Genomic DNA, 47778 nt, shown 5'->3' on the forward strand with positions numbered 1-47778 from the left:
CGCGGTCCACGGCGAGGTACACCCAGCCGAGGCCGCCGTGCGCGAGGCAGCCCACGACCTCGTACTGGCCGTGCACGATGTCGCCCGGGTTCAGCTTCGGCACGAAGGAGTAGGGGTGGCCGCACTTGGTGCAGAACCCCTCCGTGCGCCCGGGCCGGTCGCCGCGCGGCCGGCCCACCGGGGCGCCGCAGTCGGAGCGCGAGCAGAACCGCTTCCGCTCGGGCACCTCGGGGTTGTGCTGCACCGCGCCGCGCGGGTCCGGGCGCGGCACCCCCGGCACCGCGACCAGGCCCAGGCCGAGCCGGGAGCGGGCCGAGGCGCCGGTGGACGAGCCCGAGCTGCGCACCGACACCGACCGCGAGGAGGCCCGGCCCGACAGGGAGCGGGAGAGGCGGCCGGAGACCGAGCGGCGCGAGGACTGGGAGCGCGAGGAGCGCGCGCTGCCGCGCGTGGAGCGGGACGCGGCGGACGACCGGCTCGAACCGCCGGGAGCGCCCGCGCCCCCGTCGGCGTCCGCGTCCGCGCCGGGGAGCCCGGCGCCGGGCGGGACCGGCACGCCGTGCGGCGGCAGGACCGGGGCGAGGCCGCAGGTGTCGCAGTACAGCTCGCCGCCGCCCACGTCCTCGTACGCGCCCGCGCAGCCGGGCCGCTGGCAGGGCCGCCGGCCGCCGGCGGGGCCGCCGTTCCGCTCGCTCATGCGTCCTCCCTCCGGTCGACGGGCCCGCCCGGCCGCGGGATCCTCGGCGCCAGTGCCTCGGCCGCCGCCTGCTGGAAGCGGAGCACCGCCTGCTCGGCGACGCGCAGGTCGCAGGGCGCGCTCCACAGCATCCGGCGGGCGGCGTCGTACCGCTCGATGAGCAGCGGGTCCTCGGCGAGGCCGTGCCGGGCGACCTTCGCCTTGTACGCGTCCAGGCGCCCGCGCAGCTCCGCGCGGACCGCGAGCGGCGCGGTCACGGCCGTCAGCGACTCGCGGGCGCGCTCAAGTTCGTCCTCGGCCTTGCGCTCCAGGGACTCCAGGAGCGGCGACAGGCGGTGCCACTGGGCGTTGCGGCGGTACTCCGCGGCCAGGGCGAGCTGCTCCTGGAGGGCCGTCGGCGGCCCGGAGACCGCGGGCACCTCGGAGGCGGCGATCTTCGCGAGCACCTCGCCGCGCGCGGAGCGGGCCTCGGCGAGGGTGCGGTCCGCCCGCGAAAGCAGGTCGCGCAGCTTGCCGAGCCGGGCCTCGGCGTCCTGGCGGACGGTCAGGACGGCGTCGATCTCGCGGCGCACGTCCTCCAGGGCGCGGGCGGCGTGGTCGTAGCGGTCGGTGTGGGGGCGGCCGCCGCCGGGGGCCGAACTGCCCGGCGCGGGCTGCCAGAACGCCAGCGGGTCGGAGATGACCTGCTCGCGCAGCAGGGTCAGCTCCCCGGTGATGCGCTCCAGGTCGTCGCCGGAGGGGTGTTCGCCGGGGCGCACGCCCACGGAGTGCGCGAGCTGCCGGGTGCGCTGGAGCTCGGCGGCGAGCAGGTCGATGCGGGCGGGCAGTGCCGACCACACCGCGTCGGCGGCGACGACCGTGTCCAGGGAGCGCGCGTACAGGTCGTTCATGCGCGCGACCAGCTCTTCGAGGGTGAAGCGCTCGGTGAGCTTGGCGGGGCCCGTGGCCGACGGGTCGGCGCCGGACGTGGAGCTGCCCGCGACGGTGACGCTCTGCCCGCGCAGCAGCAGCGTCAGCTCCGCCAGGTCGTCGCGGTTGGGCCAGCGCCGGCGCTCGCGCACCTCGCGGGCGGCGCGCAGGGCGCCCGCGTACGCGTCGAAGTACGTCCACAGGAGCGTGATCCGGCGCTCGGTGGCCTGCCAGCGCTCCTGGGTGGTGCCGGTGAGCCGGGCGCCCTCCAGCAGGCGGCGTCCGGCGTGGTCCTGGAGGGCGAGGAGCGACGTCTCGATCGCCTCGTGTTCGGCGTCGAGGCGGGCAAGGGCACGGTCCACCTCGTCCCGGTCCAGCACAGGCCCGGGGGGTCCCGCGACGCTCATCGATCACCTCTCCGCTCTGCGCTGCCGCGCGTGCCGGGACCGGCGCGGGTGGGCGTCGGGCTCCGGCGGGTTCCGTAACTCTTCAGTCGTATCAGGTCGGTCACCGGCTGGGAGAGGACCCGTGGTGCTGCCCTCCTCCGCGGCGGCCGGCCGGGTCGGTCCGGTTCGTCAGTCCTTGTACTTCGGCTTCGGCGGGCGCGCGTCGCCGCCCAGGCCGGCGGCGAGCCACCGGTCGTAGGACTGCTTCCAGCCGTCCTCGCGGTAGTCCTCCAGGACGTCGTTCACGCGCCGCACGAGGTCGTCGGCGCCCTTCATCATCGCCACGCCGTAGTACTCCCTCGTGAACGGCTTGCCCTTCAGCTCGACCGTCGGGTCCTGTGCCGCCTGGCCCGCGGCGAGCGCGCCGTCGGTGAGCACCGCGTCCACCTCGCCGAGCTGGAGCCGGACCAGACAGTCGAGTTGGTTCGGCACCGTGGTCCTGATATCGGCACCGAAGTCCTCCTTCTCAAGGGCCTCCAGCGCGATCGAGCCCTCCGCCGAGCACACCCGCTTGCCGCGGAGGGACGTGTCGTAGCCGGTGATGTCCGAGGATCTGGGGGCGAGGATCTGCTGGCCGGTCTCGAAGTAGGCGGTGGAGAAGGCGACCTGGTCGACGCGCTCGCAGTTGATCGTCATCGTGCGGACGACCATGTCGACCTGGCCGTTCTGGATGGCCGAGATGCGCTGGCTGGTGGGGATCGCCCGGAACACCACGGCGTTCCGGTCGCCGAGCAGGCGTTCGGCGATCTCGCGCGCGAGGTCGATGTCGAAGCCTTCGAGCCGGCCGCGCTCCTTGTTGGGGTCGCGGTACCCCCAGCGGTAGCTGTTCTGGTCCACGCCGACGACGAGCTTTCTGACCTTCCGCTTCTTGATGGCTTCGAGGACGGGGCCGTCCTCGGGGGAGGGCCGCAGGCTCGCCTCGGGCGTCCTGCACTCCTTCTCGACGCGCGTGGGCGCGGCCTGCGCCATCCGCCGCACGTCCTGCGAGCCGCCCGCGGCCGCCGTGCCGCCGCCGTCGCTCAGCCGGGGCAGGACCAGCACGAGGGCGGTGGCGAGCAGACAGGCGAGCGCCATGGTGGCCACGCCTCCCCAGCCGCGCAGCCGCGCCACGCCCCCGCGCGGGGGCGCCCCGGCGCCGTCCTCCCGTGCCCGTGCCCGTGCCTCGCGTCGTGCACGCATCGTCCCCATGCCTCCCTTCACCGCGTCACCTGCGTCACCCGTGCCCTGCGCACCATGTGCGCCATGCGCGCCTTGCGCGACATGTACGTCATCCGAGCCGGCCGCGTCACCCGCGGCACCCGTACCACCTGCGACTTCCACGTCACCCATGTCGCCCGTATCACCCGCGACATCCGTGTCGCCCGCGTCACCCGTGTCACCCGCGCCCCGGTCACCGGTACTCCGAGAGCCTGCGGCCGATGCCGAGGACGGCGGCGACCGCGCCGAGCACCGCGAGGATCGCGGCGCCCACGGGCAGGCCCGCCATCGCGCCCTTGCCGTCCTCGGCGGCCCGCTGGAACTCCCGCTGCTCGTGCGCGAGCGCGGCGTCTAGGGCCGCGTCCACGGTGTCGAAGGACTCGCCGGTCGACGTGGTGTTCTTGGCCGTGGGGGAGCCGATGACCTTGTCGAGCGCGCCCTCGTAGTCCCCGGCGTCGTCGCTCGCCCGGGCCGACTTGTGCCGCGCCTTCCACTCGGTCACGCTGTCCGCCGCCGTCTGGACCGGGTCCCGGCCCTTGTCGTCGTCGGCGAGGCGCGAGGCCCGGGACAGCAGCCCGGAGTCCCCGGCCAGCTTCCGCATCTGGTCCTGGTAGGCCATGTCGAACTTGTCCCCGACCCCGCGGTCCGTGGTGACCGTCTCGGCGCCCCGGCTGACCAGGGTCAGGTTCTCGTTGCCCCGGGCCTTGAGGGAGTTGACGCGGGCGTCGTTGAGGACGTGCAGGGACCGTACGCCGTCGTCGTACGACTGGCCGAGCCCGGCGCGGGCGACGGTGTGGCCCACGAGCAGCCACAGCAGGGCGACGGCGGTGGCCGTGGTGGCGGCGACCAGGCCCGGGTTGAACACCCGGTTCGTACGGCGGTAGTTGCGCCGCTGGGCCCACGCCAGGGCGGCAAGGGCGAGCACGCCGAGGGCGATCGCGGCCCACGGGTAGGGTTCGGCGTCGTCGTAGTCGTCGTCCAGGCGCTCGTTCTCGGCCTGGTAGAGCTTCTCCGCGGCCGGGAGCATGCGGGTCTGCATGGTGTCGTTCGCGTACCGCAGGTAGGCGCCGCCGAGCGGCAGGCCCTGGCGGTTGTTGGCGCGGGCCCGCTCGATCAGGGACGTGTACTGGGGCAGCAGCTTGTTCAGCTCGCTGATCGCGGCGGCCGAGGAGCCGGTGCCGCCCGAGCCCGCGTTGGAGGCGGCCGTGGCCAGCTTCTCGCTGGCCCGCTCGATGTCGGCGCGGTAGCGCTCGCGGACCTTCGGGGGCTCCTGGCCGCCGCCCAGGAAGCCGGTGGACGCCGCGGTGTTGGCGTCCGCGAGCGAGCGGTAGATCGCGGCGGCGTCCGCGCTCAGGGGCTGGCTGCGGTGCAGGACGCGGTCCGCGGCGTCGGCGCGGGACGTCGTCTCCCAGGTGGTGACCGTGCCGAACGCGAGGACCAGGGCGGCCAGGACCGCGCCGATGACGCGGAGCCTGCCGGGCTCGGTGGTGGCCGCCCTGCGCAGCTGGTCGACGCCTTCGGACCAGGCGCTCTGCCGGGCGGGCGCCTTGGGCGGTGCCTCTGGTGCTGCGGGCGGGTGTGTCACCTCGGCCTCGACCTCCCCCTCGGTCAGCGGACGTGGCGCCGTCTCCCGGCCCTGGGCCCGGGGCGGGGAAGCGGTGCTCGGCCGCAAGTATCGCCGCCGGGGCGGGGTTCCGCACGGGGCTTGACCCGATCTTGCGCGGATGGTGGACGGGCCGGGCATAGGGGAACACGCGTCGGAACAGTGTTCGGTTCCCTGCGGGAGCCCCCATGCCCGCCCCTTTCCCGAAACCAGGGGGCTCCGCCCCCTGGACCCCCTTTTTCGGCGCTCCGCGCCTCGTCCTCAAACGCCGGACGGGCTGAATTTCCCCGGCCCTGCCCGCCGTGCCGGGGCATCAAGGACCGACAACGGCGGTGCAAGCCGCTAGGTCGGGGCCGGGTGGGCCGCTGGGGTTGTACGGGTGGGCGGGTGGGAGAGATTCGCCGCGGAGCGGCGGTGACGGTCAGACGACGGCGGTGGTGCAAGCCGCTAGGCCGGGGCCGGGGCGGGGCGCCGGGGCTGTACGGGTGGGTGGGTGGGAAGAGCCCCGGTGGGAGGGTCAGGCCGGGGTGTAGTGGGTGCGGAGCCGGGCGTGTACCTGGGGCGGGGCCCCGAGGTGGTCGAGGCCCAGGAGGGCCGCGCCCAGGACCGGCCGCTCGCTCACCACGCGGGGCACCGCCTTGGGCGCCCGCTCCGCGAGCCGTACGCGGACCCCCGTGTCGAGCCGGGGATGGCGCGCCGCAAGGACACCCCCGCCGAGCAGCACGGGCGCGGCCTCCTCCAGGAGGCCGAGGCGTCCCAGCGCCACCACGGCCATGGTGACGACCTCCTCCGCCATGCGGTCCACCAGCTCCCGGGCGATCGCGTCGCCCCCCGCCGCGGTGGCGAACAGCACCGGCGTCAGCTCGTGCTGGCGCGAGGCCGCGATGCGGCCCAGGTGCAGCGCCTCGATGAGCGCGTACATGGAGTCGAGCCCGAAGTGCGCGGGCAGCGTCCGCATCAGGGCGGTGGGCCCCCCGCGCCCGTCCTCGGCGCGGGCGGCGTGCCACAGCGCCTCCTGGGCGAGCCCGCCGCCCCCGCCCCAGTCCCCGGAGATCTTGCCGATGGCGGGGAAGCGCGCGGTGCGGCCGTCGGGCAGCATGCCCGCGCAGTTGACCCCGGCGCCGCACACCACGGCGACGCCGCGCGGCTCCGCGTCCTCCAGGAGGCCGGCCCGCAGCACGGCGAAGGTGTCGTTGCGCACGGCCACGCCCGCGCCCCACCCCCGGCGGCGCAGGGCGGCGGCCAACTGCTCCTCCTCGACGGGCAGGTCGGCGTTGGCCAGGCAGGCGGAGACGTGGTCGACGGACGGCGTCCCGGCCTCGGCCAGCGCCCGGTCGACCGCCTCGGCGAGGACGTCGACCGCCGGCTCCACGCCCACCCGCGGCGGCTGGAACCCGCCGCCGCGGGCCGCGCCGACGACCGTGCCGTCGGCCGCGACCACCGCGACGTCGGTCTTGCTGTTGCCCGCGTCGATGGCGAGCACGGTGCCCCGTGCGGTCCTCAGGCCCACGCGAGGTGCTCCCGGTTGTGGGCGAGCAGCTTGTCCGTGAGCTGGTCGGCGTAGGCGTACTGGCCGATCAGCGGGTGCGCGAGCAGGGCCCGGAAGACGCGCTCGCGCCCCCCGTGCAGCGCGGCGGCCAGCGCCAGGTCCTCGTACGCCGTGACGCTCGCGATCAGCCCGGCGAAGAGCGGGTCGAGGGCGGGCACGGCCAGCGGGGCGGCGCCGTCCCGGCCCACCGCCGCCTGCACCTCGATCACCGCGTCGTCGGGGAGGAAGGGCAGCGTGCCGTTGTTGTACGTGTTGACCACCTGGTACGGGCTGCCGCCACCGCCGAGCAGCGACGCGGCGAGGTCCACGGCGGCCTCGCTGTAGAAGGCCCCGCCCCGCTTGGCCAGCAGCTCCGGCTTCTCGTCCAGGGACGGGTCGCCGTACATCTCGAGCAGCCGTTTCTCCATGGCGGCGACCTCGGCGGCGCGGGACGGCTTCGTGGCGAGCTCCCGGACGACCTCGTCGTGCTGGTAGTAGTAGCGCAGGTAGTAGGAGGGGACGACGCCGAGGCGGTCCACGAGGGAGCGCGGCATGCGCAGGTCGTCCGCGACGGCGTCGCCGTGGTCGGCGAGCAGCTTCGGCAGGACGTTCTCGCCGTCGGGCCCGCCGAGGCGCACGCCCAGCTCCCAGGTGAGGTGGTTGAGGCCCACGTGGTCCAGGTGCACCTGGGCCGGGTCGGCGTCCAGGTGGGCGGCGAACTTCCGCTGGAAGCCGATGGCGACGTTGCACAGGCCGACGGCCTTGTGCCCGGCGTGGAGCAGGGCGCGGGTGACGATGCCGACGGGGTTGGTGAAGTCGATGATCCAGGCGTCCGGGTTGGCGCGGCGGACGCGTTCGGCGATGTCCAGGACGACCGGGACCGTGCGCAGCGCCTTCGCCAGGCCGCCCGCCCCCGTCGTCTCCTGGCCGACGCAGCCGCACTCCAGCGGCCACGTCTCGTCCTGCTGCCGGGCCGCCTGCCCGCCGACGCGGAGCTGGAGCAGCACCGCGTCGGCGCCGGCGACGCCCGCGTCCACGTCACCGGTGGTGACGATCCGGCCGGGGTGGCCCTGCTTGGCGAAGATGCGGCGGGCGAGGCCGCCGACCAGCTCCAGGCGGTCGGCCGCCGGGTCGACGAGGACCAGCTCCTCGATGGGCAGCGTGTCCCTCAACCGGGCGAAACCGTCGATGAGTTCGGGTGTGTAGGTCGAGCCTCCGCCGACCACTGCGAGCTTCACTGCTGAATCAGCCCTTTACTCCGGTGAGGGTGACGCCTTCGACGAAGGCCTTCTGTGCGAAGAAGAAGATGACGATGACCGGAGCCATGACCAGCAGCGTCGCCGCCATGGTCACGTTCCAGTTCACCATGTGGGCGCTCTTGAAGGACTCCAGGCCGTAGGAGAGGGTCCAGGAGCCCGGGTCCTGCGCCGCGTAGATCTGCGGTCCGAAGTAGTCGTTCCAGCAGTAGAAGAACTGGAACAGCGCGATCGCCGCGATGCCGGGCTTGGCCATCGGTACGACGATCTTCAGCAGGGTCCGCAGCTCGCCGCAGCCGTCGACGCGCGCCGACTCCAGGTACTCCTGGGGGATGGTGAGGAGGAACTGCCGCAGCAGGAAGATCGAGTACGCGTCGCCGAACGCCATCGGGATGATCAGCGGCCACAGGGTGCCCGACAGGTGGAACTGCTGCGCCCACACCAGGTACATCGGGATCACGATGACCTGCGGCGGCAGCATCATCGTGGAGATGACGAGGAGCATCGCGGTGCGCCGGCCGCGGAAGCGGAACTTGGCGAGCGCGTACGCGACGGGGATCGCCGAGCACACGGTGAACAGCGTGCCGAGCCCCGCGTACAGCAGCGAGTTGCGCCACCAGGTGAGGAACCCGTCGGTCTCGAAGACGGTCCTGTAGTTCTCCCAGTGCCAGGAGCTGGGCCACAGGTCGCCGCTCATGGCCTGCGCGTCGCTCATCACGGACGTCAGGAAGACGAACACGAACGGCAGGACGAACAGCAGGGCCACGGCGATCGCGACGCTGTGCACCGCGATCCAGTGCAGGACGCGCTTGCGGCGGGCGCGGGCGGCGGCGGGACCGCGCTCCTTGACGGGGGCGGCGGCCGGCGTGGACGCGGGCGCGCCGAGGGTCGTGGATGTCATCGTCGATCAGTCCTCCGCCGCGAGCAGGCCCGAGCGCTTGCGCATGAGCAGCAGGGTCGCGGCCATGGCGATGGCGAAGAGCACGAGCGAGAGCACGCACGCCGCACCGGTGTTGAAGTTCTGGAAGCCCATCGAGTAGACGAGCTGGGGGACCGTGAGGGTCGAGTGGTCGGGGTAGCCGGGCTGGATCACCGAGCCGGGCCCGATGGAGACCCCGGAGGCGACCTTTCCGGCGACCAGCGCCTGCGTGTAGTACTGCATGGTCTGGACGACGCCGGTGACCACGGCGAACATCACGATCGGCGTGATCGACGGCCAGGTGACGTAGCGGAACTTCGCCCAGGCGCCCGCGCCGTCCAGGTCGGCGGCCTCGTACTGCTCCTTGGGGACGTCGAGCAGCGCCGCCATGAAGATCACCATCAGGTCGCCGATGCCCCACAGGGCGAGCATCACGAGCGACGGCTTGGCCCAGTCGGGGTCGTTGAACCAGGCGGGCGCGTCGATGCCGACCCTGCCGAGGATCTCGTTGACGGGTCCGGTGCCCGGGTTGAGCAGGAACACGAAGGCGACCGTGGCCGCCACCGGCGGGGCGAGGTAGGGGAGGTAGAAGGCGGTGCGGAACAACCCGACGCCGCTCTTGAGCTTCGTCACGAGCAGCCCGAGCGAGAGCCCGAAGACCACGCGCACCGCCACCATCACGACGACCAGCCACAGGGTGTTCCACAGGGCCGGGCCGAACAGCGGCATCTGCTCGAACACGTACCGCCAGTTCTTGAGCCCGACGAAGGTGGGCTCCTTGATCTGGTTGTAGTGCATGAACGAGAAGTAGACGGTGGCGATCAGCGGGTACGCGAAGAAGACGCTGAAGCCGATCAGCCAGGGGGAGAGGAAGCCCAGCACGCGCAGTCTGCGGCGCGCGGGCCTGGAGAGGGTCAGGGCCATGGCGGGGCGCTCCTCAGTTCTCGGCCTGGAGGTTGTCGGCGTCGATCTGTTCGTCGAGCTCGCGCAGGCCCTTGCGCAGGTCCTTCTCGTGCCCGGCCTCGACGGAGTAGGAGAAGTCCTGGAGCGAGACGATGTACGCGCCGCCGTTGGTGGAGGGCGGCATCGCCCGGCTGTGCTTGTTCTCCAGGATGCGGAAGAACGTGCGGAAGCGCGGGTCGGCGTCCAGGCGGGGCGACTTGAGGGCCGCGTAGGTGGACGGGACGTTGTGGATGGCGTTGGCGAAGGCGACGACCTGGTCGGTGTCGGCGGTCAGGAACCGGACCAGCTCCCAGGCCGCGTTCTGGTGCCTGCTGCTGTGCGCGATGCCCGCGACCGTGCCGGTGACGAAGCCCCGGCCGTAGGTGTCCGCCTGGTCGTCCGGCACCGGCAGCGGCGCCACGCCCCAGTCGAACCTCGCCTTGGCGTCCTTCAGCATCAGGCCGCGCCACTCGCCGTCCAGGTGCATGGCGAGCTTCCCGGTGAGGAAGGCGTTCTGGCTGGACATCTCGTCGCCGAAGGTGGCGCGGAACTTCTCCAGGTCCGCGTAGCCGCCCTGGGCGTCGATCAGCTCGTTGGTGGTCCTGAAGTAGTCGTACGTCTTGGGGTCGTCGGCGAGCCGCGACTTGCCGTCGGCGTCGAAGTAGCGGGGGCCCCACTGCGCGAACAGCCGGTCCGGACTGTTCTGGTACAGGCGGAAGTTGGGCATGAAGCCGACCCGCTTGTACGAGTCCTTGCCGCTGCGCACGGTGAGCTTCGCGGCGGCCTTCCTGAACTCCGACATGGTGCGCGGCGGGCGCGCGATGCCCGCCTCGTCGAAGGCGTCCTTGTTGTAGTACATGCCGAACGCGTCCGCGAGGAGCGGGAGCGCGCACTGGGTGCCTTCGTAACTCGTGTAGTCGAGCAGGGTCTTGGGGAACGTCTTCTTCTTGTCGAGCCCGGTCTTCCGCATGAACGGATCGAGGTCGACCCACATGCCGGAGTCGCAGTACTGGCCGACGTTGTTGGTGGTGAAGGAGATCACGACGTCGGGGCTCTCGCCGCCGCCGGCCCTGAGGGCCTGGTTGATGGTGGCGTCGGTGACGTTCTCGGTGGCCTGCACCGTGATGTTGGGGTGCAGCTTCTCGAACCGGTCGATGCTCTCATTGATCGCCTCGACCTCGCCGGGCGCGGACCAGCCGTGCCAGAACTTCAGCGTCACGGGCTTGGTCGGGTCGTCGTCGGCGCTGCCGGTGCTCGGGTTGGCGCAGCCGGACAGGAGCAGCCCGGCGGCGGCGAGCGCGACCGGCACGCGTGCGCGTATGCGCCATCGCGGCATGGCGGACTTCCTTTGCGGGAGGGGGCGGGGAGGGGGAGGGGGCGGAGGGGAGGAAGTGCGGAGGTGCGGCCCCCGTTGGTGCGGGGGGTGCGGAGGCGCAGGGATGCGGGGATGCGCAGGGGCGGGGGTGCGGGGTTTCGGCGGGGCTCAGGCCGTGTCGAAGACGGTGTCCCGGGCCTGGGTGAGGGCCGTGCGCAGGGCGCCGGTGAGGATGGGGTCGCCGTCCAGTTCGCTGATGCGCAGCAGCGGGCACGGCAGGGCCAGGCCGGTCAGCTCCCGCGTCACGCGCAGGCGCAGTTCCTCGCCGCCCGCCTGGGCCACCTGGCCGGACAGGACGACGAGCTCGGGGTCGACGACCGCCACGACCGCGGCGAGGGCGGTGGCGATGTGCTGGGCCAGCTCGTCGCGCACGGCGGCGTCGGCGAGGGCGTCGGGCAGCTCCTTGCCGCCCGCGCGCTCGCGGACCACCGAGCCGGAGACGAGGCTCTCGAACCCGCCCCGATACGAGCCGGGCGTGCCCTCGGGGCCGCGCAGCAGCGGGGCGCCCGGCACCGGCATGTAGCCGATCTCGCCCGCGCCGCCGGTCGCGCCGCGCAGCAGGGTGCCGCCGAGCACGATGGCGGCGCCCACGCCCTCGTCGAGCCAGGCGAGCACGAAGTCGTCGTGGTCCTGGGCGGCGCCCTCGTACTGCTCGGCGATGGCGGCGAGGTTGACGTCGTTCTCGATGGTGACCGGGGTGCCGAGGACCTCGGCCAGCTCGGCGCGCAGGGTGCGCGAGTGCCAGCCGGGCAGGTGCGGGGCGTAGCGCAGGCGCCCGTCGTGCGGGTCGATGGCGCCGGGGGTGCCGATGACGGTGGCGCGCAGGTCCTCGTGGCCGAGCCCGGCCTGCGCGAGGGCGCCGTCCACGGCCTCGACGACGAGCTGGGCGGTGCGGTGGCGCACGTCCTCGGCGACGGCGTCGGCCTCCACCCGGAAGCGGCCCACCTCGCGCCCGGTGATGTCGGCGACCAGGGCGGTGAGGCCGTTCGGGTCGGCGGAGAGCGCGGCGACGCTCCCGACGGCGGGGTCGATCTCGTACAGGACGGCGTTCGGGCCGGGGCGTCCGCTCTGGCGGCCGGTGGTGCGGACCAGGCCCGCGCTCTCCAGGCGGCTGAGCAGCTGCGAGGTGGTGGGCTTGGACAGGCCGGTGAGCTCGCCGATGCGGGTGCGGGTGAGCGGCCCGTGGGCGGCGAGCAGGTCGAGCGCGGCGCGGTCGTTCATGGCGCGGAGCACGCGAGGCGTGCCCGGCACGCCGGGCGACCCCGTGGAGGGGGTGGTTCCAGCCATCGCTGACGACACCTGCCTTTCGGCGGCCCGCCTCCCGCACGTCACTGTTAGGAAGGCTTCCTATTGGTTGCGAGGAACGTAAGCCGCCGTGAAGGAACCGTCAAGAGTGGGCGGCGCGGGGGCAACCAAGTCGTTATCTGCGGTGAGGCGCGCGGTGGTGCGCACAGGCGAAGGGGGCGCCCGGCAGATGCCGGGCGCCCCCTTGGGGCGTGCGTGGAGGGTGTCCGAAAACGCTCCTACTTCGACAGGTTCGGCGGCGGCGGGGGTATCGGGGACGCCGTCAGCGACTGCGGGGACGTCGCCGAGGCGAACGCGGAGGGTGCCGCCATGCCCGCCGTCGGGTCCGGGGCGGCCGCGTCCTCCTGCTGCGGCAGCGGGACGCCGCCCACGATGCGGATGCCCTCCGCGTCGAAGGCCCGCTTGATCCGCCAGCGCAGCTCCCGCTCCACGCCGAGCGACTTGCCCGGCATCGTCTTCGCCGCGACCCGCACCACCATCTGGTCGAGCAGCACGCTGTCCAGGCCGAGCACCTCGAGCGGGCCCCAGAGCTGCTCGTTCCAGGGCTCCTCCTTGGCGATGCGCTCGCCGACCTCGCCGAGCACCCGCTTGACCTTGTCCAGGTCCTCGTCCGAGCGCACCGTCACGTCGACCCCTGCCGTGGACCAGCCCTGGGAGAGGTTGCCGATGCGCTTGACCTCGCCGTTGCGCACGTACCAGATCTCGCCGTCGTCGCCGCGCAGCTTGGTGACGCGCAGGCCGACCTCGATGACCTCGCCGGAGGCCACGCCCGCGTCGATGGAGTCACCGACGCCGTACTGGTCCTCCAGGATCATGAACACGCCGGACAGGAAGTCGGTGACCAGGTTGCGCGCGCCGAAGCCGATCGCGACGCCGGCCACACCGGCGGAGGCGAGCAGCGGCGCAAGGTTGATCTCGAAGGCGCTCAGCACCATCAGCGCGGCCGTCCCCAGGATCAGGAACGACGCCACCGAGCGCAGCACCGACCCGATGGCCTGCGAGCGCTGCCTGCGCCGCTCCACGTTGACCAGGAGCCCGCCGAGCGGCGTGCCGTCCACGGCCTGCGCCGTGCGGTTCATCCGGTCGATGAACTTGGTGATGGTGCGCCGTACGACCGCTCTGAGCACCATCGCGATCACGACGATCAGCAGGATGCGCAGCCCGATGGCGAGCCACGTCGACCAGTTCTCCTCCACCCAGCTCGCGGCGTTCTCAGCGCTCTGGTGGGCGTCGTCGAGGGTGACGGGTTTCGGTGTCCTCGTCGGGTCCGGGTCCGTCCCGGCGGCCGAGAGCACGGACAGGAACACGGCGGATACCTCCAGGCATAGCGGTCTGCGCCGAAGACGCTCGGGCAGACCCACCACACTAACGGGGCATTGTGTGGGGATCGTTGTCATGTTCGAAGAGGGCCGGACGATCAACCGGTGACCAGCGGCTGCTCCCCCCTGGGGAGAGGTGCCACCCCTGGGGTGTGGTCGAAAACACGTCAAGGCCGTTACGGGGACATGGTGGCGCTTCGACCAGGCATGAGGGGAAACTGGACCGCAGATCGTCCCGGCGCGAGCCACGCGCCGCCGGCGTACAAGGAGGCATCCGTGCCGCATGTCCTGGTCCTCAACGCGTCGTACGAGCCCCTCGGCGTCGTACCGCTCCGCCGCGCGCTCGTCCTCGTCCTGGAGAACAAGGCACTCTGCCTCGAGGAGTCCGGCGCCTTCCTGCACAGCGCGACCCGCACCGTCCCCGCTCCCAGCGTGGTCCGGCTCAAGCGGTTCGTGAGGGTTCCCTACCGGGGGCCCGTTCCACTGACCCGCCGTGCGCTGTTCGCCCGTGACGGCGGCCGGTGCATGTACTGCGGTGGCGTCGCAACCAGCGTCGACCACGTCATTCCCCGCAGCCGCGGGGGCCGGCACGCCTGGGACAACGTGGTGGCGTCCTGCCGCCGCTGCAACCACGTGAAGGCCGACCGGCACCTGATGGAGCTCGGCTGGCGCCTGCGCCACAAGCCCGCCCCGCCCACCGGGCTCGCCTGGCGCATCATCGGCACCGGGCACCGGGATCCGCGCTGGCTGCCGTACCTGCAGCCGTTCGGCGCGGACGACGCGATGGCCCGGATCGACGGCATCTCCGCCTAGGGGGCCGGTCCGGGCCTTTGTCGTACGGCGTGCCGTCCCGCGGCGCGCCGTACCGCCGGGCCGGTGCGGCGGCCCCGCTCCGCCGTCCCTCCTCTCCTCCCGTCCGGGCCCCGGCCGCCCGTCAGCCCGCCGTCCCCTGGCCGGCCACCACGGCGTAGGCCTCCACGGACCACAGCGAGTAGCCGAACCGGGTCGCCCGCCGGTCGCCCTGGACCCGGACGAAGCGGGTGCCCGGGGCGTCCATGCGCACCGACTCGCGCCCGCCGCGCCCGTGGCGGACGGTGGCGGCCGTGCGCCAGGTCCGGCCGTCGGCCGAGGTCTGGATCCGGTAGGCGGCGGCGTACGCCTCCTGCCAGCGCAGCACCACCTGCCCCAGGCGCACCGGCTCGGCCAGGTCGAGCTGCCACCAGGCGCCGTCCCGCGCGGGTGAGGACCAGCGGGTCGCCGCGTCGCCGTCGACGGCGGCCGACGCGGGGAAGTCCTCGGTCTCGTCGCCCGACGAGGACGCCACCCTGCCGCGCGCCAGGTCCGGGCCGCCCGTGCGCGGCCAGGCCCGCACCGTCACCGTCCGCTCCTCGCCCGCCAAGGACACCGGGACCTCGTACGTGCCCGCGCGCGTGCCCTCCGGGACGGTGAGGTCGAGCGGCACCGTCACCTCCGTGCCGCGCGGCAGCACCGCCACCTCCGGGACCCGCGCCTCGACGCCCCGGGGCGGCCGCGCGCCGAGCCCGCCGCGCACGTCGCCGGGGCGCCGGGAGAGCAGCTTCGCCGTCACCCGCTGCGGGCCGCCGCCGATCTCCGCGTCCACCTCGGCCCGGGCCAGGGCGAGCCGTGCGGCGGGCGCGTCGGCGAACCAGGGCGCGAGGTGCCGGACCGTTCCACCGGACGCGCCGACCCGCAGCGCGTCGACGCGGGGGGCGCCCCGCGGGCCGGGCCGTGCCTCCGTGAAGCCCGACGGGGACAGCGCGGCCAGGCGGCGCCAGCCCTCACCGGGCACGTGCGCCTCCACCGCGCCGCGCGTGCCCGGGTCGGTGAGGACCGTCACGGCGGCCAGCGGCCGGGCCCGCCCCCAGCGGGTGTCCGCGCCCTCGGCGGCGTGCTCGCCGTCCAGGCCCGCCCACGTCCCGTACGCCCGCTCGGCGCGCGCGAGGAAGGGGTCGAGCACGCCCTGGCCGACCGTCACGCCGCCCCCGCGCAGCGCGGCGCGGACGGCGCGCAGCGACCGTGCCGCGCGCCACGCGGCGGCGCCGTCGCCGCGGGCCGCCGCGCCCAGCATGTCGACGGCCGCCTCGCCCGCCTCGCCGTGGCGCGCCAACTGGGCGATCCAGGGGGCGAGTTCGCGCGCGACGTCCGTCCCCGCGAGGTGCGCGGGCGCCGTACGCAGCACGCCGAACGCCGAGCGCAGCTCCCGCGCCGCGGCCTCGGCCCGGGCGGGGTCGCCCGCCGCCCGGGCCGCCCAGAAGGCCCTCAGCAGGGGCCGCAGGTACGCCGACTCCTGTGCGCCGAGCACGGACGAGGCGCTGTTCCCGGCGAGCGCCCGCAGCGCGCGGCGGGCCCGCGCGTCGCCGCCCGCCAGGTCGTCGATCGCCGCGGACCAGGACTCCTGCGGGCGGTAGCCCCGGGGGTTCCAGGCGTAGTCGGCGGCCGTGAACAGCGCGACGCGGGACGCGGCCGGCTGCTCCATCGCGGTACCGAGCAGCGCCGCCGAGCCCTGCGCGACAGCGGGCTCGCGGCCGGTGTAAGGGCCGAGGAAGACGCGGTCCCGCGCGAAGTCGTTCACCGGGTAGTTGTCCATCGTGACGAGCGGATGCGCGCCGAACGCCTCGCGCGCGCCCGCCAGTTCGCGCCCGGTGATGGTGCGCGGCACCACGCCGACGCCCGTCCACGCCACTTGCACCCCGGGATCGAGGCGGCGGGCCAGCGCCGCGCGGTACGCGGTCGCGCCGTCCTGGAAGTACTCCGTCGGCATCAGGGACAGCGGCGGCGCCCCGGGGTGCCGGTCGGCCAGGTGCCGGGACACGGCGTTCGCGACCCGGGCCTGCGCCCGCGCCGCCGCGCCGGGGCCCGAGCCGAAGGTGTCCGCGTCCGCGCCGCAGTGCCACTCGCTGTAGCTCACGTCCTGGAACTGGAGCTGGAACGCCCGGAAGCCCAGCGCCCACATGGCCTCGACCTTGCGGACGAGGTCCCGCACGTCCCGCTCGGAGGACAGGCACATGCCCTGGCCGGGGGCCACCGCCCAGGCGAGCGTCACGTGGTTGCGCGCGGCGCGCTCGGCGAGCGCCCGGAACTCCGCGCGCTGCGCCGCCGGGTACGGCTCGCGCCACCGGGCCTGGCGGTACAGGTCGTCCCCGGGGGCGTACAGGTAGCGGTTCTGCTTGGTGCGGCCCAGGAAGTCGAGCTGGGCCAGGCGCTCCTCGCGGGTCCACGGGGTGCCGTAGAAGCCCTCCGTCAGGCCGCGCACCGGGGCCGCGGGCCAGTCCCGGACGCGGACGCCGGGGATCAGCCGGGTCGCGGGGTCGGCCAGTTGCCGCAGCGTCTGCGCCGCGTGGAAGAGGCCGTCGGGCCCGACGCCGTCCAGGGCCACCGTGTCGCGGCCCGCGGCCTTGCCCACCGCCAGGCGGTAGCCGCCCGACGGCAGATCGGCGCGCGGTGGCGCGCCGAGCGCGCGGAGGGCGTCGTCCGCGCCGGGGCCCCCGGCGCGGACGAGCAGGTGCGCGCCGGGGGGCGGGGGCGCGTGCGGGCGGACCTCGGTGATCCGCCGCGCTCCCGCCCGGCGCAGCAGCTCCCGCAGCGCCTCGACGGTGTGCGGGTCGGCGCCGTCCGCCTCCAGCACCACCGCGTCGCCCACGGTGACCGGGCCCGCGGCGGAGCGCTCCAGGCTGTGCGGGCGCGGCCACACCTGGGGCGTCGCGGCGCCGCTGCGCTGGTCGTCCGGGGTGCCGGCCAGGGGGCCGTCCGGGGTGGGTGGGGTGGCGTGGGCGGGTTCCGTGGCGCCCGGGGTGAGGGTGCCCGCGAGGAGGGCCGCCGCGAGGGCGGCCGCGCTCCTTCCCCGGCGCAGAGGCATGGCGCCCCCTTCGTTACTGTCGTCGCACGCGCGGTTACGTAGCGCTCCGAGCCCACCATTGGGGCGGGGGAGGTGTCAACGCCACGGGGCGGGCCCTGCCGGGGGCTCCCCAGTCCCGCCCCTTCCCGTAACCAGGGGGCTCCGCCCCCTGGACCCCCGAAATCGCGCTGCGCGCTCGTCCTCAAACGCCGGACGGGCTGAAAGATCTCAAGCGCGGCCACGGCGGAGACGTTCAGCGCGGCCACGGCTGAAGATCTCAGCCGCGCTCGGCGGAAAGTTCCAGCCCGTCCGGCGTTTGAGGACGAGGCCGAAGGCCGATCAAGCGGGGTGCCAGGGGCGGCAGCCCATGGTTTCGGGAAAGGGGCGGGACTGGGGCGCCCCCCGCGAGGCCCCCGGGCTGTGACCAGCGCCACGTTCGCCTACCGTTTACGGGTGCGGCCCCGCGCAGTGGGTATGCCCCCGGGAACCGGAAACCGCGAAATCCCACGCCCAACCGCGCCCACCCGCGAAACAAGGAGCGTTCCGTGCCCCCTTCGGCGAATCTTCTCCCGCCCGGCTTCCCCCGCGACGTCTCGCACCCCGACTCCGGCCTCGACGGCTCCTGCTCCTGCGGCTGCCTGGAGCCGCCGCTCACCAGCGAGCCCCCGCTGCCGGACGCCGCACCGCTCACCAGTGAGCCGCCGCTGACCGACGCCGCGCCGCTGACCAGCGAGCCGACCTCCACGGGCGCGGCCGCGGGCCTGGACCCGGCCGTCGTCTAGGGGGCCGCGTGACCCTGGCCCGCCTCGCCGACCTGTACGGCGTGGCCACGTCCTACTCGCCGTCGCCGGGCCGCACGGTCCCGGCCTCCGACGACGCGGTCGTCGCAGCCCTGGCCGCGCTCGACGTCGACGCGAGCACCCCCGACGCGGTCCGCGACGCGCTGGCCGCCCGCGAACGCGCCCTGGCCGAGCGGCTGTTGCCGCCGACGGTGGTCCTCTGGCAGGGCGACGGGGCCGAGGGCGCGGCCGCAGCCGAGGAGCGCCGGGGCCCCTTCGCGGACCTACCGCCCCGCACCCGGATCGACCTGCGCACCGAGCGGCGCGAGACCCTCACCTGGCACGCCCCTGAGCCGCCCCCGCCCCTGCCCCTGGGCGCGCACCGGCTGCGCGCCACCACCCCGGAGGGCGCCACCGCCGAGGCGCACCTGGTGGTCGCCCCGCGCCGCGCGCCGGGGCCGCGGGGCCGGTCGTACGGGTTCCTGGTGCAGCTCTACTCCCTCCTCAGCGGCCGCTCCTGGGGGATGGGCGACCTCGGCGACCTGGCGGAGCTGGCGACCTGGGCGGGGCGCGCGGTGGGGGCCGGGTTCATCCAGGTCAACCCGTTGCACGCGGCGGTGCCCGCGCCCCCGGGCGGCAGCAGCGACCCGTCCCCGTACCGGCCGTCGTCGCGGCGCTTCCCCGACCCCGTGCACCTCCGCGTGGAGGCCGTACCGGAGTCCGCGTACCTGCGGGGCGCCGACCGGGAGCGGGCGGGCGAGATCGCCGGGCGGGCCGACGCGCTGCGCCGCTCCGTCCTGGCGGAGGACGCGCTGATCGACCGGGACGCCGTGTGGGAGCTGAAGGCGGCGGCCCTGGAAGCGGTCGCCCGGCTGCCGCTCGGGCCCGGCCGCCGCGCCGCGTACAGCGCCTTCCTCGCCGAGCACGGCGAGGCCCTGGAGGCGCACGCCACCTGGTACGCCCTCGCCGAGCGGCACGGACCGGACTGGCGCGCCTGGCCCGCGCCCCTGCGCGACCCGGCGAGCCGCGAGACGGCCCGCGCCCGCACCGAGCTGATGGACCGCGTCGACCTGTACGAGCGCCTCGCCTGGTACGTGGACGAGCAGCTGGCCACCGCCCAGCGGGCCGCGCGGGACGCCGGCATGGACATCGGCCTGGTGCACGACCTGGCCGTCGGCGTGCACCCGCACGGCGCCGACTCCTGGGCGCAGCAGCGGTACTTCGCGGCGCGCATGTCGGCGGGCGCGCCCCCGGACGCGTTCAACGCGCACGGCCAGGACTGGGGCCTGCCCCCGTGGCGGCCCGACCGGCTCGCCGCGTCCGGGTACGCGCCCTTCCGCGACCTGCTGCGCGCCACGCTGCGGCACGCGGGCGCCGTGCGCATCGACCACGTGATGGGCCTGTTCCGGCTGTGGTGGGTGCCGGAGGGCCGCCGCCCCACCGAAGGGACGTACGTCCGGTACGACGCCGAGGCGATGCTCGCCGTCCTCGTCCTGGAGGCCCACCGCGCCGGGGCCCTCGTGATCGGCGAGGACCTCGGCACGGTCGAGCCGGGCGTACGGGAGGCGCTGCGCGAGCGCGGGATCCTCGGCACGTCCGTGCTGTGGTTCGAACGCGACTGGCACGGGGCGGCTTCCGGGCCGGGCGCGGAGGCGGAGGGCGGCGCGGAGGCGCAGGAGGGCGCCGAGGGGGAAGAGGGAGAAGAGGGAGAAGAGGAAGAAGAGGGAGCAGCGGGCACCGGGGCGCGGGACGGGGGGCCGTTGCCGCCCGAGGCGTGGCGGGCGGACTGCCTGGCCACCGCCACCACCCACGACCTGCCGTCCACGGCGGCGCGCGTCACCGGCGAGCACGTCCGGCTCCGCCACGAGCTCGGCCTGCTGACCCGCCCCCTGGCCGCCGAGCGCGCCGAGGCCGACGCCGACGTCCGCGAGTGGCTGGCGCTGATCTCCCGGCTCGGGCTGCTCCCGGGCGGCGCGGGCAGGGAGGAGGACGAGGTCCGCGCGGTGCACCGGTTCCTGCTCGCGACCCCGGCCCGGCTGGTCGGCATCTGGCTGCCGGACACGGTCGGCGACCGCCGCCCGCAGAACGTGCCGGGCACCTGGGACCAGTACCCCAACTGGCGGCTGCCCGTCGCCGACGCGAAGGGCCGCCCGGTGTCCCTGGAGGAACTCACGGCGTCGCCGCGGCTGCACGCGCTGCTCGATGTCTTCCGGTCCTGCCGGGCCGGGCGCACCACCGATCGGGGCGGTGCCGCCGCCCCCTGATGGCACCCCGGGCGCGCGGCCCGGGGAGCCGTTCGCTACGTTGGCATCGTGGACAAGAAGAATGCCCTGCGCGCCGGAGCCCTCGCCTCCGGAACGACGCTGATGATGCTGCTCATGTCGTCCCCCGCGTTCGCGCTCACCCGGGACGACGGCGACGACCCGGCGCCCAAGCTGAGCGTGGCGGAGACCCTCGGTCTGTACGTCGCGGCGCCGATCGTCCTCTTCCTGGTGATCGCGGGCCTGGTCATGGTGGGTGACAAGTCCCGCAAGCAGCAGAAGCAGGGCTGAACCGCCCGCTGCTGACAACACCGAGGGCGCCCCTCGGCGACGTACACGGTGAGACCTCGTCAGACGTCTCCCGGTGTGTACGCCGCCGAGGGGCGCCCTCGCGTGCGTGTGCGCCCGTAGAACGTTCAGTTCAGCTTCAAGGAACGCTCGAAAAGATTCGATGGACCTGAGCGGTGGGCCGGTGCGACGGTGGTCCGGCGAACGGCGCACCCACCGCCCGTCGGCGGGCAGAGAGGCAGGGGACACCCGTGGCGACCGCCCTGGACCGGACCACCGAGACGACCACCGGAGGCCCGGACCGCGCCCGGGGCGGCCCCGCCCGGCGCGGACGCGGCCCCGGAACCGGTAGCGGAATCGCCCCCAGGACCGGCACCGGAATCGCCTCCAGGGCCGGCACCGGGACCGGCACCGGCACCGGAATCGGCAGCGGTCCCGCGGCCGGTCTCGGCGCCGGGCTCGGGCTCGCGCTGCTCGCGACCGTCGTCTGGTCGGGCAGCTTCGTCACGTCCCGGGCCCTCGCCGACAGCGTGCCGCCCGTGCAGCACGCGTTCTGGCGCTGGATCATCGCCATCGCGGCGGTCGCGCCCTTCGCGGCGCGCGAGACCTGGCGCCGGCGGGCGCTGCTGCGCCGCCACCTGCCCTACCTCCTGGGCGCCTCCCTGCTCGGCGTCACCGTCTACAACACCCTCGTGAACCAGGCGGGCGTGACCACCACCGCGGGCAACATGGGCATGATCATGGCCGCGTCACCGGTGCTGATGGCGGTGTACGAACGCCTCGGCGGGACCCGGCTCGGCGCGCGCCGCGCCACGGGCATGGCGGTCGCCGTTGCCGGGGTGCTGCTCCTGGTCGGCGAGGGCTCGTTCGCGCTCGACTTCGCGGCGGGCGACCTGTGGATCATCGGCGGTGCGGTCGCCTTCGGCTCGTACAGCGCGCTGCTGCGGCGCAGGCCCCCGGAGATCGGCGGCCTGCCCTTCCTCTTCGCGACGTTCGTGCTCGGCGCGCTGATGCTGCTGCCCGCGTACGCCGCCAGCCTCGCGCTCCAGGGCGGGTTCAGCCCCACGCCCGGCACGGTGGCGCCGCTCCTCTACGTGGGGGTGGTCTCCTCGGCGGTGGCCTTCTTCGCCTGGAACAAGGCGATCGCCCTGATCGGCGCGGCCCGCGCCGGAGCCGTCTACCACCTCCAGCCGGTGTGCGTGGCCCTGCTGTCCTTCGCCCTGCTCGGTGAGGGAATGGGGTGGCTCCAGGCGGCCTGCATGGGCCTCATCCTCGGGGGTGTGGTCCTCGGCTCGGCGGCCGGACGGCGGTAGGCGCCCGCGCCGCCAGGGGTGGGGCGGGCCCCCGGGTACGTTGGCGCCATGAGCGAGTGGGACATCAAGAAGCTGCGGATCCTGCGGGCGTTGCGGGACCTCGGCACGGTGACCGCGGCGGCGGGATCGCTGAACATGACGCCGTCGGCGGTGTCCCAGCAGCTGTCCAACCTCGCCCGGCAGCTCGGCGTGGAACTGCTCGAGGCGCACGGGCGGCGGGTGCGGCTGACCGGCGCGGCGCACCTCGTGCTGCGGCACGCGGAGGCGGTGTTCGCGCAACTGGAGCGCGCCGACGCGGAGTTGGCGGCGTACGCGCAGGGGGAGGCGGGGGAGGTGCGGGTCGGGGCCTTCTCCACGGCGGTGCCCGCGCTCGTGGTGCCCGCGGTGCGGGCCCTGCGGGAGACGCACCCGGGGGTGTTCGTGCGGGTGCGGGAGGCGGAGGCCGCGCAGGCGTACGAGCTGCTGGCCGCGGGCGAGGTGGACCTGGCGCTGTCGCTGGCGGCGCGGGCCCCGGCCGGGGGCGACCCTCGTTTCACCCGGGTCACGCTGCTCGCGGACCCGCTGGACGTCGCCCTGCCCCAGGGGCATCCGCTGGCCCGGGAGCGGGGGCTGCGCCTGGCCGACCTCGCCGACGAGCCGTGGATCTTCGGGGGGTCGGGGCCCTGGTCGGACATCACGCTGGCCGCGTGCGAGGCGGCGGGGTTCGTGCCCGAGCGGGCGCACAGTGCCGCCGGGTGGACGGCGATCCTGGCGATGGTGGAGGCGGGGATGGGGGTGGCGCTGGTGCCGCGGATGGCCTCCGGCGGGGGGCGGGGCGGGGTGGTGACGCGCGGCCTGGACGCGGACCGCCCCCACCGCCACGTGGTCGCCGCGACCCGCCGCGGCACGGGCCCCGCGGTGACCCACGTCCTCACGGCCCTGCGCGGCGCGGCGACGCCCCACCCGTGACGGCAGAAGGCCGGGCCGGCAAAGCCGGGTGGTCATGGGCGGGGTTTCCCACCCACCCGCGGGCCCGGACAGCGGACAGCGGACGGGCCGGGCGGGTGAAGCTGGCTGGTCATGGGCGGGGTTTCCCACCCACCCGCGGGCCCGGACAGCGGACAGCGGACGGGCCGGGCGGGCGAAGCTGGCTGGTCATGGGCGGGGTTTCCCACCCACCCGCGGGCCCGGACAGCGGACAGCGGACGGGCCGGGCGGGTGAAGCTGGCTGGTCATGGGCGGGGTTTCCCACCCACCCGCGGGCCCGGACAGCGGACAGCGGACGGGCCGGGCGGGCGAAGCTGGCTGGTCATGGGCGGGGTTTCCCACCCACCCGCAGGCCCGGACAGCGGACAGCGGCCAGCGAAAAGGTCAGGCTGGCGAAGCCGGCTGGTCATGGGCGGGTGGGTGGGAAACCCCGCCGCGGCAGCGGCGGAACGGCCCACCCACCCGCAGGGTGGCGACGAGACGGTCAGCCCCGGTCGGCCGCCTGCGCCCGCAGGGCGCGTTCGACCCCGGCACGGGCCTCGGTGATCAGCCGCCGAAGAGCCGGCGTCGGCGCAGCCGACGCGAGCCACGCGTCGGTGGCCTCCAGCGTCTCCGCGGACACCTGCACCGCCGGGTACAGCCCCACCGCCACCTGCTGCGCCATCTCGTGCGACCGCGACTCCCACACGTCCTTCACCGCGGCGAAGTACTTCTCGGTGTAGGGCGCGAGCAGCTCCCGCTGCTCGGTCTGGACGAAGCCCGAGATGACCGCCTCCTGCACGGCGTTGGGCAGCTTGTCGGACTCCACGACCGACGCCCACGCCTCGGCCTTGGCCTCGGGGGTCGGCCGCGCGGCCCGCGCGGCGGCCGCGTGCCGCTCGCCCGCCGCCGTCCGGTCGCGCTCGTACTCGGCGGCGATCTCCGCCTCGTCGTAGCGGCCGACCGCCGCGAGGCGCCCGACGAGCGCCCAGCGCAGCTCCGTGTCGACGGCCAGGCCCTCGATGGTCCGGGTGCCCTCCAGCAGGGCCTCCAGGAGGTCGAGCTGCTCCGGCGTGCGGGCCGCCGCCGCGAACGCCCGCGCCCAGGCGAGCTGGTGGTCGCTGCCCGGCTCGGCCGTGCGCAGGTGGGCCAGCGTGGCCTCGGACCACTGCGCCAGGAGCGCGTCCCGGCGGGCCGGGTCGGCGTACAGGTCGAGGGCGAGCTTCACCTGGCGGTGCAGGGACTGCACGACGCCGATGTCGGACTCCTTGGCGATGCCGGACAGCACGAGCGACAGGTACTCCCGCGTCGGCAGCTCCGCGTCGCGGGTCATGTCCCACGCCGACGCCCAGCACAGCGCCCGCGGCAGCGACGCCTCGAAGTCGCCCAGGTGCGCGGTGACGAAGGCCAGGGACTCGGCGTCCAGGCGGACCTTCGCGTACGACAGGTCGTCGTCGTTGAGCAGGATCACCGCGGGCCGGGCCCGGCCCACCAGCGCCTCGACGGCCGTGAGTTCGCCGTCGACGTCCAGCTCGACCCGGTCGGTGCGCACCAGCCTGCCGGTGGCGGCGTCGAGGTCGTACAGGCCGATCGCGATGCGGTGCGGCCGCAGCGTCGGCTCACCCGTGGCGCCGGCGGGCAGCGCGGGGGCCTCCTGCTTCACGGCGAAGGACGTGATGACGCCGGCCGCGTCGACGTCCACCACCGGGCGCAGCACGTTGATGCCCGCGGTCCGCAGCCACTTCTCCGCCCAGGTGCCCAGGTCGCGGCCGCTGGTCTCCTCCAGCGCGCCGAGCAGGTCGCTCAGGCGCGTGTTGCCGAAGGCGTGCCGCTTGAAGTAGGCCTGCACCCCGCTGAAGAAGGCGTCCATGCCGACGTACGCCACGAGCTGCTTGAGCACGCTCGCGCCCTTGGCGTAGGTGATGCCGTCGAAGTTGACGAGCACGTCGTCCAGGTCGCGGATGTCCGCCATGATCGGGTGCGTGGACGGGAGCTGGTCCTGCCGGTACGCCCAGGTCTTCATGGAGTTGGCGAACGTCGTCCAGGAGTGCGGCCAGCGCGAGCCGGGCGCGTACGCCTGGCAGGCGATGGAGGTGTAGGTGGCGAACGACTCGTTCAGCCACAGGTCGTTCCACCACTCCATCGTCACCAGGTCGCCGAACCACATGTGGGCCAGCTCGTGCAGGATGGTCTCGGCGCGCATCTCGTACGCCGCGTCCGTCACCTTCGACCGGAAGACGTACTGGTCGCGGATGGTCACCGCGCCCGCGTTCTCCATCGCGCCCGCGTTGAACTCCGGCACGAAGAGCTGGTCGTACTTCTCGAAGGGGTACGCGTAGTCGAACTTCTCCTGGAACCAGTCGAAGCCCTGCCGCGTCACCTCGAAGATCGCGTCGGCGTCCAGGTACTCGGCGAGCGAGGGACGGCAGTAGATGCCGAGCGGCACGCTCTGCCCGTCCTTCTCGTACGAGGAGTGCACCGCGTGGTACGGGCCGACGATCAGGGCGGTGACGTACGTGGAGATCCGGGGCGTCGGCGCGAAGACCCAGGTGTCGTCGGTGGGCTCCGGCGTGGGCGAGTTGGAGATCACCGTCCAGCCGCTCGGCGCCTTCACGGTGAACTGGAACGTCGCCTTCAGGTCCGGCTGCTCGAACGAGGCGAAGACGCGGCGCGCGTCCGGCACCTCGAACTGCGTGTACAGGTACGCCTGCTGGTCCACCGGGTCGACGAAGCGGTGCAGGCCCTCGCCGCTGTTGGTGTACTCGCAGTCGGCGACGACCCGCAGCTCGTTGCGCCCCTCGCGCAGGTGCCGCAGGGCGATGCGCGAGTCGCGGAAGACGGCGGCGACCTCCAGCGCGTGGCCGTTGAGGACCACCTCGTGGACGGCGGGGGCGACCAGGTCGACGAACGTCTCGGCGTTCGCCTCGGCGCTGTCGAAGCGCACGGTGGTCACCGACCGGAACGTGCCGCCCTCCTGCGCTCCGGAGAGGTCGAGATCGATCTCGTACGAGTCAACGGTGAGCAGCTTCGCCCGCTGCTGTGCCTCTTCGCGGGTCAGGTTGGTGCCGGGCACGCGTCATCTCCTCGGTGCGACTTGCGACGTTTCCGTGATGTGTCCCGCCATCCTTCCATGCGGGGCCACGGCGTGCCCGGGGCCCATTGTCCCCGGCCCGCCCTGCGGCTAGCATCCGCGCGTCGGCTCAGGTCCGGGGCGCCGTACGGGCGGCCCGGGCGGTGGCGGGGACGGGCGGGAGCGGGTGTATATGGCACGGGGAGCACGGGGCCGGTTACGGGGGTCGCCCCCGCGGACGGTGCTGCCCGTCCTGGCCCTGCTGGCCGCCACCACGACCGGCTGCGGCGGCTCCGGCGACGGCGCCGGCGGCGGCGCGGACGGCCGGGGCCCGGAGAAGACGCGGATCACCGTCGGCACCATGCCCGTCGCCGACACCGCGCCGCTCCAGCTCGCGATGAGCAAGGGCTTCTTCAGGGCCGAGGGGCTCACGGTCCGCACGACCACGCTCAGCGGCGGCGCCGAGTCGGTGAACCGGCTGCGCGCGGGCGCCCTCGACATCTCCTTCGGCAACTACGTCTCCTACTTCCTCGCGCACGCCAACAAGGCGGTGGACGTGCGGTTCGTCTCCGACGCCTTCGCCTCCGCGCCCCGCACCCACGCGGTCCTCGTCCCCAAGGACTCACCGGCGCGGACGCTGAAGGACCTGGACGGCAAGAAGATCGGCGTCAACACGAAGCGGAACATCAGCGCCCTGCTCGTGCAGAAGGCGGGCAAGGCCGAGGGCGTCACGTTCGACGACGACGACTTCGCCGAGATCGACATGCCGGCCATGGCGACCGCCCTGACGTCGGGCGGCGTCGACGCCGTGCAGGCCGTCGAGCCGTTCGTCAGCGCGATCGAGGAGTCCGGCGCCGGCCGCGTCGTCGCCGACCTCGGCAGGCCGCCGACCGCGGGCTTCCCGATCGCCGGGTACGCGACCACCGCGTCGTTCGCGAAGGAGCACCCGCGGACCGTGGCGGCCTTCCAGCGGGCCATGGCCCGCGCCCAGAAGCAGGCCGCCCGCCGCGCGACGGTCGTCGACACCCTCCCCGACTACACCCGCATCACCCCCGAGCAGGCGGACCGGCTCAGCCTCGGCGGCTACCCGGTCGCCCTGGACCCGGCCCGGCTGCGCCGCGTGGTGCAGCTCATGCGGGAGTTCGGCTACCTGCAACGGAACGTCGACGTGGAGCCGCTCCTTGTGCGGACGGGCCGGTGAGCGTGGGGGTGTGTGGGCGGTGCGGTGACGGGGCCGGCGCGCGCCGGGGCGGGCCCGGGGCCGGAGCCCCGGGCACCCGCGCGCGCCCCCCTGCGCCCCGGCGCGCTGGTCTCCCGCCGCTGGGGGCGCGCCCTGCTCGGTGCGCTCGGCGCGGGCGGGGCGGTGCTCGTCCTCGAACTCCTCGCCCGCGGCGGAGCCGTCGACGACGACGCCCTGCCGCCCGCCACCTCCGTGCTGGCCCGCGCCGCCGGGATGGCCGCCGACGACGGCTTCCTCGGCCATCTCGGCACCACCGTCTCCGCCTGGCTCGGCGGGCTCGCGCTCGCCGTCGCCCTCGCCGTGCCGGCCGGGCTGCTGCTCGGCTCGCTGCCGTGGCTGGACCGGGCGGCCCTCGCCGTCGTCGAACTGGCCCGGCCCGTGCCGTCCGTGGCGCTGATCCCGCTGGCGATCCTCGTGTTCGCCGAACCGGTCCGTGTCGAGCGGTCCCTGGTCTGCTACGCCGCGCTGTGGCCCATCCTCCTCAACACGCTGTACGGGCTGCGCGACGTCGACCCCGTCGCCAAGGAGACCCTGCGCGCCTTCGGCTTCGGGCCGCTGGCCGTGCTCGGCCGGGTGTCGCTGCCGAGCGCGGGTCCCTTCGTGCTCACCGGGGTGCGGATCGCCGCGTCCGTGGGGCTGATCGTGGCCGTCAGCGCGGAGCTGCGGGCCGGGGGCGACTCCGGGCTCGGCGTGTACCTGCTCCAGACGCAGTCCGGGGGCGGCCGGCCGGACCTGATGGTGGCGGGCGCGGTCTGGGCCGGGGCCCTGGGCATGGCGGCGAACGCGGTGCTCGTGGGGGCCGGGCGCCTCGCCTTCCCGCACAGCGCCCGCGCGGCCGCGGGACGGGCCGGGTGATGGCCGCCCGCGCCCTGCGGTTCCTGCTGCAGCGGGGCTGGCTGCTCGCCGTGCTCGTCGCCGCGTGGGAGGTGGCCGCGCGGCGGGCCGGGGACCTCTACTTCCCGCCGCCCAGCCGCGTCGCCCGCGCCCTGGCCGACGACCCCGCGCTCGACGCCCTCGCGCCCAGCCTCGGCCACGTGTTCCTCGGTTGGGCCCTCGCGGGCGCCGTGGGCATCGCCGCCGGCGTGGGGATCGGCCTGTCGCGGGTGGCGTACCACGTCCTCGACCCGGTGCTCCAGTTCGGGCGCGCGGTGCCGCCGCCCACGCTGATCCCGCTGTTCATGGTCGTCTTCGGGCTCGGCACGTCGATGCAGCTGGCGACCATCGTCTTCGGCGTCGTCTGGCCCGTGCTGCTCAACACCGCCGACGGCGTCCGGTCCGTGGAGCCGGTGCAGCTCGACACGGCCCGCGTCTTCGGCATCGGCGGGGCGGCCCGGCTGCGGTACGTCGTGCTGCCCGCCGCAGCGCCGAAGATCTTCGCGGGGCTGCGCGTGGCGCTCGGCTTCGCGCTGATCCTCATGGTCATCGCCGAGCTGATGGGGTCGGGCGACGGCATCGGCGCCCGGCTCAACGCGGCCGAGCGCGAGTTCCGCCCCGACCGGCTGTGGGCGGGCATCCTGCTGCTCGGCGCCGTCGGCTGCGTACTCAACGGACTCTTCCTGCTCGTGGAGCGGACGGTACTCGCCTGGCACCGGGGCGCCCGGCGCACACGGACCTAGGGCGCGGGGGCGCCCGCCGTTCCCCCGCACCACCGGTTCACCCGGGGCGGCGGGAACGCCTGGAGCACGGGAGCACTCAAAGCACAAAGACCACGCGGTAGTTGGTACCGGCGGGCCGCCGGTGCCGAGGGCACAGGGGGACACAGGGCATGTTGCACATCACGGGGCTCAGTCACCGCTACGACGACGGACACCAGGCCGTCGACGACATCGAACTCAGTGCCACGCACGGCGAGTTGGTCAGCATCGTCGGCCCGTCCGGCTGCGGCAAGTCCACGCTGCTGCGGTGCGTGGCGGGCCTGCAGCGGCCCAGCGCGGGCCGGATCACGGTCGACGGCCGGGCCGTGGAGGGAGCGGTGCCCGACGGCCTGGCCGTCGTCTTCCAGGACTACACCCGCTCGCTCTTCCCCTGGCTGACCGTCCGCGACAACGTCGCGCTGCCGCTGCGCCGCCACGGCCTCGGCCGCGCCGAGCGGCGCGCCCGCGCGGCCGAGGCCCTCGCACAGGTCGGCCTCGACGGCCAGGCAGGCCGCTACCCGTGGCAGCTCTCCGGCGGCATGCAGCAGCGGGTCGCCCTGGCCCGCGCGCTGGCGTACCGGCCCGCGCTGCTGCTGATGGACGAGCCGTTCGGGTCGGTGGACGCGCAGACCCGGGAGGACCTGGAGGACCTGCTCCTGGCCGTGCGGGGCGGCCCGGCGGGGGCGGACGGGAGCGCGAAACGGCCCCCCGGGGGCATGACCATCCTCCTCGTCACCCACGACATCGACGAGAGCGTGTACGTCGGGGACCGCGTCGTCGTCCTCACCGGCGCCCCCGGCCGCGTCCACAGCGACCTGCGGGTGGACCTGCCCGCGCCGCGCGACCGGGTCGCCACCCGGGGGCTGCCGGAGTTCGTACGGCTGCGGGCCGAGGTCGGGCGGGCGGTGCGGCGGCCATGACCGTGGACGTACTGGTCGCGGGCGCGGGCATCGGCGGCCTCACCGCCGCGCTGAGCCTGCACGCGGCGGGCATCGGGGTCCGCGTCGTCGACTCCGCCGACGCGCTGCGGCCCGTCGGCGTCGGCATCAACCTATTGCCGCACGCCGTGCGGGAGCTGACCGAGCTGGGCCTCGGCGACGCGCTCGCCGCGACCGGCGTACAGACCGCTGAGATGGTCCACTACGACCGGCACGGCAACCGCATCTGGGGCGAGCCGCGCGGCCGCGCGCTCGGCTACCACTGGCCGCAGTACTCCCTCCACCGGGGCGAGCTGCAGGTGCTGCTGCTCGACGCGGTGCGGCGGCGGCTCGGGGAGCGGGCCGTGGTCACCGGCACGGCGTTCGTCCGCTTCCTGGAGGACGGCAAGGCACTGCGGGTGGTGCTGCGGGACATGGCGCGGGGCCGCGAGCACGCCGTGCGGGTGCGGGCGCTCGTCGGCGCGGACGGCCTCTACTCGAGCGTCCGCGCCCGCCTCCACCCCGGCGAGGGGCCGCCGCTGTGGAACGGCATCCGCATGTGGCGCGGGGTGACGGAGTGGCACCCGGTCCTCGGTGGCCGCACGGTCGCCGTGGCGGGCAGCAACGCGCAGGCCAAGCTCGTCGTCTACCCGATCTCCCGGGAGGCCGAGCTGCGGGGGCGCGCCCTGCTCAACTGGGTGGCCGAGGTGCGGTTCCCGCCGGAGCCCGGCAGCGGCCCCGGCTCCGCCGACTGGAACCGGAGCGGGCGCCTCTCCGACGTCCTGCCCCACTACGCGGGCTGGCGCATCGGCGACCTGGACGTGCCCGCGCTCTTCGCGGCGACCCGCCGCATCCTGGAGTACCCCATGGTCGACCGCGAGCCGCTGCCGTGGTGGGGTAAGGGCCCGGTCACCCTCCTCGGGGACGCCGCGCACCCCATGTACCCCGTGGGGTCCAACGGCGCCTCCCAGGCGATCCTGGACGCCCGCGTCCTGGCCCGCTGCCTGGCCCTGACCGACCCCGACCGGGTCGCGGGCCTGCGCGCCTACGAGGAGGCCCGCCGCGAGGCCACCACGGCCCTGGTCCTGGCCAACCGGCGCATGCCCGCCGACCGCTACCTGGCCGCCGTCGCCGAGCGGGCGCCGGACGGGTTCGCGCGGGTGGAGGACGTGCTGACGGCGGAGGAGCTGGGGGAGTTGCGGAACGCGTACCGGTGGACCACCGGCACGGACGTCACCGAGCTCAACACCAGACCCACCTGGAGCGTCCCCTGACCCCCGCCCCTTCCCCACCCACCCCACCTCCGGCACGGCACCCCACGCGCCCCTGCCCCCGACCCTGGCCACCCCGCGGGCCTGCCCTCGACCCCGGCCACCCCGCGGCCCTGCCTTCGACCCCATCCACCCTGCGGGCCTGCTCCCACCCACCCGCCCCCACTCCAGGGCGGGACGCCACCCCCGGGCCCGCCCCCGCCCGCCCGCTACGGCGCGCGGCGCACCCCGCAGCCCCACTCCCACCCACCCGCCCCCGACTGCTGCGCTCCGGCCTGACGCGGCGGTCGCCGTCCCCGCCCCGCTCATGTCCGTCGAGCCACCGGCGAGGCATACGCCCGACCCGCCCATCACCAGAAGGGCGCCAAGCCCCGACGAGCAGGCGCGGCTCCCATCTCGTGACTCCGAGGGCGCGGCGTGCATGATGGGCGCGATGACAACGAATCCATCGAACATGGACAGGGTCGAAGAGGGCTGGCGGGTGGTTCGCGCTGACGGGCGCCTACGACCGGAGCTGCTGGACCTCGCCTACGCCGAGCCGAGACTGCGGCAGCTGTTCCCCTGGACAGGCATGGGCGAGTTGCACTTCAGCCGGTGTACGGAACAACGGTGGACGTGGGACATTCCCTATGTCCAGCCTGTGGCCGACGGTGGTTACTGGGTCTCGGGACCTCTGCGTTCGCAGACCGTGGGGCCCGCGGCGACGGCTGCGGAAGCCGTCGCCATGGTGGTGGAGCGCCTGCCGAGCGGGTGCGGGCCCGCCTTCGTCGGCACACCGGATGAACTCGCTGCCCACGAGGAAGCAGCCCACGGCCGTCTCAACGGTTGGACGACAAGCTGAGAACGTGCACATCTGCCAGGGGAGAGCGGCCGCGCGAACGCCGCAGCGGTTCGGCGGGCGCCGCGGTGGGCGCCGCGGTGGGCGCCGTGGTGGAGGTGCCGTCGTCCGACGGCAGTTCCGGCGCGATTTGTGCCTTCGCCTCTGTCGGTCAGGACCCCAACCCCCAACCCTGTTGGAATTTGGTCGAGTTGAGTGAACGGCTGTAGACGGCAGCCAACCTCACCCCCTCTCCGGGCGCGAGCCCTGGGAGGGGAGGGGGAGTGTGGCGCCAGGCGTCCGCGTGATCCTTGGGGTGCGCGGCCTCGGCCGGTGGGAGGTGGCGTGTCGGATCGGTGCCCCGGGGCCCGGGGCGCCGATCCGGCCCCGCCCGTGTCCCTGCCGCGCCCGGCCCCCTCGGCCCGGAGGGCGGCCGGGGCGCGTCGTGGGGTGTGGGGGCGACGCCACCTAGCGGGTGGGTCGGGCCGTCGCGACCACCGTCAGGGCCAGTGCGGCGAGGCCCCCGCCCAGCCAGAGGGCGTACGTGGTGCCGTAGGTGTCGGCGACGCGGCCGCCGGCCAGGGCGCCGAGGGCGATCGCCAGGTTGAAGATCCCGGCGAAGAGCGCGGACGCGGCCTCGCGGGCCTCGGGCGCGGCGGCCATCACCCAGTTCTGGGAGGAGACGGAGACGCCGCCGTACGCGAGACCCCAGGCCACGAGCAGGGCCACCGAGACCGGGAGCGAGGCGCCCGCGGGGACCAGGAGCAGGACGACGGCGGCCAGGGCCGCGGAGATGAGCAGCAGCGCGCGGCGCGGGTCGCGGGCGGCGGCGGTGCCGCTCAGGAAGTTGCCCGCGACGCCCGCCACGCCGTAGCACAGCAGGAGGGTGCTGATCAGGCCCGCGCCGACGTCCGGCACCCGCTCCAGGACCGGGCGGACGTAGGTGTAGGCGGCGAAGTGGCCGACGACGAGCAGGGCCACGGCGATCAGGCCGGTACGCAGCCGGGGCAGCCGGAGGAGACCGGGGAAGGTCCCGAGGCGCACCGGCTCGCTCGGCGGCAGTGCCGGCAGCACGGCGGCGAGCAGCCCGGCGACGGCGAGGCCGAGCGCGGCCACCGCGCCGAACGCCCACCGCCAGCCCGCGAGTTCGCCGAGGAACGTGCCCGCGGGCACGCCGAGCACGGACGCCACGGCTATGCCGCTGAAGACCACGGCGGTGGCCCGGCCGACGGCCTCGGCCCGCACCAGGCGCACCGCCAGCGAGGCCGCCACGGCCCAGACGCCGCCGATGCACAGGCCGACGACGAGCCGCGCGGCCAGCAGCACCGTGAAGGACGGCGCGAGCGCGGAGAGCAGGTTCGCGGCGCCGAGCAGCAGCATCAGCCCGCACAGGACGGTCCGGCGGTCCGCCCCGCGCACTGCCACGGGCAGCAGCAGCGCGGCGAGCGCCGCGACCACGCCCGGCAGGGTGACGGTGAGCCCCGCGGTCCCGGCGGAGACGCCGAGCCCCGAGGCGAGCGAGGTGAGCAGGCCGACGGGCAGCATCTCCGTGGTGACGACGGAGAAGGTGGCGGCGGCAAGGGCGACGACGGACAGTGGCAACGACCGCTGCCGCACGTCCGGGTGGGGAGGGGACAGGGTTTCCATGGGCGTTTCCATGGCACAAGCGAACGCCCGCTCCCCGGCCGGGAACAACGCCGAAGATCTCATCCTTGAATGAGCGGGGCTCATCGATCCGGGGCGGAGAGCCCCGCGGCGTGGACAGTCGAGGGCGGGAGCGGCGGGAACATGGGCGGGGTGGAGATACGGGAGCTGGAGTGCTTTCTCGCGCTGGCCGAGGAGCTGCACTTCGGGCGGGCCGGCGAGCGGCTGTACGTCTCCCAGAGCCGGGTGAGCCAGCTGCTCGCCGCGCTGGAACAGCGGATCGGCGCTCGGCTCGTGGAGCGTACTAGCCGCCGGGTCCGGCTGACCCCCCTCGGGGAGCGTTTCCGTGCCGAACTACGTCCGGCGTACGAGGAGCTGGCCGCCGTCGTGGACCGCGCGAAGGGCGCGGCGCGCGGGGTGGAGGGGCGGCTGCGCATCGGGTTCCAGGGGACGGCGGACGCGCGGCTCATGGAGGCCATCACGACGTTCCAGAAGCGGCACCCGGCGTGCGTCACGGAGATCGCGGAGGTGCCCTTCGCCGACCCCTTCGGGGCGGTGCGCGCGGGCGACGTGGACGCGGCGATCGTGCTGCTCCCGGTGGCCGAGCCGGACCTCGTCCTCGGCCCGCTGTTCTCCCGGGAGCCGCAGACGGTCGCCGTGTCGGTACGCCATCCCTTCGCTGCGCGCGCGGCGGTCGGCGCGGCCGAGCTGCGGGAGGTGCCGCTGGTCACGGCGGCGGCGCCCGCCCCCGCCTACTGGCGCGAGGCGCACGCCCCCTCGCCCGTGCCCGCCCCGGCCGTGCGCACCCTCCAGGAGGGCCTCACGCTGGTGGCCGCCGACCGGGGCGCGATGCTGCTGTGCCGGCCGACGGCCTCGTACCACGGCCGCGAGGACGTCGTCTTCGTACCGGTGCACGGCCTGCCGGACTCGGTCCTCGGGGTGGTCTGGCACCGGGACGGGGAGACGGAGCGGGTACGGGCCTTCGCGCGGGCGGTGGCGGACGCCACCTCCGTGGCGGACGCGGCGGCCTGACGGCCCGCCCCCGCCCCCGTTCCCGTCCCCGTCCCCCGTCCTCGCCGTCGTCCCCGTCCTCGCCGTCGTCCTCCCCCCGGCCCCGTCCCCCGTCCCCGCCATCGTCCCCCGTCCGTCACGCGCCCTCGGGGCGGTACACCACGAAGTGGAAGCAGCCGTACTCCACGGCGCGGACGTGCACCTGGCCGACCTCGGGGTCGGCGAACGCCTCCGCGAGGGCCGCGTCGAAGCCCGCCGTGGTGTCCTCGGCAAGCTCAAGGAGCCGGCCGCCGACGATGCGGCCCCGGGCGTCGTAGCGGCGCAGGGTGCGCAGGGCCCCAGGGCGGGCGAAGGGGTACGTGTCGCCGGCCGCCTCGGCGGGGCCGTCGCACGGGTCCGCGTGGATGAAGACCGGGCCCTGCTCGTCGTACGCGCCCGGGCGCGCCCCGGTCGCGGCCGCCCAGCGGCGCAGGGGCGCGTACGAGACCAGGGCGACGCGTTCGCCCGGGCGGACCGGGCGGAGGCAGCAGCGGAGCGGGTCGCCGCCCTCCTCGTCCACGAAGGGCTCGCAGGCGCGGCCCGCGTCGTCCGTGTCGCGGAGTTCCTTGAGGGCGGTGGGGTGGATGGGCCGGGGGTGGTAGGTGGTGGTGGTCATGTCTCCACCTTCGTGACCGACTCACCCCGGGGCTGGCGGTTTCCCGACGTCGAACTCACCTCGCCCCGGCCCCCCGTTGCCACGGGCCTATCGAATAACGATATGCTTCCCGCACTCCATGCATATCGAAAATCGATAGGACGTAGACGATGAACACGCGACTCACGAGGGCCCTGGCCTCGGTGACCCTGATGCTGGCGGTGCTTCTCGGGCTGGCCTTCGTCGGCACGGGGATCACGCACATGGCCGACGACGGCGCCGTCTGCGTGGAGACCGGCTTCTGGGCCAACGCCGCGCTGGAGGGCGGCCTGCCGGTCGGGAAGGGCGTCGAGGCGGCCAGCAGCGCCGCGCGCCTCTGCCAGGACAGCCCCTCGGTGGGTCAGCGCGCCGCCGACCTCGGGGGCGAACTGCCGTGGCTGCTGTTCGGCTCCCTGGCCCTGCTGCTCTTCTCCCGGCTGCTGGAGGCGGTGGTGCGGCGGGGGCCGTTCACCGAAGCCGTGGCGCGGCGGCTGACCGTCCTCGGCTGGTTCGTCGCGGCGGGCACGGTCCTCACCGGCCTCGTCGCCGGGTGGTCGCACTCCTGGCTCGTCGGGAGCATGGCGCCGATCGTGGGCTCCGGGCCGACGGTCGACGGGTCGATGATGCCCGTCATCGCCGGCCTCGCCGCGGTGGTGATGGGGAAGATCATGCGTGAGGGCGTGCGCATGCGGGAGGACCTCGAAGGGACCATCTGATGCCCGAAGAGGAAGTCCACGGGATCCGTGTCCACCTCGACCGGCTCCTCGCCGAGCGCGGCATGACGCTGACCGAACTGTCCGCCCAGGTGGGCATCACCGTCGTCAACCTGTCCATCCTCAAGAACGGCCGCGCCAAGGCCATCCGCTTCTCGACCCTGTCCCGCATCTGCGAGGTCCTGCGCTGCCAGCCGGGCGACCTGATCACCCACGACCCCGCCGCCCCGGACCGCGACTGACACGGCGACGGGGCGGGCAGGCGGGCGGGGGCCGAGCCCCCGCCCGGGAAGGGCGCGCGGGACCGGCCGAGGCCTAGGCCCGGGCGACGAGCTCGGCGATCTGCACCGCGTTCAGCGCGGCGCCCTTGCGCAGGTTGTCCCCCGAGACGAAGAGGGAGAGCCCGTTCTCGACGGTCTCGTCGCGGCGGACGCGCCCGACGAAGGACTCGTCGCGCCCGGCGGCCACCAGCGGCGTCGGCACGTCCGTGACGACGACGCCCGGCGCGGCGGAGAGGAGCTCCAGGGCTCGCTCCGGGCTGATCGGCCGCTCGAAGCGGGCGTTGATCTGGAGGGAGTGCCCGGTGAAGACGGGCACGCGCACACAGGTGCCGGCGACCTTCAGGCCGGGGATCTCCAGGATCTTGCGGGACTCGTGCCGGAGCTTCTGCTCCTCGTCGGTCTCGTTGAGGCCGTCGTCGACGACGGACCCCGCCATCGGCAGCACGTTGTACGCGATGGGCGCGACGTACTTGTCCGGCGCGGGGAACTCCACGGCCGAGCCGTCGTGGGTCAGCTTCGGGGCGTCCGCGCCGACCTTCTCGATCTGCCCGAACAGCTCCTCGACCCCGGCGAGACCCGAACCGGACACCGCCTGGTACGTGGCGACGACCAGGGAGGTCAGCCCGGCCTCGGCGTGCAGCGGCTTCAGGACGGGCATCGCGGCCATGGTCGTGCAGTTCGGGTTGGCGATGATGCCCTTGGGGCGGTCGGCCACCGCGTGCGGGTTCACCTCGGAGACGACGAGCGGCACCTCGGGGTGGCGGCGCCAGGCCGAGGAGTTGTCGATCACCACGGCGCCCTGGGAGGCGACCTTCTCGGCCAGGGCCTTGGAGGTGGAGCCGCCCGCCGAGAACAGCACGATGTCCAGGCCCGTGTAGTCGGCCGCCGAGGCGTCCTCGACGGTCACGCCGTCGATCACCGTCCCGGCCGAGCGGGCCGAGGCGAACAGGCGCAGCTCGTCGACCGGGAAGTCCCGCTCGACCAGGATCCTGCGCATGACCGTGCCGACCTGACCGGTGGCTCCGACGATTCCGACCTTCACGGCGACTCCCTGTGTCCGTCCACGGCTGGCTTTCAGCCTCCCCATGATGCGTGGGACCCGGGGGCGCCTGTCCAATTCGTTACGCGCCCGACCAGGCCCGGAGAACGCCCGTGACCAGCAGATGAGACGCCGGGCGCGGCCCCGGACGGGCCTTCTTCCCGAATCTCCCCGGCCTACGGCGGATTTCGGCCGTCCGCGCGGCCACGGCGCGTGAGCATCGTCTCGGTTTCGGCACCGGTGTGACGTACGCCTCTTCTTCACGGAATCGGGTCCGGGCCCGCCCCGGCGAACGTTTCGGCCCGCGCCCGCGTCGTAGGGGAAACGCAGGCAGGACAGGAGGGGAGGGGCCTTGCTGCGCAGAAGACCGCGCTCGGGGGCGCGCGACGCGGCCGACCCGCTGGACCCGGCCCAGGAGGACCGGGTGCGGGCTGTCCTGTCGCTCGGCGGCGTACCGTACGGCGACCTCCAGGACGGCGTCCAGCAGGTCAGGCTGCGGCTTCTGGAGCGCGCGGCGAAGGGGGAGGGGGCGCCGCGCGACGTGGCGGCCTGGGCGGCGGTCGTCGCCTCGAACTGGGCCATGGACTGGCACCGGGCCCGCCGCCGCCAGGAGCGCCTCGGCGAGCGGCTCGCCGCGCTGCGCCCCGAGCGGCCGGAGGAGGACGGCGCCGAGTCCCGCGTCCTGTCGCTGGCCGTGGCGCAGGGCCTGGACGAACTGCCGGACAGCCAGCGGCAGGTCGTGGTCCTGCGCTTCTACGCCGACCTGCCGGTACGGGACATCGCCGCCGAACTCGGCATCCCGGAAGGCACGGTCAAGAGCCGACTCCACACGGCCGTACGGATGCTGCGCACGCGGCTGCACGAGGGAGAGGTGGTGTGACCGTGGCGCACGACGACCGGCACGACCCGCATGACCCGCACGACCGGCACGGCCCCCACGACCGGCCCGGCCCCCACGGCCCCCACGACCGGCCCGGCGCACCCGGCGCACCGGGCGCATCCGGCGTACCCAGTGACCCAGGTGGCCCCGGCGTACCCCATGACCCCGGCGGCCCCGGCCACCCCGCCGACCGGCACGGCGCCGACGGCGACGGCGACGCCGCCGACGACGCGCTGATGCTGGCGCTCACCGGCGCCCCCGTGCCCCCCTCCGCGCGCGGCGACGAGCGGTTCCTGGCCGAGCACGCGGCGGCCGTCGCCGACGTGGCGGCGCTGCGGGACCACCTGCGCACCGTGGGCGAGGCGCTGGCGCGCGGCCCCGGCGACGCCGCCCCGCCGCCCCGCCCCCGGCCGGTACGCGGCGCGGGCGTCCGGCGCCGCGCCCTGCTGGCCCTGGCCGCGACGCTCGCGGCGGGACTCCTCGGCGGGCTGGTGTGGCTCGGTGCGAGCGGCGGCCCCGGTGCCGGGAACGACGCGGGCGCGGGCGCGGCCAAGGGCGACGGGCAGTCCTCGGACGCCGGGGCCGGGGCGCCCTCCGGCGGCGGGGAGGGCGAGCAGCACGACGACGCGGGGAAGCTGTCCCCCGAGGGGTACGTGGCCTGCGCCCGGCTCATCGTCGAGGGCACGGTGGAGAGCGTGGAGACCCTGCCGGGCGGCCTCCAGGACCGGATCACGCTCGACGTCTCCCGCTCCTACAAGCCCGCCGAGGCGCCGGACGAGGTCACGTTCGTGCTCGACGTGACCGCGGACCCGCCGCTGCGGGCGGGGGACCGCGCGCTGATCGGCGTCCCGAAGGGGGAGGCGTCGCCGGACCTCTGGACCACGGGCGCGGACATCGCCGAGGACCGCGCGTGGATCCTCAAGGCCCTGCCCAAGGCCCGTGACCGCACGTGCTGAGCACGCGCCTCCGGGCGGAAGCACCCGCGTACCGGAACCTCCGCCCCCGCGGGGACGCCCCTGGATTCCCGTACCGGAACCTCCGCCCCCGCGGGGACGCCCCTGGATTCCCGTACCGGAACCCCTGGACCGGCGTACTGGAGTGCTGAGTTCCGGTGACAGTTGGGTGAAGGCGCTGTTGCGCCCGCCGATAAACCCTTTGAACTGCGGATTCTCCGGGCTAACTTCCTTCCACCGCGACCAGTGGTGATCATGAGTGACCGCTCCCGGTCACCGGTGATCACTTCACCCCCCAGGGAAGGAACTCCGTGCGCGCACCCCGCACCCGGGCGACGGCCGCCCTCGTCTCCGCGGCCGTCGCCGTCCCCGTCCTGTTCGCCGCCGCACCCCAGGCGGGCGCGCAGGCCGGACACCACAAGCCGCACTCCACGGACCAGGCGCAGCAGGCGAGGAAGCTCGCCAAGAAGCTCGTCGAGAAGTCCTCGGGCAAGAGCGCCTACCGCCACCTGAGGAAGTTCCAGGAGATAGCCGACGCCAACGGCGGCAACCGCGCCGCGGGCACCAAGGGCCACAAGGCGTCCACGACGTACGTGTACGAGCGCCTGAAGAAGGCCGGGTACAAGGTCTCGTACCAGGACTTCACGTTCCACACGTCCAAGACCCTGCGGGAGGGCGCGGCCGTGCTCTCGCCCGAGGCGCGCAAGCTCAACGCCGTGGCGTTCGACTTCAGCAAGTCCACGCCCGAGGGCGGCCTCCAGGCGCCGCTCGCCGCCGCCCGGGTCGACGACACGCCGGGCTGCGAGGCCGACGACTACGCGTCGGACACCTTCACCGGCAAGATCGCGCTGGTCAAGCGCGGCTCCTGCACCTTCGCGGAGAAGGAGGCCGCCGCGGCCAAGGCGGGCGCCGTCGGCCTGCTGCTCTACAACCACTCCGGCGACCAGCCCGTCCACGGCAACCTCGAGGTGCCGGAGAACGCGCACATCCCGGCCGCGGGCATCACCCTGGCCGAGGGCCAGAAGCTGGCCGAGCAGGTCGCCAAGGGCGAGGTCAAGGTCTCTCTGGACGTCGCCACCCAGGCCGTCCCGCACAAGACCCGCAACGTCCTCGCGGAGACCCGCGGCGGCCGCGCGGACCGCGTCGTCGCGCTCGGCGCCCACCTCGACTCGGTGGCCGAGGGCCCCGGCATCAACGACAACGGCTCCGGCTCGGCCGGTCTGATCGAGGTCGCCGAGCAGCTCGCCAAGGCGACCAAGGGCGGCAAGAAGCTCGCCCACAAGGTGCGGTTCGCCTGGTGGTCCGCCGAGGAGCTCGGCCTGCTCGGCTCCGACCACTACGTGAAGACGCTGACGCCGCAGCAGAAGAAGAACATCAAGCTGTACCTGAACTTCGACATGATCGCGTCGCCGAACGGGGCCGAACTGGTCTACGACGGCGACGACTCCGACAAGGCCGGCGAGGGCCCGGGCCCGAAGGGCTCGGCGCAGATCGAGAAGCTGATCAACGGCTTCCTCGACAAGAAGAAGGTCCCGCACTGGGGCACCGACTTCGACGGCCGCTCCGACTACGGCCCGTTCATCGCGCAGGGCATCCCCGCGGGCGGCACCTTCACCGGCGCGGAGGGCCTCAAGACGGAGGAGCAGGCGGCGAAGGCGGGCGGCAAGGCCGGTCAGCCGTACGACCCGAACTACCACGGCGAGGGTGACACCCTGAAGAACGTCGACCGCAAGATCTTCGACGTGAACGTCGACGTCATCGCGCACGCGGTGGGCGTCTACGCGCAGGACCTCGGCTCTCTCAAGCGCTGACCCGGACCAGGGGGACGGCGCCCTGAACAGCCGGACGGGGGCGGGCACCAGGTGCCCGCCCCCGTCGTGTTGAGCGGCTGCACGACTGCTCGGTTGTCCGACTGCTCAGTCGCGTTGCTCAGACGCGACGCTCAGTCGCGCTGCTCAGTCGCGCAGGTCACTCGGTGACCTTCTCCACCGTCACCGTGCCGGTGCCCGCGACCGTGCCGCGCGCGTTCAGCAGGCTGACCTCGCCGAACAGCGACCGGCCGGAGGCGGCGGGCGCGCCCGCGACGACCTCGGCGGTGACGTCGGCGCTCTCGCCGGTGGCGAGCTTCACCGGCTTGGTCTCGTCGACCTTGACCTGGCCGAGCGAGGTGGAGAAGAACACGTCGCGGTAGTCGTACGCGGTCTGGCCGGACGGGATGGAGTAGCCCGCGACCTGGATCGTGTACGTGCCCGCGGCGGGCTTGGTGATGCTGACCGACTCGTCGGAGTCGCCGTCCGCCGACTGGCCGACGACCTGGCCGTCCTTGAGGACCGTCAGGTCGAGGTCGGCGCGGGCGTCCGCGGTGGCGCCGATCGCGGCGTCCAGGCGCTCGGCGCCCTCGGGCACGACGACCGTGGTGGTGCGGGTCTCGCCCTGCTTGACGGTGGGCCGCTCGGTGACGGCCGAGCCGAGCGAGCCGCCCTTCAGCTTGCCGTCGACGGCCGCGTAGCCGTTCGTGGCCTTCCAGGTGACCGGCGTGGCGACGCCGACCTTGGCCTCCGCCACCTTCTGCGGCGCGGGCGCGAAGGACACGCCGAGCGCGGCGACGTTCAGCGTGAACGGGTTGTCGAGCAGCGGCGACGTACGGCGCGACTCGACCTCGATCTCCCAGACACCCGGCGTCGGGTCGGTGTACGACCGCAGGTCGGGGCGGCAGGTGTTGGTTGGGTTCGGGAAGTTCGGGTAGCAGGCGAGCGACGAGGTGTCCTCGGACGGCAGGCCGTACGGGTGCACCGAGATGAAGCGCGTCTGGCTCTTGTCCGCGAGCCCGCCGAGCGCGACCTCCAGGGCCTTGGTGCCCTGGGGGACGGTGACGAAGTACGACTTCGAGCTGTTGCGCTGCACCGTGCCGGACGCCTTGTAGGTGAACGACGGCTTGGCCAGCTTCTTGGAGACGACGACCGTCGTCATGATCTGGTGGTCGATGCCGCGGGTCCGCTTGTCGTTCACGGTGAGCCGGGCGCTGGACACGCCCGCCGACTCAGGCTTGGCCTGCACCTTGACGGTGACCGGCTTGTCGCGGGTCAGCAGGACCGAGTCGCGGCCGACGATCCGGAACGTACCCTCGTGGTTGTTCGCGAACTTCAGCTCGTGGCGCACCGGCCCGCGCGGCCCGGTGGTCCGGGTCAGGGTGAGCTTGTACGTCTTCTTCTCGCCCGCCTTGAGGCCGCCCTCACGGTCGTACAGACCGGTGCCGGGCTTCTTCAGCTCCTGGTCGAGCGCCGTGTCGACGGGCGCCTTCACGGTGTACTCGTGGGCCTTGGCGCCGCCCTTGATGGCGTCCCAGGCCCCCACGACGTCGATCCGACCGGTGCCCTGCTCGTACGCCTGGACGCCGGGGATGCGGTCGGCGGTCGAGGTGAGAGCGGTGCGCAGCGTGGCCGGGGTGAGCTTCACGCGCTGCTGCTTGGCGGCGCTGAGCAGCAGCGCCGACGCGCCGGCGGCCTGCGGCGACGACATGGAGGTGCCGTTCAGCATCGAGTAGCCGGCCGGGAGCTTGTAGCCCGCCTCGGCGACCGGCGAGCCCGGCAGCCAGGTCTGGGTGGTGTTGATGGCCGAGCCCGGCGCGGTGATCAGCGGCTGGAAGCCGCCGTCCTCGCGCGGACCGCGCGAGGAGAAGTTGAACATGGCGTACTTCTTGGCCACCTCGGAGCCGTAGTTGGCGGCCCAGGTCTCCTTGGAGATGGCGGCGCCCACGGAGATGACGTGGTCGGCCAGGCCCGGGTCGCCGATGGTGTTGGCGCCGGGGCCCTCGTTGCCCGCCGAGATGACGAGCTGCACGCCGGTGGTGTCGATGAGGCGCTTGTACAGCTCGGCGCGGGCGTTGTTGCCGTCGTTGAGCGCGGGCAGGCCGCCGATGGACATGTTGACGATGTCGACACCGCGCTCGGTGACGAGGTCGATCATGCCCTCGGTGAGTGCCACGTTGGTGCACCCGCCGGACCAGGTGCAGGCGCGGGACGAGACGAGCTTGGCGCCGGGCGCGGCGCCGTTCATCCTGCCGCCGAACAGCTTGTTGGCGGCCGTGATGCCCGCGACGTGCGTGCCGTGCTCGGACTCGATGAGGCCGATGTTCACGAAGTCGGCCTTCTTGCCGACCCAGTCGCCGCCGTAGGGGTCCGTCGGGACGTCCTTGCGGATCTCCACGACGAACGGGACGCGCTCGGCGACCTCGGTGGCCGGGTCGTCCTTGCCGAAGTAGGCGACCTGGTGCTTGGCGCCGTAGGGCTTCATCGGCTTGTCGTCGCCGAAGTCCTTGTTGTCGTTCAGGTCGACGCGGACCGTGCCGGCGGCCCGGTCGTACAGGACGCCCCAGGTGTCGGTGGTGTCCCCGTCGCGGTTGAGGTCGCCCTTGGCGTCGCCGCCGGTGGTCGCGGCCTCCCGGAAGCGGCTGATCTGGAAGGACCCGGAGGGCGCCTTCCAGGTGTCGCCGTCCCAGGTGAACGTCGGACCGGTGACGGGGTTGGTCATCCGCCGCCAGGTCCCGTCGCCGTCGACGATCGGGTCGGTCGCCGTCACCCAGTCGGTGATCTTGCGCTCGCCGGTGGTGGTCTTCTGCAGCGCCGGGTGCCCGAGGTCGACGCCCGAGTCGAGGATGCCGATCGTGACCCCGCGGCCGTCGGCCTTCGGGTGCTTCTTCACGAAGTCGACCGCGCCGGTCTCGAAGGACGGGTTGTACGGGTTCACGGCCGGGGTGTTCTTGCCCGGCGCGGGGTAGGCGGCGGCGGTCCGCTTCGCCGGCGCGCCCTTGGGCGCCTGCGGCTTCGGGTCGTCCAGCTCGATCTCGTGCCGCAGGTCGATGCCGTGCACGGAGGGGAGCTTGGAGGCCGCCTTGATCGCGGCGTCCGCCTTGGCCGTCGGCACGGTGGCGCGGACGTAGCCGAGGTCGTCGTACGTGCGGCCGACCGAGCCGCCCTTGACGGCGTCGAGCTGGTCGGCGACCTGCTCGGTCGCGCCCGGCGCGGTCGCGACCATCATCGTGACGGTCTTGTCGCCGTCCGCCTCGGCGTCCGCGAGCAGCTCGGCGTCGGCGGCACCCAGCTTGGCGGCGGCCGCCTTGGGTTCCGGGGCGGGGGTGTCACCGGCGAAGGCCAGCGGCAGGGGGGCCGCCGCGGTGAGCGCGGCGGCCACGGCTATCGCGGTGGCGAGGCGGGCGGTGCGTCTCGCGCCGGTCCGGCGCGGGGACGCGTACGCGTGCGCGTCCTGAGGGTCGAGGGTCATCAGCATCCCTGTACGTGAACTCGATGTGAACGAAACGGTCCGGAATTCGGGACCGGATGACCGCTCAGCTTTACGTACGCCGCGCCCCCTTGGGGAGGCCTGCCTGCCCCGGGGTTGCCCGGTGGCGTACTTCCGCCATACGCCAACAGGAACAACCCGCCCCATACCGTCCCCAGCCCCACCCGCCCCGGGCCGCACCGGACGACGGGCGGGCGAGCCGCCAGGGCGGGGCCGAACCGGGCGGCAGGGGCTGTACGGGTGGGCGGTGGGAAAGCCCCGCCGGGGAGGCGGGCCCGGACGCGGGGTCAGGCCAGGTGTCCGTCCGCGGGCCGCCCCCGCCACAACGCGAGCCCCACATCCACCAGGCTCACCCGGTCCAACGCCGGGACGGAGTCCAGCGCGTGCCACGCCGCGAGGTCCGTCGACCCCGACGTCTCGTGCCGCAAGTCCCCGCCGACCACGCGCCCCTCGTACACGATCCGCAGCCCGTGGAAGTCCGCCACGGCCCCGAGCCGCCTCGGATAGCGCCGCCGCAGCGAGTCGACGCCGAGCAGGACGACCGGCTCGACGGTGTACCCGGTCTCCTCCTCGGCCTCCCGCACCACCGTGTCGTACGGGTCCTCGCCGTGGTCCATGCCACCGCCGGGCAGCGTCCAGCGCTTGCTGCCGTCCCCCGCGACCCACCGGGCCAGCAGCACCGATCCGTCCCGAACGCATACGGCGTAGGCCGCCACCCGGAGCTCCTTGTGCATCCGCTGACGTTAGACCCCGTACACCGGCAAGGCACGGTCCGTTGCCCAACTGCCGGTCACGGGTTGGCGGGGGAGTACTCCGGAGCGGACCACGTCCACGGGCTGGCCCCGGCGGTCTCGACGGCCTCGGTGAGGGTGAAGCGGACGGTGCGGGTGCCGTCGGGCCCGTAGGCGAGGGCGGCGGTGCCGGTGAGCTGGAGCGCGGTGCCGGTGGTCCAGTCGAGGAGGAGCAGCCCGGCGCCGGGGTCGGTGGTGAGGTTGCCGAGGGTGAGGAACATGGCGTTGCCCGGGTAGTCGGGCCAGCTCAGTTCGGACGGGGACAGGACCCGCAGGAAGCCGGGGTTGCCGCCCCGGTGGCTGGCGTCGGCCCCGCCGTCGCGCACGGTGGCGACGAAGAAGGTGTCGGCGGCGGCGACGAACCGCTGCTGTGCGGGGGTCAGTTCGGCGGTGACGCGCGGCGGCCCGGCGGGCCCGCCGCCGGGCCGGGCCCCGAGCAGGTGCCGCCTCTGCAGGTACTTGGGGCAGTTGGAGAACACCTGGTCCGCCTCGATCGCGAGGCCGCGCGGGGTGGGCCGGGCCCGGCCGTTGAGCCGCATGCGGCGCCGGGTGCGCGGGTCGAGCGCGATCGTGCCGACGGGCGTGCCGGCGCGGCCGAGCGCGGCGGCGAGCGGATCGCCCGCCCCGGCCCGGCCCGCCACGGACACCTGGTGCGCCCCCGTGGCGCGGACGAACCCGGGTTTCCCGGTGAGGGGGGACGCCCACACCCGCCCGCTGTCCGGGTCGCGCGCGCCGACGACCAGCATCGGCTGGAGCTCCAGGAACGCGGCGGCGACCGGGCGGATGCCCGGGCCGATGGACCGGCCGACGTGGTCGGCGAGCCCGCGCACGCCCACGCGGTCCTGCACGGCGCGCGAGCCTCGGTGGTAGGGGTCGTGCGGAGTCACGGTGGCGCCCTCCTCGGGTGCGGGGTGCGGGGTGCGGGGTGCGGCGTGGACGCGGGGCCTAGAAGAAGCCGCAGGTCGGGGCCGGGCCCGACGGGGCCGTCCCGGTGCCGGCGCCGGTGCGGGTGTAGATCTCCAGGCGGGTGCCGTCCGGGTCGTGGAAGAAGACGCCGCCGGACGCCGCGCCCTCGGCGTGCGGCACGACGCCGTCGTACGCGAACTCCACGCCGTGCGCCCGCAGCTCCCGCTCGTACTCCTGGACCTCGGCCAGGGAGTCCACCTCGAACGACAGGTGGTGCAGGCCCGCGCGCCCGGAGTCGTACGCGGCGCCCGCCTGCTGCCACAGCGCGAGCGTGAGGGTGCCCGCGCGGCCGAGGAAGGCGAAGCGGCGGTCCGGCGCGTCGTCCGCGCCGCCCTCGCCGATCACCTCGAAGCCGAGGACGTCCCGGTAGAAGCCGAGCGAACGGTCCAGGTCGGTGACGTTCAGACCGACGTGGCCGGTGGGCGGTGCGCTGATCGCGGTCATGGTTCTCTCCCTGGAGACGGACGGACTAACCGTTGAAGGCAACTTTAGAGGTTAGTGATCGCGAGCGTCAACCCTTCACGTACTCTTGAGGGGTTAGCTCTGAAGGGAGACCCATGCCCGCCGCCCACGACCCCCGCCCGCTCACCGGCGAACCGCTCTCCCTCGACCTGCTCAACACCCGCTGGGTGGACGGCGGCCGCCGCCAGGACCTGCTCACCGACCCCGAGGGGCTCGCCGTCTGGCTCACCGCGAACGGCCTCGAAGCGCGCTTCGCCGCCGACGCGCCCACCCTGCGCAACGTGCTGGCCGCCCGCGACGCCCTGGCCGGGCTCGTCGACCTGCCGGGCGGTCCCGCCGACGACGCGACCGCGGCCGCCCGCCTCGACGCGGTGCTCGCACACGGGCGGATCCGGGTGCGGCTGACGTCCGCAGGGCCCGGCGAGGAACCGGAATTCGACGACCCCGCCTGGGGCCCGGCCTGGCTCGCCGCGCGCGACTACCTGGAGCTGCTGACCGCCGCGCCCGACCGCGTCCGGCGCTGCGCCCACGAGGCGTGCGTGCTGCACTTCTACGACACCTCGCGGAACGGCACGCGGCGCTGGTGCTCCATGGCCGTCTGCGGCAACCGCGCCAAGGCCTCGCGCCACCAGGCCCGTGCCCGTGCCTGAGCGGGGGCCGTGCAGGGGGCTGCGCCCCTCTCCCCCCTCTGTCGGCGCTTCGCGCCTCGTCCTCAAACGCCGGACGGGCTGTCCCCCTGCGTGCGCGTACCCCCTTACGTGAACAGCGCGTGACCGTCGGGGCTCCGTCCGGGGAGGGGTGTGTGGACACCCCGCGTACCCCCTGATCCACTTACGGTGATCGGCGCCACGCGTTGCCGCGTCGTTCACGCGCAGGCCACCCCCGCTGCCAACGATCCAGTACGAGCGGAGAGTTCGCCGGTGGAGCAGGCGCCCGGGGCTCCCCGCGACCACTGCCGACGCGTTCGCACTCGGGGAGGCGCGCCATGTCGCGCATACGCTCTGTCACCGGCGCCGCCACGTCCGCGGTCGCCGCGGCGACCGTCCACCGCCGCGCGCTGCTCGCCGCGGCGGGCGCCGTGTCGCTGTCCGCGGGCGTCGGCTACGCCCTCGGCCCCGCGGCCCACGGCGAGGCGGCGGCCGCACCGGGCCGCGGCCCCGTCGCGCGGTCGCGCCTCGCG

39 protein-coding genes and 1 pseudogene (1 of these 40 cut by a window edge) are annotated in these 47778 nt (G+C 74.4%); 20 read left to right on the forward strand and 20 right to left on the reverse strand.

Going from position 1 to position 47778, the window contains the following annotated elements:
• The 11 genes from QK440_RS08555 to QK440_RS08605 form a co-directional block, all read right to left on the reverse strand.
• Positions 1-697 carry the beginning of a serine/threonine-protein kinase gene (locus QK440_RS08555; RefSeq protein ID WP_282792393.1) on the reverse strand. Its footprint begins 1940 nt before the window's first position, so only the first 697 of its 2637 coding nucleotides appear in the window; its start codon is at positions 695-697; its stop codon lies off the left edge, out of view.
• Entirely contained in the window at positions 694-2013 is a 1320-nt protein-coding gene (locus QK440_RS08560) for a hypothetical protein (RefSeq protein ID WP_282792394.1), read from the reverse strand. The genes QK440_RS08555 and QK440_RS08560 overlap by 4 nt, the downstream gene beginning before the upstream one ends.
• A gap of 168 nt (positions 2014-2181) precedes the next feature.
• Positions 2182-3231, reverse strand: coding sequence for a glutamate ABC transporter substrate-binding protein (locus tag QK440_RS08565; RefSeq protein ID WP_282792395.1), 1050 nt, complete (start codon positions 3229-3231; stop codon positions 2182-2184).
• Between the two features lie 211 nt (positions 3232-3442).
• Positions 3443-4834 carry a hypothetical protein gene (locus QK440_RS08570; protein WP_282792396.1) on the reverse strand — a complete coding sequence of 464 codons (1392 nt, stop codon included), beginning with the start codon at positions 4832-4834 and terminating at the stop codon, positions 3443-3445.
• A 535-nt stretch (positions 4835-5369) separates the two neighbouring features.
• Complete coding sequence (locus QK440_RS08575; RefSeq protein WP_282792397.1) at positions 5370-6362, reverse strand: BadF/BadG/BcrA/BcrD ATPase family protein; 993 nt, start codon at positions 6360-6362, stop codon at positions 5370-5372.
• Entirely contained in the window at positions 6353-7618 is a 1266-nt protein-coding gene (locus QK440_RS08580) for a 6-phospho-beta-glucosidase (protein WP_282792398.1), read from the reverse strand. Before QK440_RS08580 ends, QK440_RS08575 begins: the two co-directional genes overlap by 10 nt.
• A 7-nt stretch (positions 7619-7625) precedes the next feature.
• Positions 7626-8537 carry a carbohydrate ABC transporter permease gene (locus QK440_RS08585; RefSeq protein WP_282792399.1) on the reverse strand — a complete coding sequence of 304 codons (912 nt, stop codon included), beginning with the start codon at positions 8535-8537 and terminating at the stop codon, positions 7626-7628.
• 6 nt (positions 8538-8543) lie between these two features.
• On the reverse strand, positions 8544-9479 hold the full coding sequence (locus tag QK440_RS08590) for a sugar ABC transporter permease (RefSeq protein ID WP_282792400.1): 936 nt from the start codon (positions 9477-9479) through the stop codon (positions 8544-8546).
• Positions 9480-9492: 13 nt separating this feature from the next.
• Positions 9493-10833 carry an ABC transporter substrate-binding protein gene (locus tag QK440_RS08595; protein WP_282792401.1) on the reverse strand — a complete coding sequence of 447 codons (1341 nt, stop codon included), beginning with the start codon at positions 10831-10833 and terminating at the stop codon, positions 9493-9495.
• A gap of 147 nt (positions 10834-10980) precedes the next feature.
• Positions 10981-12159 (reverse strand): ROK family transcriptional regulator, encoded by a 1179-nt coding sequence (locus QK440_RS08600; RefSeq protein WP_282792402.1) that lies wholly within the window; start codon positions 12157-12159, stop codon positions 10981-10983.
• 236 nt (positions 12160-12395) lie between these two features.
• Entirely contained in the window at positions 12396-13484 is a 1089-nt protein-coding gene (locus QK440_RS08605; protein WP_282792403.1) for a mechanosensitive ion channel family protein, read from the reverse strand.
• A 288-nt stretch (positions 13485-13772) separates the two neighbouring features.
• Between QK440_RS08605 and QK440_RS08610 the strand changes: the two genes are divergently transcribed.
• Positions 13773-14309, forward strand: a complete 537-nt coding sequence (locus tag QK440_RS08610) for an HNH endonuclease (RefSeq protein WP_282792404.1) — start codon at positions 13773-13775, stop codon at positions 14307-14309.
• A 121-nt stretch (positions 14310-14430) separates the two neighbouring features.
• Here the strand turns inward: QK440_RS08610 and QK440_RS08615 are convergent, their stop codons facing one another.
• Positions 14431-17373: a beta-N-acetylglucosaminidase domain-containing protein gene (locus QK440_RS08615; protein WP_282792405.1), complete on the reverse strand. Its 2943-nt coding sequence runs from the start codon at positions 17371-17373 to the stop codon at positions 14431-14433.
• Positions 17374-17897: 524 nt separating this feature from the next.
• Between QK440_RS08615 and QK440_RS08620 the strand changes: the two genes are divergently transcribed.
• From QK440_RS08620 to QK440_RS08640, 5 genes are all read left to right on the forward strand, one after another.
• Entirely contained in the window at positions 17898-18134 is a 237-nt protein-coding gene (locus QK440_RS08620; RefSeq protein ID WP_190137370.1) for a hypothetical protein, read from the forward strand.
• 8 nt (positions 18135-18142) lie between these two features.
• Positions 18143-20395 (forward strand): 4-alpha-glucanotransferase, encoded by a 2253-nt coding sequence (gene malQ, locus QK440_RS08625; protein WP_282792406.1) that lies wholly within the window; start codon positions 18143-18145, stop codon positions 20393-20395.
• A gap of 48 nt (positions 20396-20443) precedes the next feature.
• Complete coding sequence (locus QK440_RS08630) at positions 20444-20683, forward strand: hypothetical protein (RefSeq protein ID WP_190137368.1); 240 nt, start codon at positions 20444-20446, stop codon at positions 20681-20683.
• 419 nt (positions 20684-21102) lie between these two features.
• Positions 21103-21993 carry a DMT family transporter gene (locus tag QK440_RS08635; RefSeq protein ID WP_282792430.1) on the forward strand — a complete coding sequence of 297 codons (891 nt, stop codon included), beginning with the start codon at positions 21103-21105 and terminating at the stop codon, positions 21991-21993.
• A gap of 48 nt (positions 21994-22041) precedes the next feature.
• Entirely contained in the window at positions 22042-22941 is a 900-nt protein-coding gene (locus QK440_RS08640; protein WP_282792407.1) for a LysR family transcriptional regulator, read from the forward strand.
• A 502-nt stretch (positions 22942-23443) separates the two neighbouring features.
• Here QK440_RS08640 and pepN read toward each other — a convergent pair.
• The gene (gene pepN / locus QK440_RS08645; protein ID WP_282792408.1) at positions 23444-26011 is read right to left on the reverse strand and encodes an aminopeptidase N; all 2568 of its coding nucleotides are present in this window, start codon (positions 26009-26011) and stop codon (positions 23444-23446) included.
• A gap of 190 nt (positions 26012-26201) precedes the next feature.
• Here pepN and QK440_RS08650 point away from each other — a divergent pair, with 190 nt between their 5' ends.
• From QK440_RS08650 to QK440_RS08675, 6 genes are all read left to right on the forward strand, one after another.
• Positions 26202-27209 carry an ABC transporter substrate-binding protein gene (locus tag QK440_RS08650; protein ID WP_282792409.1) on the forward strand — a complete coding sequence of 336 codons (1008 nt, stop codon included), beginning with the start codon at positions 26202-26204 and terminating at the stop codon, positions 27207-27209.
• A gap of 24 nt (positions 27210-27233) precedes the next feature.
• Positions 27234-28103, forward strand: a complete 870-nt coding sequence (locus QK440_RS08655; RefSeq protein WP_282792410.1) for an ABC transporter permease subunit — start codon at positions 27234-27236, stop codon at positions 28101-28103.
• Entirely contained in the window at positions 28103-28864 is a 762-nt protein-coding gene (locus QK440_RS08660; protein ID WP_282792411.1) for an ABC transporter permease, read from the forward strand. Before QK440_RS08655 ends, QK440_RS08660 begins: the two co-directional genes overlap by 1 nt.
• 149 nt (positions 28865-29013) lie before the next feature.
• Positions 29014-29802, forward strand: coding sequence for an ABC transporter ATP-binding protein (locus tag QK440_RS08665; protein WP_282792412.1), 789 nt, complete (start codon positions 29014-29016; stop codon positions 29800-29802).
• Positions 29799-31073, forward strand: coding sequence for a flavin-dependent oxidoreductase (locus QK440_RS08670; protein ID WP_282792413.1), 1275 nt, complete (start codon positions 29799-29801; stop codon positions 31071-31073). The genes QK440_RS08665 and QK440_RS08670 overlap by 4 nt, the downstream gene beginning before the upstream one ends.
• A gap of 430 nt (positions 31074-31503) precedes the next feature.
• Positions 31504-31911, forward strand: a complete 408-nt coding sequence (locus QK440_RS08675) for a DUF6193 family natural product biosynthesis protein (RefSeq protein ID WP_282792414.1) — start codon at positions 31504-31506, stop codon at positions 31909-31911.
• Between the two features lie 444 nt (positions 31912-32355).
• Here QK440_RS08675 and QK440_RS08680 read toward each other — a convergent pair whose 3' ends face one another.
• Positions 32356-33534: an MFS transporter gene (locus QK440_RS08680; RefSeq protein ID WP_282792415.1), complete on the reverse strand. Its 1179-nt coding sequence runs from the start codon at positions 33532-33534 to the stop codon at positions 32356-32358.
• 141 nt (positions 33535-33675) lie between these two features.
• Between QK440_RS08680 and QK440_RS08685 the strand changes: the two genes are divergently transcribed.
• Positions 33676-34563, forward strand: coding sequence for a LysR family transcriptional regulator (locus tag QK440_RS08685; protein WP_282792416.1), 888 nt, complete (start codon positions 33676-33678; stop codon positions 34561-34563).
• Positions 34564-34678: 115 nt separating this feature from the next.
• On the opposite strand, the gene QK440_RS08690 is transcribed toward QK440_RS08685, so the two are convergent.
• Positions 34679-35197, reverse strand: a complete 519-nt coding sequence (locus QK440_RS08690) for a DUF1203 domain-containing protein (RefSeq protein ID WP_282792417.1) — start codon at positions 35195-35197, stop codon at positions 34679-34681.
• A gap of 149 nt (positions 35198-35346) precedes the next feature.
• Between QK440_RS08690 and QK440_RS08695 the strand changes: the two genes are divergently transcribed.
• Together QK440_RS08695 and QK440_RS08700 are read left to right on the forward strand one after the other, a co-directional pair.
• Positions 35347-35931: a DUF2975 domain-containing protein gene (locus tag QK440_RS08695; RefSeq protein ID WP_282792418.1), complete on the forward strand. Its 585-nt coding sequence runs from the start codon at positions 35347-35349 to the stop codon at positions 35929-35931.
• Positions 35931-36170, forward strand: coding sequence for a helix-turn-helix transcriptional regulator (locus QK440_RS08700; protein WP_282792419.1), 240 nt, complete (start codon positions 35931-35933; stop codon positions 36168-36170). Before QK440_RS08695 ends, QK440_RS08700 begins: the two co-directional genes overlap by 1 nt.
• Positions 36171-36243: 73 nt before the next feature.
• Here the strand turns inward: QK440_RS08700 and QK440_RS08705 are convergent, their stop codons facing one another.
• Positions 36244-37251, reverse strand: a complete 1008-nt coding sequence (locus QK440_RS08705) for an aspartate-semialdehyde dehydrogenase (RefSeq protein ID WP_282792420.1) — start codon at positions 37249-37251, stop codon at positions 36244-36246.
• A gap of 349 nt (positions 37252-37600) precedes the next feature.
• Between QK440_RS08705 and QK440_RS08710 the strand changes: the two genes are divergently transcribed.
• From QK440_RS08710 to QK440_RS08720, 3 genes are all read left to right on the forward strand, one after another.
• Complete coding sequence (locus QK440_RS08710; protein WP_282792421.1) at positions 37601-38128, forward strand: sigma-70 family RNA polymerase sigma factor; 528 nt, start codon at positions 37601-37603, stop codon at positions 38126-38128.
• Positions 38125-39084: a collagen-like protein gene (locus tag QK440_RS08715; RefSeq protein ID WP_282792422.1), complete on the forward strand. Its 960-nt coding sequence runs from the start codon at positions 38125-38127 to the stop codon at positions 39082-39084. The genes QK440_RS08710 and QK440_RS08715 overlap by 4 nt, the downstream gene beginning before the upstream one ends.
• 308 nt (positions 39085-39392) lie before the next feature.
• Complete coding sequence (locus tag QK440_RS08720; protein WP_282792423.1) at positions 39393-40892, forward strand: M28 family metallopeptidase; 1500 nt, start codon at positions 39393-39395, stop codon at positions 40890-40892.
• Between the two features lie 157 nt (positions 40893-41049).
• Here QK440_RS08720 and QK440_RS08725 read toward each other — a convergent pair whose 3' ends face one another.
• The 4 genes from QK440_RS08725 to QK440_RS08740 form a co-directional block, all read right to left on the reverse strand.
• Positions 41050-44367: a S8 family serine peptidase gene (locus tag QK440_RS08725; protein ID WP_282792424.1), complete on the reverse strand. Its 3318-nt coding sequence runs from the start codon at positions 44365-44367 to the stop codon at positions 41050-41052.
• 299 nt (positions 44368-44666) lie between these two features.
• Complete coding sequence (locus tag QK440_RS08730; protein WP_282792425.1) at positions 44667-45113, reverse strand: NUDIX hydrolase; 447 nt, start codon at positions 45111-45113, stop codon at positions 44667-44669.
• Between the two features lie 56 nt (positions 45114-45169).
• Positions 45170-46057, reverse strand: a complete 888-nt coding sequence (locus QK440_RS08735; protein ID WP_282792426.1) for a pyridoxamine 5'-phosphate oxidase family protein — start codon at positions 46055-46057, stop codon at positions 45170-45172.
• 58 nt (positions 46058-46115) lie between these two features.
• The gene (locus QK440_RS08740) at positions 46116-46580 is read right to left on the reverse strand and encodes a VOC family protein (RefSeq protein ID WP_282792427.1); all 465 of its coding nucleotides are present in this window, start codon (positions 46578-46580) and stop codon (positions 46116-46118) included.
• A 113-nt stretch (positions 46581-46693) separates the two neighbouring features.
• Here QK440_RS08740 and QK440_RS08745 point away from each other — a divergent pair, with 113 nt between their 5' ends.
• Complete coding sequence (locus tag QK440_RS08745; protein ID WP_282792428.1) at positions 46694-47248, forward strand: CGNR zinc finger domain-containing protein; 555 nt, start codon at positions 46694-46696, stop codon at positions 47246-47248.
• A 335-nt stretch (positions 47249-47583) separates the two neighbouring features.
• A pseudogene (locus tag QK440_RS08750) lies at positions 47584-47778 on the forward strand (TIGR03767 family metallophosphoesterase); the annotation flags it as partial.

Origin of the sequence: Streptomyces sp. CC224B (genome assembly GCF_030010595.1) — a bacterium.
In the GTDB taxonomy this organism is placed as follows: Bacteria; Actinomycetota; Actinomycetes; order Streptomycetales; family Streptomycetaceae; genus Streptomyces; species Streptomyces longispororuber.

Excerpts from the sequence above, each read along its gene's own strand:
- QK440_RS08560 (WP_282792394.1), bottom strand. The coding sequence starts at position 2,013 with ATGAGCGTCGCGGGACCCCCCGGGCCTGTGCTGGACCGGGACGAGGTG.
- QK440_RS08565 (WP_282792395.1), bottom strand. The coding sequence starts at position 3,231 with ATGCGTGCACGACGCGAGGCACGGGCACGGGCACGGGAGGACGGCGCC.
- QK440_RS08585 (WP_282792399.1), bottom strand. The coding sequence starts at position 8,537 with ATGACATCCACGACCCTCGGCGCGCCCGCGTCCACGCCGGCCGCCGCC.
- QK440_RS08590 (WP_282792400.1), bottom strand. The coding sequence starts at position 9,479 with ATGGCCCTGACCCTCTCCAGGCCCGCGCGCCGCAGACTGCGCGTGCTG.
- QK440_RS08595 (WP_282792401.1), bottom strand. The coding sequence starts at position 10,833 with ATGCCGCGATGGCGCATACGCGCACGCGTGCCGGTCGCGCTCGCCGCC.
- QK440_RS08600 (WP_282792402.1), bottom strand. The coding sequence starts at position 12,159 with ATGGCTGGAACCACCCCCTCCACGGGGTCGCCCGGCGTGCCGGGCACG.
- QK440_RS08615 (WP_282792405.1), bottom strand. The coding sequence starts at position 17,373 with ATGCCTCTGCGCCGGGGAAGGAGCGCGGCCGCCCTCGCGGCGGCCCTC.
- QK440_RS08640 (WP_282792407.1), top strand. The coding sequence starts at position 22,042 with ATGAGCGAGTGGGACATCAAGAAGCTGCGGATCCTGCGGGCGTTGCGG.
- QK440_RS08650 (WP_282792409.1), top strand. The coding sequence starts at position 26,202 with ATGGCACGGGGAGCACGGGGCCGGTTACGGGGGTCGCCCCCGCGGACG.
- QK440_RS08660 (WP_282792411.1), top strand. The coding sequence starts at position 28,103 with ATGGCCGCCCGCGCCCTGCGGTTCCTGCTGCAGCGGGGCTGGCTGCTC.
- QK440_RS08665 (WP_282792412.1), top strand. The coding sequence starts at position 29,014 with ATGTTGCACATCACGGGGCTCAGTCACCGCTACGACGACGGACACCAG.
- QK440_RS08670 (WP_282792413.1), top strand. The coding sequence starts at position 29,799 with ATGACCGTGGACGTACTGGTCGCGGGCGCGGGCATCGGCGGCCTCACC.
- QK440_RS08675 (WP_282792414.1), top strand. The coding sequence starts at position 31,504 with ATGACAACGAATCCATCGAACATGGACAGGGTCGAAGAGGGCTGGCGG.
- QK440_RS08680 (WP_282792415.1), bottom strand. The coding sequence starts at position 33,534 with ATGGAAACCCTGTCCCCTCCCCACCCGGACGTGCGGCAGCGGTCGTTG.
- QK440_RS08685 (WP_282792416.1), top strand. The coding sequence starts at position 33,676 with ATGGGCGGGGTGGAGATACGGGAGCTGGAGTGCTTTCTCGCGCTGGCC.
- QK440_RS08690 (WP_282792417.1), bottom strand. The coding sequence starts at position 35,197 with ATGACCACCACCACCTACCACCCCCGGCCCATCCACCCCACCGCCCTC.
- QK440_RS08695 (WP_282792418.1), top strand. The coding sequence starts at position 35,347 with ATGAACACGCGACTCACGAGGGCCCTGGCCTCGGTGACCCTGATGCTG.
- QK440_RS08700 (WP_282792419.1), top strand. The coding sequence starts at position 35,931 with ATGCCCGAAGAGGAAGTCCACGGGATCCGTGTCCACCTCGACCGGCTC.
- QK440_RS08725 (WP_282792424.1), bottom strand. The coding sequence starts at position 44,367 with ATGCTGATGACCCTCGACCCTCAGGACGCGCACGCGTACGCGTCCCCG.
- QK440_RS08730 (WP_282792425.1), bottom strand. The coding sequence starts at position 45,113 with ATGCACAAGGAGCTCCGGGTGGCGGCCTACGCCGTATGCGTTCGGGAC.
- QK440_RS08740 (WP_282792427.1), bottom strand. The coding sequence starts at position 46,580 with ATGACCGCGATCAGCGCACCGCCCACCGGCCACGTCGGTCTGAACGTC.
- QK440_RS08745 (WP_282792428.1), top strand. The coding sequence starts at position 46,694 with ATGCCCGCCGCCCACGACCCCCGCCCGCTCACCGGCGAACCGCTCTCC.